This window comes from Halomonas flagellata (assembly GCF_022487945.1).
In the GTDB taxonomy this organism is placed as follows: Bacteria; Pseudomonadota; Gammaproteobacteria; order Pseudomonadales; family Halomonadaceae; genus Halomonas; species Halomonas flagellata.
Genome location: NZ_JAKVPY010000026.1, coordinates 1 through 57,368, shown reverse-complemented (window position 1 = coordinate 57,368; position 57,368 = coordinate 1). Strand labels below are relative to the sequence as shown.

The following is a 57,368-nucleotide window of genomic DNA, read 5'->3' as shown; positions in this document are numbered from 1 at the left end:
ACGATGAGGCGACCCTCGACGCGCTCTACACCCTCGGCAACCGCAACCCCCAGGGGCTGACGGTCGCCACGGACGGCACCATCTGGTCGACGGAGCACGGGCCACGCACCGGCGACGAGCTCAACCGCCTCGAACCCGGCGAGAACTACGGCTGGCCCGAGGTCTCCCTGGGCTTCGCCTACACGAGCGACAAGCGCATCGGCCGTGACAGCGCCCCCGGGATGCGCGACCCGGTGCACGTCTTCGACGGGCGTTTCGCCCCTTCCGGGCTGGCCGAGGTGACCAGCGATGCCTTTCCCGCGTGGCAGGGCGACCTGCTGGCCGGTGGCCTGCTCAGCGAACGGCTCGAGCGCCTGCGCCTGGCGGAAGACGGCTCGGTCAGCAGCGAGGTGATCCTCGACGGCCATATCGGCCGCATCCGCGACGTGCGCCAGGGGCATGACGGCTACCTCTACCTGCTCGAGGACGATGCGCGCGGCGGTCTCTACCGGCTGGTGCCGGCCGACTGATCCACCGCCCATCCGACCGGATACGCCATGCGCCTGCGCAACATCATCATTCTCACGGTCATCGTGCCGATGTTCTTCATCCTGGTGGTCTTCAGCCTGGTCGCGATCAAGTCGCTGGAAGACAACGTGCGCTCCAAGCTGCAGACCGAGGTCCAGATCATCACCCATGCCATCGGCACCTCGCTGGGCTATGCCCTGGAACGCGACACCCCGGAGTCGCTACAGGAGTCGCTGCACTCCGCCTTCTCCTTCCACCGCATCTACGGCGCCTACGTCTTCGACACCGATGGCGAGGAGATCTACGGCCTGGGCCTCGGCAGGGCCCTGTTCGACGCCGAGGACATCCGTGCCGTGGTCGACTCCGGCGAGCTCTCCGGCCATTATCGCCAGCACGATGGCTGGACCTACTACTCGGCCCTGCTGCCGTTGACCACGCCCGACGGCGAGACCCGCGGCGTGCTGCAGGTCAACCGCCTCAATACCGGCATCGAGAACTACACCGGCTTCATCAGCCTGCTGGCGGTGCTGGTCTTCGTCATCGGCGCCGCCGGCATCGTGTTCAGCATCTGGTGGGGCTTCCGTCGCCATATCGAACAGCCGCTCAACCGCCTGCTGGCGGTGATGGCCCGGGTCGAGGAAGGCGACCGTCGCCAGCGCGCGGTGATCGGCGGCCCCCAGGAGTACCGCCGCCTGGCCGGCGCCCTCAACGGCATGCTCGATGCCATGGCCGAGAAGGACGCCGACATCGAGGCCCGTCGACTCAAGGAGATCGAGCTGGAGAAGCGGCTGCGCAAGTCCCGCAAGCTCGCCGAGCTGGGGGTGTTGGCCGCCGGCGTGGCCCACGAGATCGGCGCCCCGCTCACCGTGATCAAAGGCCAGGCCCAGCGCCTGGCCCGGCACGAGGCAATCGGCGGCGACGAGCGGGCGCGCCTCTCACGCATCCGCGGCGAAGTGGACCGCATCGTCGAGATCGTGCGTCAGCTGATGGAACTCGGGCGTCGCCACAACGTCGAGAAGGAGAGCCTGCCGCTGGATGCCCTCGTCGGGTCGGCTCGGGAACTGGTCGAGGAGGAGCTGGAACGGCGGGCCATCCGCCTGGAGCTGGACCTGCCCGAGCCGCCGCCGCAATTGCCGGCCAACGGTCAGCAGTTGATCCAGGTGCTGACCAACCTGCTGCGCAACGCCGCCCAGGCCGGCGAGGTCCATCGGGTGCGGCTGCGCGCCCGGGTGGAGGGCGACGAGCTGCGCCTGTGGCTGGAGGATGACGGCCTCGGCATCGTCGATGCCGACAAGCCGAAGGTGTTCGATCCCTTCTTCACCACCAAGCCGGTAGGCCAGGGCAGCGGACTCGGCCTCTCCATGGTCCATCGCATCATCAACGATCATGGCGGTACCATCGGCGTCTTCGACAGCGAACTGGGCGGCGCCGGTTTCGAGATCGGCCTGCCGCTGGACGACACCATGCCTGGCGACACCTGCCAACGAGGAAACGCGACGTGACGCGGAAGGATTCTTCCCCCACCCCGGCTCCCATCCTGATCGTCGAAGACGACCCGGCAATCCTCGAGCTGCTCGAGGAGGAGCTGCAGGATGCCGGCTACCCGACCCTCGGCGCGGGCAGCGCCGAAGAGGCCATCGCCACCCTCAGCCACAGCGAGGTGGCGCTGGTGATCAGCGACGTGCGCCTGCCCGGCATGAGCGGCATGCAGTTGCTGGAGCAGTTGCGCGGCGAGGGCAACTCCCTGGGCTTCATCGTGATCACCGCCTTCGGCACCATCGACCAGGCGGTGGAGGCACTGAAGATCGGCGCCGACGATTTCCTGACCAAGCCGCTCGACCTGGAGGGGGTCCGCGAGGCGGTCTACCGGGTACTCGAGCATCGTCGGCTGGCCGCTCGCTTCCGCCGGGACGCCCCGCCCGGCCACTTCCACGGCATCGTCGGCGAGAGCGAGGCGATGCAGACGCTGTTCCACGACGCCGCTCGCCTGGCCAGAAGCGATGCCCCCATCCTGGTGCTGGGCGAGAGCGGCACCGGCAAGGAGCTGCTGGCCCGGGCCATCCATGCCGAGAGCCCCCGCGCCGAGGGTCCCTTCATCGGGGTGAACTGTGCCAGCATCCCCTCGGAACTGATGGAGAGCGAGTTCTTCGGCCATGTGAAGGGCGCCTTCACCGGCGCAGGCGATTCCCGTCAGGGGCTGTTCCAGGCCGCCCATGGCGGCAGCCTGTTCCTCGACGAGATCGGCGAGATGTCGCCCGGCCTGCAGGCCAAGCTGCTGCGCGCCCTGCAGGAAAAGACGGTGCGCCCGGTGGGCGCCGAGCGAGAGGAGCCGGTGGACGTGCGCATCATTGCCGCCACCCACCGCGACCTCGAGCAGGAGATCACCGACGGCAACTTCCGTAGCGACCTCTTCTACCGCCTGGAGACCTTCTCGTTGCGTATCCCCCCGCTGCGCGAGCGGAATGGCGATATCGAGCGACTGGTCGCGTCACTGATCGACAAGCATGCCGAAGCCCAGGGCAAGGCCATCGACAAGGTCGAACCCGCCGCCCTGCAGGCGCTGCTCTGCTACCCCTACCCGGGCAATGTACGCGAGCTGGAGAATGCCATCATGCGCGCCGTGACCCTGGCCGAGGGTGGCCAGCTCAGCCACGCCGACCTGCCCGAACGCATCCGCGACCATGGCGAGGAGCAACGCCGCAACACCAGCGAGGCCCAGGCCGGCCGCGCCCTGGAACCGACCACCCCGCAGCAGGGCTGGCCGAGTCTGGAGGACGTCGAGAAGCGCTATATCCGCAAGGTGCTCGAGGCCACCGGCGGCAACAAGCGCCGCACCGCCGATATCCTCGGCATCGCCAGGCGCACCCTCTATCGCCGCCTGGAAGAGGAGGAGTAGCAGAGCGAGGCCGCGAAAGCGGGTCCCGGCTCGAAAAAAGGCCCTTGCGGGGAGCAAGGGCCGACAAGGGCGTCATTGCGGTCAGCGGCTGGCTGAGGGGGAGTGCGGCGGGACCGCCGACCGCCCCATGCGACGCCAAGAAGTTCGTCAAGAAAGACTCTGGTTCCTGAAGACTCCATCCCTGGAGTGCCCCGGTGCCAGGCACCGGGGAGGAGACGATGACGCCTCCTGTTCCTGGTAGCCTCCGCGGTCATCGTTCGCTGCTCGACGCGGGGCCGTTACCAGCCGCTGCCCCCGTCGTCATCCGCGGGATTATCCCACTCCTCTTCTTCCCCGCTTTCTTCCTCGATTATGGGATCGTTGGCCGGATCGCCCTGCTCGCCGCCACTGGGACTTGGCATGGGCTCACCACCATCGCCGAAGCCGGGGTCGTCTGCCGGTGCACCAGGATCGGCCGGCGCGGCCGGATCCGCCGGGGTGGCCGGATCGGCCGGGGTGGTCGGATCCGTGGTCGGATCGGCCGGTGCTGCCGGTGCTGCCGGATCCGCCGGGGTGGCCGGATCGGCCGGCGCTGCCGGATCCGCCGGGGGCTCATCGTGAAAATCGGCGAAGGCCAGCGGGCTGGCCATCAGGCCGAACGATACGCCGAGAATACCGAGCTTCTTGAGAAAGTCCTTAGACATCATACTGCACCTCCATTCACTTCCATTCGCTGGAGTTAAGGGCTTGCGTCGCCGGCCGCCTCGACGGCCGGCGTGTGCCTGGTGGGGCGAGCACCATCAGGAGTCTTCTTCCTCCTCCTCCTGGTCATCACCCGCCATCGTTTCCTCACTACCGGTTTCTTCCTCGCTACTCATGGGGTCCTCCTCGACCGGTTCCTGAACTGGCTCCTGGTCCTGGCTCCCCATGACATCCTCATTGCCGCTCATGGCATCGTCGTTGCTACCCATGGGCTCCTCATTCGCTCCGGAACCCTCCTGCATGCCGGGATCCTGAGCCGGCTCCTCCATGGGGGCGTCCTGCTCCATCGGCGGCATCTCGTCGCCGTTGTCACAACCCGCCAGGGCCAGGGTGCCCAGCGACAGCGCCACGATGGCGGCGGCCGCTGCCAGGCGGCGTCCGGTGCCGGGGATGCGAGTCTGCTTGTCGTGCGTCATGTGGAAGGTCCCCCCTTTGTCGTTCCATGTTCACCCTGAAGAGAGCACAGGGCATGCCAGCCACACCGAATCCAACGAAAATTGCCAATTATCAATTGCTTGAAAGCGACACAGCAATCCGCCCGGTGGCTGCGAGGGGGCCGTCACGCTGGTGCAAACTGACACATGGGTCAGGACTGCCTCATCGCGACCGGCTCGCGGCACCGGAGCAAACGTCAAAAAGCGACGGGGAGGCATCCAATGGATGCCTCCCCGTCGTCATCGAGTGCTGGCCCCGAGATCAGCCGGGCGAGAGTCCCCGCAGCCGCTCGCCGCGGCGGCGCAGCAACTCGAGGGTGGTGAGCAGCAGCATGGAGAGCACCACCAGCAGGGTGGCCACGGCCAGGATGGTGGGGCTGATCTGCTCGCGGATGCCCGACCACATCTGGATCGGCATGGTGCGCTGCTCGGGACCGGCGATGAACAGCACCACCACCACCTCGTCGAAGGACGTGATGAAGGCGAACAGCGCCCCCGACACCACCCCCGGCGTCACCAACGGCAGTACCACCTTGAAGAAGGTCCGCGTGGGGTTGGCGCCCAGGCTGTGGGCGGCGCGGATCAGGGTGGTATCGAAGCTCGACAGGGTCGCCGTGACCGTGATCACCACGAAGGGAATGCCCAGGGCGGTATGGGCCAGTATCACCCCCGGGTAGGTCTGGGCCAGGTTGATCTTGGAGAAGAAGAAGAACATCGCCGCGGCGGAGATGATCAGTGGCACGATCATCGGCGAGATCAGCAGCGCCATGATGGCCCCCCGGGCCGGCATGTGCCGGCTGGAGAGCCCCAGCGCCGCAATGGTCCCGAGCACCGTCGCCAGTATCGTCGAGGCGATGCCGATGATGAAGCTGTTCTTGATGGCACCGAGCCAGGCGCTGGAGGTGAAGAAGTCCTGGTACCAGCGCAGCGAGTAGCCGGCTGGATCGAACCGCAGCATCGCCTCCGAGAAGGTGAAGTAGGGCTCGGCGTTGAACGACAGCGGAATGATCACCAGCAGCGGACCGATCAGGAACAGGAAGATCAGTGCGCAGAGGCCCAGGAAGGCGTAGTGCCAGAGGCGTTCGCCACGGGTGGCATAGGAAGGAATGGCCATCGGATTACCCCAGCTTGACCTTGTCGACGCCGATCAGGCGATTGAAGACCAGATAGAAGACAACCACCACGAACAGCAGGATCGAGGCGATCGCTGCGGCAAGCCCCCAGTTCAGCGAGGTCTGCATGTGGTAGGCGATGTAGTTGGTGATGAAGCGTCCTGACTGACCGCCCACCAGCGCCGGGGTGATGTAGTAGCCGATCGATAGGATGAATACCAGGATGCCGCCGGCGGCGATGCCCGGGATGGTCAGCGGAAAGTAGACCCGACGAAAGCTGAGGAAGGGCTTGCCACCCAGCGAGCGGGCCGCGCGCATATAGCTCGGCGGGATGGTCTTCATCACCGAGTAGAGCGGCAGGATCATGAACGGCAGCAGGATATGCGTCATGGCGATGATGGTGCCGGTCTTGTTGTGGATCATCTGCCAGCGCGCCTCGTCGGCGATCACCCCGATGGCCACCATCATGTCGTTGAGCACCCCCTGGGACTGCAGGATGGCGATCCAGGTGGTGGTGCGCACCAGCAGCGAGGTCCAGAACGGCAGCAGCACCAGGATCATCAGCAGGTTGGAGTGGCGCAGCGGCAGGGTGGCGAGCAGGAAGGCCACCGGGTAGCCGAGCAGCAGGGTCAGGCCGGTGATCACGGCACTCATCCAGAAAGTGCGCCAGAACAGGGACACATGGATCTCGAGGTGGTCCGGCACCTTGGCGATCTCGCCGTCCGGCGTCAGCTGACGGTCCACCGCCGCCAGGTAGTAGGAGGGCGTATAGGGCGAGGCTTCGCGCCGGATCAGCTTCCAGGTGTCGAGCTCCCCCCAGGTGTCATTGATCGCGATCAGCGACTCGCGATAGGGCGGCTCGACGCTGCCCATGCGGCGGGCCGTGCGGCTGATCGTCGAGCGCATGCCGGACTTCTCGTAGTTCAAGCGGCTCGACAGCAGCCCGAGGTTGCGCGCCGCCTGGCCTTCGCGCAAGTCCTCCACCAGGGCGGCGAAGACCGGCTCATCGGGCAGCGACTCGCCGTCCCACCTCTCCAGGGCCGCGACGGTACGCGGCAGGTGGGTGGACACCTCGGGGTTGTCGACGCTGCGCCACAGCATGTCGAAGATCGGCATGACGAAGGCGACCACCAGGAACAGCAGCAACGGCGACACCAGCAGGAAGGCCTTGACCTTCGAGCGGCGCACGGCGCGGCGCAGGCTGACCTTGAGCGGCACGCCATCGGCGGTGGTCAGTAAAGCAGAGGGTGATTCGGACACGCAGGCCTCTCCATCGAGCGTAGAAAGCGATCGGGATGCATCGGCGGGGCCGCCACCCGCGAGGCGGGTGGCGGCGTGGCCTCACTGGGCCAGCCAGGCGTCGAAGCGCTGGGTCAGTTCGTCGTTGTAGTCGGCCCAGAACTCGTCATCCTTCTGGATGGCGGTGGCGAAGTTGGGGCCGTAGGTGGGCATGTGAGGCTTCATCTCGATGCCGGTCTCGGCATGGGTCGAGACGAGCTCCGAGGAGGACCTGCGCGCCGGGCCGTAGGAGATGTACTTCGCCTGGTCGGCGAGGCGCTGGGTGTCGGTGGCGAAGTAGAGGTAGTCCTTGACCTTGTCGAGCTTGCCGGTGGGCACCACCCAGCCGTCGAGCTCGAACACCTGGGCGTCCCAGATGATCTCGAAGGGCTGGTCCTCGGTGACCATGGCGTTGAAGATGCGACCGTTGTAGGCCGAAGCGAAGGCCACCTCCTGGTCGGCGAGCAGCTGCGGCGGCTGGGCGCCCTCCTCCCACCAGATCACCTCGTCCTTGATGGTGTCGAGCTTGGCGAAGGCACGCTGGATGCCCTCCTCGGACTCGAGCACCTCGTAGACGTCTTCCGGTGCCACGCCATCGGCCACCAGCGCCCACTCGAGGTTGTTGATCGGCTTGCGCATCAGGGTCCGCTTGCCCGGGAAGTTCTCCAGGTCGAAGACATCGGCGATGGTGCTGGGCTGGTTGTCCTCGGGGAACATCTCGGTGTTGAAGGCGACGACGTTGGAGTAGACGATCGAGGCGACGAAGCACTCGCCCAGGGCACCGTCGACGAAATCCTCGCTGGGAGGCGTGCCGTCGGGGGCGTCGGCCAGCAGCGTGTCATGATCCAGGGGTTCGAGCAGGCCTTCGGCGCAGGCGATCATGGCATCCGCCGGCAGCATGTCGACCAGGTCCCAGGTGACGTTGCCCGCCTGGAACTGGGCACGCAGCCCGGCCAGGGCGTTGCCGCTGCGGTCGATGTTGACGATCTCGCCGCCGTTCATCTCCATCCAGGGCTCGTGATAGGCCTTCTGCTGGCTCATGCTGTAGGCCCCGCCCCAGGAGACGATATTGAGCGTCTCCTGGGCCTGGGCCGTGGCCGCCAGGCCGAGGCCGGTCATGCCCGCCATCGCGATGGCGATACCGAGGCGTCCCTTGCGACTGTTGATGTCTTGCTGTGTCATGCTGCTTCTCCACGCCTTGTTGTTCGTTTGTGTGACATCGTTGTTCGTTCGTGTGACATCGATCCACCGGCACTCCCGCCGGCCTCGGGCCGTAACCCTGTCCTTCTTCCCTGCTCGGTCTCGCTACGACATCTCGTCGAGACGCCCGTCAGGCATCCAGGGCGCGACAGTCGCCCCAGGACCAGCCGACCTCGATGGTCTGCCCCGGCGTCAGCGCCGGGTGTCCCTTGGCGTTGGGCGTCTTGATGATGAACTCGTCGTTGCCACAGACACGCAGCCGTGTGCGCAGGTGATCGCCGAGATAGATCACCTCCATCACCTCGCCATGGAAGCGATTGTCATGGTCCGTGTCCTCGCCACCGACGAGGATATCGACCCGCTCCGGGCGCAGCGAGAGCGTGGTGGGCGTTCCCGCCTCTCCCGAGGCCACGGCCCTCGCCAGCACCGTCTCGCCGCTGTCGAGGCGCACCCGGCAGCACTCGCCGCTGTTCTCCACCACCTCGCCGCGCAGGCGATTGTTCTCACCGATGAAGTAGGCAACGAAGGCATTCTCCGGCTCCTCGTAGAGGGTCTCGGGGGAAGCCAGTTGCTGCACGACGCCGTCGTTGAACACCGCGATGCGGTCCGACATGGTCAGCGCCTCGGTCTGGTCGTGGGTGACGTAGATCATGGTCACGCCGAGGCTGGCATGAATCCGCTTGATCTCGTACTGCATCTCCTCGCGCAGGTTCTTGTCCAACGCCCCCAGGGGCTCGTCCATCAGCACCAGCTCGGGCTCGAAGACCAGGGCCCGGGCCAGGGCGACCCGCTGCTGCTGGCCGCCCGAGAGCTGGGCCGGGCGGCGGTCACCGAACTCCTCGAGGCGCACCATCGCCAGGGCACGTGCCACCTTGCGCTTGATCTCCTCCTTCGAGAGGTGGCGCACTTCCAGTGGAAAGGCGAGGTTCTCGGCCACCGTCATATGGGGAAAGAGGGCGTAGTTCTGGAAGACCATGCCGATGCCCCGCTTGTGGGGCGGCTGGCCGCTGATCGGTTCGTTCTTGAGCAGGATCTCGCCGTGGGTCGGGGTCTCGAAACCCGCCATCATCATCAGGCAAGTGGTCTTTCCCGAGCCTGAGGGACCCAGCAGGGTGACGAATTCACCCTGCCGAATGTCCAGGTTGAACCCCTTGACGACCAGCTCGACACCGTCATAACTCTTCTGGACATTGACGAAACGGGCAAAACACGACGACGCTTCTATCGTTGCTACCCTTTCCTCATCTGCTTCGAGGGTCTCGTTCATGAAAACTCCCTGGTAGAGATCCGTTACGGCAAGGCGAGCGATTCGGCCAGGCAAGCGCTCGCATAACCGGACAGGCATGATTTATTCTTGTAACCTAATGTGTGACGCCGACAATAAGGGCAGCGAGGGAGTGCCGCAATCCCCGCGGTGGACAAACAGCGTTGAACACCTGGGTACCCGCCACCTGTAAAGTCGGCTATGCCCGCGTAGCACCTGGAGACGCGGAGGCGGAGCAGAACCCGGGCGCCGAGACGCTTTGAAATCCGGCACAGCCATTTTCATGGCGTACCATCGCCAGGGCATGCAGGACGGTGGGCCACGATCGTTTGACGAAAAGAATGGCGTTACCCTCAGGGCACACCAAACTGGAGAGCATGGAGACCGCATCGACAACCACCCAACACGAGAGCCCCCGAGGGAGCAAGGAGACTGAACATGTACCGCAAGATCATGGTGCCGGTAGACCTGGCACACATCGACGTGATCGAGCCCACCTTGAAGACGGTGGCCGATCTGGCGCGTCACTATGACGCCGAGGTCTGTTATGTCGGGGTCACGGCCACGACGCCGGGCAGCGTGGCCAGAACCCCCGAGGAGTACCAGCAGAAACTCGAGACCTTCGCCCAGCAGCGCTCCCAGGTGCACGGCCAGCCCGTCAGCACGCACCTCATCACCGACCCCGATCCGATCGCCGATCTCGACAATCTCTTGATCGAGGCCATCGATGCGGTGGGCGCGGACCTGGTGGTCATGCCGACCCACCCGCCGCAGCACCTGGACGTGCTGATGCCATCCCACGGCGGCAAGGTCGCCACCCATACCGACGTGTCGGTGTTCCTGGTCAGGCCGGCCAAGCAGTGAGCGCCTGTCCCCGAAACCGCCCGACAACAAGAACCTGACGAACTGAAGGGAGAAGGCTCCATGGAAAAGCATTCTCGTGACGAAGGCGCCGCGGCAGCGAGCCAGCCTTCGGAAGGCATCCCGGCCCCGGAAGGGCCCGCCAACCTGATCGATACCGACTACGTGATCGGCCAGGACAACATCACCGCCAGCCCCCTGGGGATCAACCTCGACCTGCACGGCAAGGTCTTCACCTTCTCCTCCCTGGTGATCCTGTTCTTCGTGATCATCACGCTGGCCCTGCAGGACCAGGTCGAGCCCATCTTCAATGCCATGTTCAGTTTTCTGACCGGGAACCTGTCGTGGTTCTTCCTGCTGGCCGCCAATATCTTCGTGGTCCTCTCCATCGTGCTGATCTTCACCCCCCTGGCCAAGGTTCGGATCGGCGGCATGCATGCCAAGCCGGATTTCAGCTACCTGGGCTGGTTCTCCATGCTCTTCGCCGCCGGCATGGGCATCGGGCTCATGTTCTACGGGGTCTCCGAGCCGATCACGCACTTCGACACCGCCCTCGGCGGCGTGGCCGCGGAGAATGGTGCACGCACCGACTGGGCGCCGTTGGGTGCCGCCCTGGGCGACGAGGAAGGCGCCATTTCGCTGGGCATGGCCGCCACCATCTTCCACTGGGGGCTGCACCCCTGGGGGATCTATGCCGTGGTGGCCCTGGCCCTGGCGCTGTTCTCCTACAACAAGGGGCTGCCGCTGACCATGCGCTCGATCTTCTACCCGATCCTGGGCGAGCGTATCTGGGGCTGGCCGGGGCATGTGATCGACATCCTGGCGGTGTTCGCCACCCTGTTCGGGCTGGCCACCTCGCTGGGGCTGGGCGCCACCCAGGCCACGGCGGGGCTCGGCTACCTGTTCGGCGTGCCCGCCACCAACACCACCATGGTGCTGTTGATCATGGGCATTACCGCCGTAGCGCTGGTCTCGGTGGTGCTCGGCGTCGATAAGGGCGTGAAGCGGCTGTCGCAGCTCAACATGGTGCTCGCCGGCCTGCTGCTGCTGTTCGTGATCCTGGTGGGCCCGACCCTGATGATCATCACCGGCTTCTTCGAGAACCTGCTCTCCTATGCCGTGAACCTGCCGGCGCTGTCCAACCCCTTCGGGCGTGAGGACGCCAACTTCAGCCAGGGCTGGACGGCCTTCTACTGGGCCTGGTGGATCGCCTGGTCGCCCTTCGTCGGCATGTTCATCGCCCGGGTGAGCCGTGGGCGCACGGTACGCGAGTTCCTCATCGCGGTGCTGCTGGTGCCGTCCATCGTCTCGGTGCTGTGGATGACCTCCTTCGGCGGCACCGCCATCGACCAGGCCGTCAACCAGGGCTTCGAAGGCGTCCGGGAGGCAGCCCTCGAGCTGCAGCTCTTCCAGATGCTCGGCCAGCTGCCGCTGACGGCCATCACCTCCTTCGTGGCCATCGTGCTGGTGATGGTGTTCTTCATCACCTCCTCCGACTCCGGGTCGCTGGTGATCGACTCCATCACCGCCGGTGGCAAGGTGGATGCCCCCAAGCCCCAGCGCGTGTTCTGGGCCGTCATCGAGGGCGCCATCGCCATCGCCCTGCTGCTGGGCGGCGGCCTCACGGCCCTGCAGACCGCGGTGATCACCACCGGCCTGCCCTTCACCCTGGTGCTGCTGGCGGCCTGCTACGCCATCGTCAAGGGCCTGATGAGCGAGCCCAGGGCCTGACCCGGCTCAAGCCAACGACGACGAGGGCGGCCTGCGGGCCGCCCTCCTTCGTTTCGATGCTTGCGTCGTTCTCGACATCGTCTGCTCAGCTATCGCCGTGCCATCAGCTCCATAACTGGCCCACCGGCGTCTCGGGCGTGTAGTGCGCGGCGATCTGCGCCTGCAGCAGTTCGGCGGTGGCCAGGGCATCGGTCAGGGCATGGTGCCCCTGGTAGGCGGGCAGGCCGTAGCGGGCCCGGCTGTTCTGCAGCCGGATCGAGACCGGCGGGCGGCCCAGCCAGCGACGAAACCGGGCCCACAGCGACTGGCGATGGATCCGCGCCTCCAGCGACATGGTGTCGATCATCGGGAAACGGATGCCCTCGCCGAGCCGCGCCCGCACGGCCTCGTTGAGGAAGGGCCGCTCGATATGACGGTAGTGGACCACCGCCAGGCGTCCGGCCAGGGCCTCGAGCAGGTCGGGAAGCACCGCCTCCAGGTCCGGGGCGGCGGCCACCTCGGAATGGGTGATATGGTGATAGGTCACCGACTCGCGGCTCAGCGGGCGGGACGGCCGCACCACCCAGTAGCGCCGCTCGGCGAGGCGGATACGCGACAGGCTGAAGGGCACCAGGCCGATGCTGACGATGGCGTGCCGCCGGGCATCGAGCCCGGTGGTCTCCATGTCCATGGCGACCATGGGGACCTCGGCGATGGGCGTCTCGGCGGCCGGGCAACCGGCGGTGAAATAGTCGACGAGCAGCGGATGGCGCCTCCGTGCCGCTCGGTCGGCCAGGTAGGCCGGCCAGTCGGGCGACGCGCGGCGGAGAGCCGGGCGCAGGATGGCCATCGCCCTAGTGCCTCCGGCGGTCGGCGGTGGAGGGGATGGGGTAGCGGAACTTGAGGAACTTCTGGGCATTGCTCAGCACCTGGAAGGCATCCTTCAGGTTGTGCCGCTCGTCGTCGGCGACGTTCTCCGGCTCGATGTTGTTGTCGGGGGCGCGCTCGTGCTCGAGGTCGATCACCTGGTGGCGAATGCGCGCCATGGAGAGCAGTTCGAGGGCATAGCGCAGCTTCTCGCCCACCCCGGGGGCCAGCAGCTGGGTGCGGTCGATGTCGTCGAGCCGGGAGAAGCTGTTCTGGGCCCGGGAACCGCAGGCCAGGGCGTGCACCCGGATCAGGTCGACCATCGGTGCCGTGCCGCGTCGCTTGAGGTTGATCGAGTTGTTGTGCTTGCCGTCCTTCTCCATCACGAAGGTGCGGAAGAAGCCCAGCGGCGGTGTGCGGTTCAGGGCGTTGCGCGCCATCGCCGCAAGGAACAGCGGGCTCTTCGGCGCCTGCTCGGCTATCAGGTCCTGGAGCTGTTCGACGAGGGCGTTCTCGCCGTAGACGCTGTCCAGGTCGAAGAAGATCGAGCTGTGCAGCAACCGCTCCGGGGTGGGGTCATTGATCCAGTCGCGGAAGTAGTCCTTCCATACCGCAAGCGGCTGCCGCCAGCGCGGGTTGGTGGCCATGATGTCGCCGCTGCAGTAGGGGTAACCGCAGGCGTCCAGACCGTCGCTGACCCGCTTCGCCAGCGCCAGGAAGTAGGCGTCGTGCCGCTCGGGATCGAACTCGTCGTCGAGCACCAGGGCGTTGTCCTGGTCGGTGACGATGGCCTGCTCGTTACGCGCCATGGAGCCCAGGGCCATGAAGCAGTAGGGCACCGGCGGCGGCCCCAGCTCCTCCTCCGCCAGCTCCAGCAACCGCCGGGTGAAGCTGCGACCGATAGTGGAAAGCGCGCTGCCCACCATGTTCGAGTCGGCACCGTCGTGCACCATGCGCACGAAGGCCGCCTTGACGTCGGGCGCCAACTTCGCCAGCCCCTCGGCACTGGACTGGTTGAAGATATTGCTGACCAGATAGAGGCTGCTGTGGGTCTCGTAGCGGATGATATCGGAGAGGTGGACGATGCCCACCGGGCGGCGGCGATGCATCACCGGCAGGTGGTGGATGTTGTTACGCAGCATGCACAGCATCGCCTCGTGCACCGATTCGTCGGACTGGATCGCGATCAGCCGGTCACTGACCACCTCGCCCACCGGCGTGTCCGGCGGGAGACCCTCGGCCACCACCCGCTTGCGGAAATCGCTGTCGGTGAGAATGCCGCGCACCTGCCAGGCACGCTCCTCGCTGTCGCGGAAGGTGTAGCGCGGCTTGTCACCCGGCTCGCCCAGCACCAGCACGGCGGAGGCCTGGAAGTCGCTGAGCTGCTGGGCCGCCTGCTGCACCGTGGTGGAGGCCTCCACCATCACCGGGTAGCGGGTCAGCAGCTTGCGTACCCGGGTGATCATCATGTCGTTGTTCTTCTTCTGCTGCTCGACCGCCGTCTCCATCCGCGGACGCTCGAGCTCGACGAAGTCGGCGAAGTGCTCGTCGGCCTCGCAGAGGTGATGGAAGACGGCCTCGGGGATGAAATAGATCAGGGTGTCTTCCATGGCCCTGGCGGGGAAGCGTACCCGATGGTTTCGCAGCAGGCTGAAGTGGCCGAAGATATCGCCCTCGCCCAGGCGGTTGTAGAGCTCGCCGTTGCGGCGGTAGACCTCCACCGCCCCGCTGCGGATGTAGCAGAGCTCGTGGAGCTCCTGGTCGAGGGCCAGGATCTCGCTGCCGGCCTTGAAGTAGGCCACCTCCACGCGCCCGGCCAACTCGTCGAGCAGATCGTCGCTGATGGTATCGAAGGGCGGGAAGCGCCCCATGTGCTGACGAACCTCCAGCAGTTCAACGTCCATGCACCAGGCTCCGGCAGCGGTGTCGGTCCCGCTAGTCTGGAATCTCGGCTCCCGGCTGTAAAGCCGGCCTCACACGACGAGGGCCACCCCGTGACGGGGTGGCCCTCGGAGCCGCCGGCCCTCGTGGCCGCGGTGAGCGCAGGATTCCCTCAGGAGGGATTCGCCATCTCCTGAACCCGTTGCATCAGCTCGGGGTCCTGCTGGATGGCCTGACCGATGGCGTTGAAGGTATCCACGTCGAGACCGCTGCCCTCGACCACCTCGACCATCCTGTCGTTGGCTTCCATGCGCACTTCCTGCTGGGTGGCCTCATCCTCGGCAGCCTGCAGACGCTCGGTATACTCCTGGGAAATCACGGCGATCTCCTGGGAGGCATCGGCGAACTGCTGCAGCTGCTCGTCGGTGAAGTCCTGGGCCGGTGCTGCCGCCTGCGGCTGTTCGGGCGCCTGGGCCGGGTCCTGCTGGGCGTGAGCCGTGGCGGTCATCATGCCCGCGGAAAGCAGGGCAGCCGAGAACAGTGCAGTCATCCTTTTCATGAATACCTCCAGGGTGTTGCGGTATGAATGGCCTCCTTGTGACGACGGCGAGCGGGTCCCGTTCAGAATTTTGATGTAATTAAATGAAACAAAAGGTACGCACAACTTAAACAATCGTCTCTATAAAGAGACGGGGTGAGCCGGTGCTTCGCCAGGAACGGCGCCATGATCGCCTCTGGCGCCCCATGGTGAGAACGATAATGGGATGCCTTATCGAAAGGAATTCGCCGCGCCGGGACATCGCACTTTGCTAAATCGTGGTGGCACAGTATGGTCGAAAGCCGTTCGTTCTCATGCTCCCTCGATCCGGATACCGCCCGACCGATGAACCCGACACCCTCCTCTCCCCTCGCCTCGGCCTGGCTGGCCGCCATGCCCATCCTGTTCGTGGCGCTCTGGAGCACCGGCTTCATCGGTGCCAAGTTCGGCCTGCCCTATGCCGAACCCTTCACCTTCCTGTTCATCCGTTTCGTGCTGACCCTGGCGCTGCTGGTGCCCCTGGTGCAGCTGCTGGGAGGCGGCTGGCCGCGGGGTGCGAGGCTGTGGGGGCACATCGCCGTCTCGGGACTGCTGGTCCACGGCGCCTATCTGGGCGGGGTCTTCTACGGCATCTACCAGGGCATGCCGGCGGGGCTGGCCTCGCTGCTGGTGGGACTCCAGCCGCTGCTGACCGCGGCACTCGCCGGGCCGCTACTGAACGAGCGGCTGGCACCGCGACAGTGGCTCGGCCTGGCGCTGGGGCTGGTGGGCATTACCCTGGTGCTCGGTGGCAAGCTGGATCCGGGGGACGGCCTCTTCCAGGGCTTCGGCATCGGGGCCCTGGTCAGCGTGCTGGTGGCGCTGGTGGGTATCTCGCTCGGCACCCTCTACCAGAAACGTCATTGCGTCGGGATGCCGCTGCTCTCGGGCACCGTGGTGCAATACCTGGTCGCCGGGGCGGTGCTGGGGCTGGGGGCGCTGCTGTTCGAGGAGCGCAGCATCGCCTGGACCCCGACCTTCGCCCTGACCCTGGGCTGGCTGGTGCTGGTGCTGTCGATCGCCGCCATCCTGCTGCTGATGGCGCTGATCAAGCGCGGCGAGGCCTCGCGGGTGGCCAGCCTCTTCTACCTGGTGCCGCCGGTGACGGCGCTGGAGGCCTGGATTCTCTTCGACGAGCGACTGCCGCTCCCGGCGCTGGCGGGCATGGCCATCGCCATCGCCGGGGTGGTGCTGGTGGTCAAGGGCCGACCGCCCGGCTGAAAGCGGAAAGCGGCACTCGATGTCGCGCCCCTCGGGTACCTAACGATCGAAGACCACGGTGCGGCTGGCGTGCAGGAAGACTCGCCGCTCCACGTGCAGGGCCACCGCCCGGGATAGGGTCAGACACTCGATGTCGCGCCCCTTGGCCACCAGGTCCTCGGGGTAGTCGGCGTGACTGACCGGCTCCACCCCCTGGGTGATGATCGGGCCCTCGTCCAGGTCGTCGTTGATGTAATGAGCGGTGGCGCCGACCAGCTTGACGCCCTTGTCGTAGGCCTGGTGGTAGGGCCTGGCGCCCTTGAAGCCGGGCAGCAGCGAGTGATGGATATTGATCGCCCGTCCACTGAGCTTCTCGCACAGGTCACTGGACAGCACTTGCATATAGCGCGCCAGGATCACCAGCTCGGCGCCGGTCTCCTCGATCACCTGCCAGACCCTGGCCTCCTGCTCGGCCTTGGTCTCCGGGGTAATCGGCAAGTGGTGATAGGGCAGGCCATGCCAGACCGCCAGCGGCTCCAGGTCAGGGTGGTTGGAGACCACCGCCCGGATCTCGATCGGCAGTTGACCGGTGCGATAGCGATAGAGCAGGTCGTTGAGGCAGTGATCGGCCTTCGAGACCATGATCACCACCGGCATGCGCGTCCCGGGAGCGGTCAGCTCGAAGGTCATGTCGAACTCGGCGGCCCGGTCGACGAAGGCGGCGCGGAAGGCCTCGCCCTCGAAGTCGGCCGCTGGCGGGCGGAACTCGGTACGGATGAAGAAGCCACCGCTCAGCCGGTCGTCGAAGGAGTGCTGCTCGGTGATGTAGCAGCGCTGCTCCTTGAGGAAGCGGGTGACCACGTCCACGGTACCCAGGCGACTGGGGCATTGGGCGGCCAGGATCCAGGTATCGGCAGTACGGCTCATGGCAGAACTCCTGTCGAAAGAAGGCCGGGGAGAACCCCGGCCTTGTAAAGCTCCTTGGATGAAGGCCGGGATCAGCGTTCGACGCCGATGCCGTACTCCTCTCCGGCATCCAGCAGCCAGCGATAGGTGTAGTCGGCGAAGCTGCGGCGTACCACCAGCTCCCAGCGCTCCTCGCCGGGACGGCGCAGGATCACCGTGGTCTTGGCAAAGACGGTGGTGACGCCCTTGCCCACCGGGAAGTGGCTTGGATGGACGTCGTAGACCACCGACTTCATCAACAGCTCCCGAGCGGCCTCACCCTCGAGTTCGACCAGGGTCTGGCCGCCGCTGACGTTGCTGATGGCGATATGGGCGCCGCCCAGGGCCTCGCGCAGCCGGTTCTCCAGCTCGAATTCCTCGCCGCCGGGGACGATGACCAGCCACTCGTCCGGGGAGATCCACTGGACCGAACGCACGCCTTCGGCGTCGTGCACCAGCCCCTGAGGCTCGCCGGGCAGCGAGACGCCGAGCACCTCGCGCACCGCCTCGTCGAGGACGATGGCCCCGCCGCGCAGCACCAAGTGGCCCAGGAAGGGGTGCTCGCGCAGCACCACCCGGCTCTTGCGGTCGGGGACCGGAGCCCCCGAGCGGCGGTAGGAGTAGGCCAGCGGCGATTCCACCGGGATCTTGGCCTCGGTGCGGGTATCGAAGGTTGCGACGTTAGACATTCTGACGCTCTCCCTTGGGATCGAGGAAGATGGGGCTGACGATTTCGGCCTCATGGACCTGGCCGTCGGCCATGGGCAGATAGACGGTCTCGCCCATCTTCTGCTGACCGCCCTTGACCACGGCCAGGGCGAAGCCCGAGTCGAGGGTCGGGCTGTAGTAGCTGGAGGTCACGTGCCCCACCATGGGCATGGGGATGGCGTGCTTCGGATCGAAGACGATCTGGGCGCCCTCTTCCAGCACCACCTTGGGGTCCTTGGGCTTGAGGCCCACCAGCTGCTTGCGGTCGGTACGCGCGGTATCCGGACGCGACAGGGCCCGCTGGCCGATCCAGGAGAACGGCTTGTCGTAGCCGATCGCCCAGTGCATGCCCAGGTCCTCCGGCGTCACCGAGCCGTCGGTGTCCTGGCCGGCGATGATGAAGCCCTTCTCGGCGCGCAACACGTGCATCGTCTCGGTGCCGTAGGGCGTCAGGCCGTACTTCTCGCCATGGGCGAACAGCGTCTCCCAGACGTGCAGGGCATAGTTGGCCTGGACGTTGATCTCGAAGGCCAGCTCGCCGGTGAAGGAGATCCGGAACACCCGCGCCGGTACGCCGGCCACGACGCCCTCGCGCCAGTCCATGAACTTGAAGCTCTCCTTGTCCAAGTCCATGTCAGTCACTTCCGCCAGCAGCTTGCGCGCCTCCGGCCCGGTGATGGTCATGGTCGCCCAATGATCGGTCACCGAGTTGAAGTAGACCTCGAGCTCCGGCCACTCGGTCTGGTGCCACAGTTCCAGCCATTCCAGCACCGTGGCGGCGCCGCCGGTGGTGGTGGTCATCAGGAAGTGGTTCTCGCCCAGGCAGCTGGTGGTGCCGTCGTCGAACACCATGCCGTCGTCCTTGCACATCAGGCCATAGCGGACGCGGCCGGGGGCCAGCTTGGCCCACTTGTTGGTGTAGACCCGGCCCAGGAACTCCCGGGCATCCGGACCCTGGATGTCGATCTTGCCCAGCGTCGAGGCATCCAGAATGCCCACGGCCTCGCGCACCGCCAGGCACTCGCGGGCCACCGCCTCGTGCATCGTCTCGATCTTGCCATTGACGGTCTTCGGGAAGTACCAGGGGCGCTTCCACTGGCCCACTTCCTCGAACTCGGCGCCGTGTTCCACATGCCACTGGTGCATGGCGGTGTAGCGCTCCGGATCGAACAGCTCGCGGCAGTGACGACCGACGATGGCGCCGAAGGTCACCGGGGTGTAGTTGGGACGGAACACCGTGGTGCCCACCTCGGGGATCGACCGACCCAGGCAGCGGGCGGCGATGGCCATGCCGTTGATGTTGCCGAGCTTGCCCTGGTCGGTGCCGAAGCCCATGGCGGTGTAGCGCTTGACGTGCTCGATCGACTCGAAGCCCTCCCGGGTGGCCAGCTCGATGCCCGCCGCGGTGACGTCGTTCTGCAGGTCGACGAACTGCTTGGGCGCGCGCAGGGTCGGCTTCTCGTGGGGCACCTGGTAGAGCGCGCAGGCCGCCCCTTCGCGGATCGCCGCGACATTCGGCAGCTCGACCTCGGCGGCGGCATGGCCGCAGGCCGTGGCGGCCTCTCGGCCCGCCGCGGCACCATCGGCGAGCACCTCGGGCAGCGCATAGACGCCCTGGGCCCCGCCCACGGCGCTCACCCCCGCCACCAGGCTGGGAACGAAACCGAGGATGTCATCGTTCCAGGTCGGCCGTGCGCCGGTGTGGGAGGCCAGGTGGATCACCGGGCTGTAACCACCGGAGCTGGCGATGGTATCGCAGGTCAGGGTCTCGGCGGCACCGGCCACGCGGAAGCCGTCCAGGTCGATCTTCGCCACCCGGGCGGCGTTAACCCGGGACTCGCCCTTGGCCTCGATCACCGCCGCGCCTTCGATGATGCGGATACCGCGGGCGCGGGCCTGCTCGACCCACTCGCCGTCGGGCGATGACCGGGCGTCGACGATGGCCACCACCTCGCGGCCGGCCTCTTGCCAGTCCAGGGCGGCACGATAGGCATGGTCGTTGCTGGTGGAGAGCACCAGCTTGTGGCCCGGCACCACGCCGTAACGGCGAATATAGGTGGAGACGGCCCCGGCCAGCAGATTGCCCGGCACGTCGTTGCCCGCATAGACCAACGGCCGCTCGTGGGCGCCGGTGGCCAGCACCACCCGGCCCGCGCGCACCCGGTGCATGCGCGAGCGCACCTGGCGACGCCCGGTGACGCGCGGCGCGACCTCGCCGAGATGCTCGGTGCACCGCTCGTGCAGGGTCACGAAATTGTGGTCGTGGTAGCCGTTGGCGGTGGTGCGCGGCAGCAGGGTGACGTTGTCACGACCGGCGAGTTCGGCCACCGCCGCGGCTACCCACTCCCCCGCCGGCTCATCGTCGAGCAACTCACGGCTGTCGAGCAGCGAGCCACCCAACTCCTCCTGCTCGTCGGCCAGGATCACCCGGGCGCCGCTGCGGGCGGCGGCCAGCGCGGCCGCCAGGCCCGCCGGGCCGGCACCGATCACCAGGACATCGCAGTGCTGGTGCAAGTGGTCGTAGATGTCCGGGTCGGCTTCCGCCGGGCTACGCCCCAGGCCCGCGCTCTTGCGGATGTATTTCTCGTAGGTCATCCACAGGGAGGCCGGGGCCATGAAGGTCTTGTAATAGAAGCCCGGGGGCATGAACTGGCCGCCCAGCTTGCCGACCAGGCCCATCAGGTCGCGCTGCACACTGGGCCAGCCGTTGGTGCTGCGCGCGGTGAGGCCGTCGAACAGCGCCTGCTGGGTAGCGCGCACGTTGGGGACCTGGGCGGCCTCGGTGCTGCCCAGCTGGACGATCGCATTGGGTTCCTCGGCACCGGCGGCGACGACGCCGCGGGGGCGCGAGTACTTGAAGCTGCGGTTGACAATGTCCACCCCGTTGGCCAGCAGTGCCGAGGCCAGGGTATCACCGGCATAGCCCTGGTAGGCCTGGCCGTTGAAGGTAAAGCTCAGGGGCTGGCGGCGATCGATGCGCCCGCCCTGAGTGAGGCGATTCGGCTGGCTCATGCGCGGACTCCTTCATGAAGCGTTCCCTGGTCGGCGGCGTCACGGGACGGCCGGCCTTCGGGGTGCTCGGCAGTGACTGTCGGCTGCTCGCCCATCTTGTAGGTCTCGAGGATCTCGTAGGTCACGGTGTTACGGGTGACGTTGAAGAACTTGCGGCAGCCCACGGCGTGCACCCACAGCTCGTGGTGGATGCCGCGCGGGTTGTCGCGGAAGAACAGGTAGTCGCCCCACGCCTCGTCGCTGCAGGCATCCGGATCCTCGGGCCTGGCGATGTGCGCCTGACCCTTGGGGTGGAATTCCTCTTCCTCGCGGTACTCGCCGCAGTAGGGGCAATGAATATAGAACATGTCGGCTTTCCTCTGCGGTTGGTCAGTGCGCCACGCCGGCGGCACCATGCTCGTCGACCAGCGCCCCGGTATGGAAGCGGTCAATGGAGAAGGGCGCGGCAATCGGGTGCATCTCGCCCTTGGCGAGGCTGGCGGCGAAGACATGGGCCGAACCCGGAGTGGCCTTGAAGCCACCGGTGCCCCAGCCGCAGTTGAAGTAGAGCCCCTTGACCTGGGTCTTGGAGAGGATCGGACAGGCATCCGGGCAGGTATCGACGATGCCGCCCCACTGGCGGTTCATGCGCACCCGGGAGAAGATCGGGAACATCTCGACGATGGCCTGCAGGGTGTGCTCCACGGTGGGGTAGCTGCCGCGCTGCCCGTAGCCGTTGTAGCCGTCGATGCCGGCCCCGATGACCAGGTCGCCCTTGTCCGACTGGCTGATATAGCCGTGGACATGGTTGGACATCACCACGGTGTCGAGCACCGGCTTGAGCGGCTCGGAGACCAGCGCCTGCAGCGGATGGGACTCCAGCGGCAGCTTGATCCCGGCCATCTTCGCCAGCACCCCGGAGTTGCCGGCGGCCACGCAGCCGACGGTCTTGGCCTCGATGTCGCCACGGTTGGTGTGCACGCCATAGATCTGGCCATCGCGGATCTTGAAGCCGGTGACCTCGGTCTGCTGGAGGATGTCCACGCCATGGGCGTCGGCGGCACGGGCGAAGCCCCAGGCCACGGCGTCGTGGCGCGCCACGCCGGCCCGCGGCTGCCAGGAGGCGCCGAGCACCGGGTAGCGGGCGTTCTTGGAGCAGTCCATGATCGGCACCAGTTCCTGGACGCCCTTGGCGTCGAGCACCTCGCCGTCGATGCCGTTGAGACGGTTGGCGTTGACCCGGCGCTGGATGTCACGCATGTCCTGCAGGGTGTGGCCCAGGTTGAGCACGCCACGCTGGGAGAACATGACATTGTAGTTGAGGTCCTGAGACAGTCCCTCCCACAGCTTCATGGAATGCTCGTAGAGCGCCGCCGCCTCGTCCCACAGGTAGTTGGAGCGCACGATGGTGGTGTTGCGCGCGGTATTGCCGCCCCCCAGCCAGCCCTTCTCGAGCACGGCGACGTTCTTCACGCCGTGCTCCTTGGCCAGGTAGTAGGCCGTGGCCAGGCCGTGGCCGCCGCCACCGATGATGATCACGTCGTACTGCTTCTTCGGCGTGGGGTTGCGCCACTGGCGCTGCCAGTTCTCGTGGTGGCTCAGTGCGTGCTTGACCAGCCCGAAGCCTGAATAACGTTGCATGCTGTCTCTCCTCGATCGGTCCCCGACCGGTTGGTCGGGGACCACCCCGACGAACGGGTTCAGGCGATGGATGTCTCGTGCGCCAGCGAGGCGGCGTCACCGTATACCGGATAGCGCGCGCAGAGCGCCTCGACCTTCTCGTGCACCTCGGCTTCCACGGCCTCGCAGTTGCCCTGCTCGGCCAGCACGTCGAGGATGTCGCAGATCCAGCCGGCCAACTCGGAGCACTCCTCGACGCCGAAACCGCGGGTGGTCACCGCCGGGGTACCCAGGCGCAGTCCCGAGGTCACGAAGGGGCTCTGGGGATCGTTGGGCACGGCGTTCTTGTTGACGGTGATGTGCGCCCGTCCCAGGGCCGCATCGGCGTCCTTGCCGGTCACGCCCTGGCGAATCAGCGAGACCAGGAACAGATGGTCGTCGGTACCGCCGGAGACCACGTCATAGCCCCGGTCGACGAACACCCTGGCCATGGCGCGGGCGTTGTCGATCACCCGCTGCTGGTAGCGCACGAAGTCCTGGCTCATGGCCTCCTTGAAGGCCACCGCCTTGGCGGCGATCACGTGCATCAGCGGGCCGCCCTGCTGGCCCGGGAAGACCGCCCCGTTGAGCTTCTTGTACAGCCCCTCGTCGCCGTGGGCCGAGAGGATCAGGCCACCGCGCGGGCCGCGCAGGGTCTTGTGAGTGGTGGTGGTGACCACATGGGCGTGGGGCAGCGGGCTCGGATACAACCCGGCCGCCACGAGCCCTGCCACATGAGCCATATCGACCAGCAGCCAGGCGCCGACCTCGTCGGCGATGGTGCGGAAGCGCCGCCAGTCGACCACCCGCGAATAGGCGGAGAAACCGGCGATGATCATCTTGGGACGATGCTCACGCGCCAGACGCTCGACCTCGGCGTAGTCGATCTCGCCGGTCTCCGGGTTCAGGCCGTACTGCACGGCGTGATAGTGCTTGCCGGAGAAATTCGGCGCCGCCCCGTGGGTCAGGTGGCCGCCGTGGGCCAGGCTCATGCCCAGCACGGTGTCGCCCGGGCTGACCAGGGCCATGAAGGCCGCGGCATTGGCCTGGGCGCCAGAGTGGGGCTGGACGTTGGCGTAGTCGGCGCCGAACAGGTCGCAGGCGCGCTCGATGGCCAGACGCTCGACCACGTCGACGTGCTCGCAGCCGCCGTAGTAGCGCTTGCCGGGATAGCCCTCGGCATACTTGTTGGTCAACTGGGAGCCCTGGGCCGCCATCACGTGCCGGCTGGCATAGTTCTCGGAGGCGATCAGTTCGATATGGGCCTCCTGGCGCACCGCCTCGTCGGCAATGGCGCTGGCCAGGGCGGGGTCATAGGCGGCCAGGGAGGCCTGGGGGCAGTATCCTTCACGGTCGGTCATCTCGGGGCTCCGGCTTGTTGTCGTTGACGAGATCATTGGGTGCGTTCACCTGCCGCGATGGTATCCCTGCGGTCGAGATACCATGCTGCTTGCAAGCGTCACGACTCGATGCGTTTGCGACATCGCTGTCGTCTTTCCGACATCCGGTTCGGATGGGTGCCCGTCCCATCGGACGGATGAAACCCGAGGCCGCAAACTAAAGGCAACCGGCGTGCCCCGGACTTCCTCCCTCCGGGGCACGCCGGTTGCCGAAGCGTCCTCTCCTCACGGGCATCAGGCGTGCATGCCCTCGCCTCTGGGCGTAAAGGGGCACGCAAAGGCGAGGGCCACAGCGAGTCCTTCAGTACGCCACCACCACGTCGCCCCGTGGCTTGCTGCAGCAGGAGAGGATGTAGCCCTCGGCGACGTCCTCCTCGGTGATGCCGCCGTTGTGCTCCATGTCGACCTCGCCGGAGATAAGCGGTACCCGGCAGGTGCCGCAGATGCCCATGCCGCACGCCTTGGGGATATGCAGTCCCAGCTTGGCCGCCGCCGAGTGCACCGTCTCGTCGGGCTGGATGCGCACGCTCTTGCCGGTGGTGCTGAACTCGACGCTGATCAAGTCGGCCGCGTCGAGCTCCTCGGCCTGCGCCTCGGCCAGCTCGGCATGCTCGAGCGCCTCCTCCTGCACATCGACCGGGGTGGCACCGAAGGACTCCTCGTGGTAGTGACTCATGTCGAAGCCGTTGTTCTTGAGCAGGTTCTTGACGGCGTTCATGTAGGGCGTGGGGCCACAGCAGAAGATCTCACGCTCCAGAAAATCCGGCGCCATCAGCTCCAGCATCTGCTGGCTGAGGTAGCCACGGAAGCCGGCCCAGGCCTCGCCCAGCTCGTCGCTGTGCTCGCAGACGATATGCAGCTTGAATTCGGGGATCCGCGAGAAGATGTGCTCCAGCTCGCGGTGGAAGATGATGTCCCGGGGCGTGCGGGCACTGTGCACGAACTCGATATCCACGGCAGAATTGGTATCGAAGAACCAGCGCGCCATGGACATCAAGGGGGTAATGCCCACGCCGCCGGAGAGCATCAGGATCTTCTCCGCCGGGTAGTCGATGGCATTGAAGTTGCCCACCGGGCCGTGCACCGCCAGCTCGTCACCCAACTTGAGATTGTCGTGGAGCCAGTTGGAAACCTTGCCGCCGGGCACCCGCTTGACGGTAATCGAGAAGCTGTAGGGCACCGAGGGCGAGCTGGAGATGGTGTAGGAGCGCATGATCGGCTCGCCGTCGATCTCCAGCTCCAGGGTCACGAACTGGCCTGGCTTGAAGAAGAACAGCACCGGCTGCTCGGCCATGAAGCAGAAGGTGCGCACGTCCCAGGTCTCCTGGATCACCTTGACACAGCGCACCGCATGGCGGCCGTTGGTCCAGGTCTGGGTCGTGACGGGGTTGAGGAAGTTCATTGTCATGTTCGTGTCGCCTGGGCTGCACCATGGGAGGGTCCGACCGCGGTGCGACCGCTTGTCGTTGGGCGGAATTCTGCGCCAGTCGATGGCGCCCCCACTTGTCTGTCAGCGACACGGGCATGCCCGTGATTTCCACTCGTCGCCCTTTTTCATGATCCGGACGTCGCCCCTGCATCGACGCCTGTCGCCGGCAGACAACTCTGCCCTCGCCGGCTGATCCACACTCGCCCTGTTTTCAGCCAACACCGCGACTGGCGTGTGCGGTCCGTCACACGACGCCACCCCTCTCACAACACCGATAATCCGCCCGATGCCGCACGCGCGGCCTGCACGAGGAAGTGTTTCCATGGATCCGATTTCCCACCTCCACCTGGACGACGACCTGGCCCCGGCACGCGAGGCCACCAGTGCCATGCTTGCCAGTCGCGCGCGAAACTTCTCGCTGCCCCAGCCCTTCTACAACGACGCCCGGCTGTTCGCCCTGGACATGCAGGAGATCTTCGGCAAGGAGTGGCTGTTCGCCGGCTTGACCTGCGAGATCCCCGCCAAGGGCAACTACATGACCCTGGAGATCGGCGACAACCCGGTGATCCTGGTGCGCGGCAACGACGGGGCGGTGCACGGTTTCCACAACGTCTGCCGCCACCGCGGCTCGCGGCTGTGCGTCAGCGACAAGGGCAAGGTCGCCAAGCTGGTCTGCCCCTACCACCAGTGGACCTACGAGCTCGACGGCCGGCTGCTGTTCGCCGGCAGCGACATGGGCGAGAATTTCGATCTGAATGCCTACGGACTGAAGCCGGTACACGTGCGCACGGCGGGCGGCTTCATCTTCGTCAGCCTCGCCGAGCAGCCGCCGGCCCTCGACGACTTCCTGGAGACCCTCGAGCACTACCTCGAGCCCTACGACATGGCCAACGTCAAGGTGGCGGTGGAGTCACACATCGTCGAGCAGGCCAACTGGAAGCTGGTCATCGAGAACAACCGCGAGTGCTACCACTGCAACGGCGCCCATCCGGAACTGCTCAACTCCCTGCAGGAGTTCGATGATACCGATGACCCGCGGGCCACGCCCGCCTACAAGGCGCTGGTGGCGAAGAAGCAGAGCGAGTGGGACGACCAGCGGGTGCCCTGGCAACTCAAGCGCTTCGGCAAGCGCAACCGCCTGACCCGCACGCCGCTGCTCAACGGCATCGTCTCCATGACCATGGATGGCCAGCCGGCGTGCAACAAGCTGATGGGCCGGCTCGAAAGCCCCGACATGGGTTCGTTGCGCATCCTGCACCTGCCCAACTCCTGGAACCACTTCATGGGCGACCACGCCATCGTCTTCCGCGTGCTGCCGCTGGGTCCCCAGCAGACCCTGGTGACCACCAAGTGGCTGGTGCACAAGGACGCCGTGGAGGGGGTCGATTACCACCCCGAGACCATGCGCCGGGTGTGGGATGCCACCAACGACCAGGACCGTCGCCTGGCCGAGGAGAATCAGCGCGGCATCAACTCCAAGGCCTACGAGCCCGGCCCCTACTCCGAGACCTACGAGTTCGGGGTGATCGACTTCATCAACTGGTACAGCGAGCGGATGCAGGAGAACCTGGGGCATAGCGTCCCGAGCCTGCAGGTGGTCCGCAGCTAAGCCTAAGCCTTTCGCCATACCCGACGGGGCCCGCCATCGCGCGGGCCCCGCCGTTTCGGCGTCCGCCAGGGCAAGGCCCGGCGCGCTCAGGCCGATGACCAGGCCGGCGTGACATGGGCATGGGGAAACGAAAAAACGCCCCCGGATCTCTCGATCCGGGGGCGTCTCGGTCTTCAGGCTCGGTTGCGCTATCGCAAGGCCGGCAGGAGGAACCGCTCCAGCGCCGCCCGCACCGAGGGCAGCATGATATTGGTCTGCTCGCGGAGCTCCTGCACCAGCTCCTGCAACCCGGGCACTCCCACCTCGGCATGCTTGAGCAGCGCGTCTTCTTCGGAGTCGCGCTCTAGAAGGTAGTGGTCTCGTAGGACGAAATCGCTCACAACCACTCCGTGATCCACAGGATGATGCTCGGGAAGGCCGTGAACAGTCCCACTGCACCGAGCAGAATCAGCCAGTAAGGCAAGGAGGCCTTCGCTGCGGAGGGCAAGTCGACATCGTTGTTCGAGATCGACGACAGCACGAAGAGGTTGAGTCCCACGGGGGGTGTGATCATGCCGATCTCGATCAGCAGCGTGACAATGATGCCGAACCAGATCGGGTCGAAGCCCAGGCTGGTGACCATCGGGAAGGTGATCGGCAACGTCATCAGCAATAGCGAGATACCGTCGAAGAAGCATCCGAGCACGATATAGACGATGACGATCATCAGCAGGATGCCATAGGGCCCCAGGCCGAAGCCGCCGATCGCATCGAGGGCGGCGCGCGGAATGCCCAGCAGACTGACGGCCTGCGAGAGAATTACCGTGCCAATCAGGATCATGCCGATGGCGGCGAACATCAGCGAGGCATGCTTGAACGCTTCCCACAGGCGCTGCAGGGTCAGGTCTCCCCAGGTCATCCCCAGCACGATGCTGGCGACGACGCCCAATGCCGCGGCCTCGGTGGGTGTCGCGATGCCAAGGTAGATGGTGCCCAGCACGAAGAAGATGAGAATGGGCAGCGGCCAGATTTCCAGTACCCCACGGCGTACCGCAACCCAGTCCATCCTGCCTTTCGACGACGGCGTCACCGCCTCCCCGATGTTGGAGCGGATCATGATCCACAGCGAGAACGCACAGGCGATCATCAGGCCCGGCAGCATTCCGGCGATGAACAACTTGCCGATGGATACGTTCTGGGTAGCGCCATAGATGATCAGCGCCAGACTCGGCGGAATAAGCAACCCGAGTGTACCGCCCGCGGCCAGGGTGCCCACCACCATGCTGGGGTTATAACCGCGGCTTTTCAGCTCAGGATAGCCAACCGAGCCGATCGCCGCCGCGGTGGAGGTACTGGAACCGCTGACGGCTCCGAACAGGGTACAGACGGCGATATTGGTGTGTAGCAATTGCCCAGGAACGCGCGCGAAAAGGGGCGTCAGGCCGTTATAGACCCGCTTCGATACCCCGCTGGCCAGCAGGATCTCGCCGAGGAAGATGAACAGCGGTACCGCACTGAGCGTGAAGTCGGTGAGCATGTTCCAGGTGGCATTGATCGCCAGCGGCGTGGCGCCGTTCGCCTGGAAATGCAGCAGGAGCATCCCGGTGAGACCGAGGGCGGCACCCAGAATCGCTCCACTGGAGAGCAACACGATCAGGCTGCCACTGAGTAGTAGCCAGCTCATGACAAGACCTCCTCTTCCAAGGCCCGGTCAGCGAGGGGCTGGCGTGTGCCGTGACGGAACTGCACCAGTAGGCACAGCAGCATGGAGAACGGCATGATCGCCATCCATGGCCACAGCAGGATACCGCTGATATCGGCCCGTGAGCTGATGGAGAGCGAGAAGTCCATGAAGTCCCAGGCCTCATAGGCGAAGACCACACAGAATGTAACGAGCGTGATGGCGCCGATCACATCCATGATCCGCGCCATGGGTGCGGGCACGAGGTTCAGGAGTATCTCGATACGCATGTGTCTGCCCTTGTCCAGCACATATGGCAGGCACAGAAAGGTCAGCGATAGAAAGAGTAAACCAGCCAACTCATCGGAGAAACGCAGGGGGCTACCGCCCAGGTAACGCATCAGCGTGCTGACGAAGATCAATCCCGTCATGACCACGCCACCGAACACGCCGAGTAGAAAGGCACCGTATGCCGTTCTCGCGATCAGCAGATTGAATTTTCGCAGCATCGATATCGCCCATCCAGGAAATGAGGAGGGAGCCGGCAAGGATTGCCGACTCCCGGTCTGGCGTTACTCGGAAAGCGCCTGTGTGACGGTGTTGTAGTAACGCATGCCATCTTCACCGGCGTTTTCAGCCATGGTTTGCCAGGTACTCCATGCCGCCGTGACGAATGTATCCACGTCGGCGTCGGAGAACGGCGGCAGGACAGTGATGCCCAACGATTCGCGCTCTTCCCGCGCCTGGGCCTCGCGCTCAGGGTCGACGGCGAGATCTCGGGTCGTTGCCCAGATCTCCTGCCCCGCTTCCTCGAGGGCTTGGCGCTGATTGTCGTCGAGTCGGCCCAGGGCCCGCTCGCTGATGCCGAATATCCACGGCGCGGCGGCCCAGGGATGCAGATACGACTCATATTCCGTGACCTCCTGCAGGGAGACGGTCTTGGCCACGGTAGAGAGGTAATAGGCACAATCCACGACACCCGTCTGCAGTGCCATGTACATGTCATTCTGGGGAATCACCTGCGCCACAATCCCCAGCGCATCGAAGGTTTCGACCAAGTGCCTGGACCACACGCGCACCTTCTTGCCCTGCAGGTCCTCGAGGGAATCGACAGGCTCCTTGCAGTGCAGACCGACGTCGAAGATCGGTGCCACCACACCACCCACCGTATGGATGTTCCATTTGGCGAAGCCGTCGTCGTACATCTCCTTGATAACCGGCAGGATGTCGAGGTGCTGATCCGCTTCGGTGATTGCGCCCTGAGCGTAGACCGAGGCCAGCGCCGGTGCGTCGCGGGTGTAGTACTCGCCATACAGCAGCGCCATGTCGACCATGCCACGTTGCAGGGTACGCAGGATGTCGGCCTCTTTCAGGCCGAGGGCGCCGGCATGGTAGACTTCGATCTTCAGCTCGCCACCGGACTTCTCCTCCACCAGGCTGGCGAAGGCGTCGATATGCTCGGCTTCCGGCCGTGACTGAGAGAGTCCGCTGTGGAAGTTCAGGGTGACGGTATCCGCTTGTGCCGCTCCTATTGTCGTGGTCAGACCCAGCAGGGTTACGGCACTTGCCAGTTTGTTGAAGTTATTGTTTCTCATCGATTTAGGCTCGCACGAGGGATGGGTGAGGCCATCTTGACCGGTAGCCTTCGCTTACAGAGGGCCGCCTGCGACATTTACGTGCTGATTAACGACACCGTTGAAATCATAAGAAACCAAGCGTATCTTCATTCAACGTAGCAATTTTCCCTTACTAGGCCCCGGCGCTCCACCATTAAACTCTATCGGGAAGACTTTCCATCATGGGATCACACTTCGAGAGTTTGTTGAAGAATAAGAACATGGCGTATATCGAACCCGATCTGCGTGACTCGACGTCGGCCCAGGTCAAGCGCGTCGCCTTCGTGTTGGTGGAACACTTCTCGATGATGGCCTTCACCGGGGCGGTCGATGCCTTGGTCACCGCCAACCTGATGCGCCCCGCCACGCTTTACGAGGTGCTGGTGGTGGGCAGCGAGGGCGAGACCGTGCTCAGCGACCTGGGCATCGAGATCCCGGTCGATTGCCAGCTGTCGCAACTCGACGAGCAGCAATTGGATATCCTGATCCTGTGCGGTGGCTACCGCGTGCAACCGCGCACCAACCCGGCCATGCGCGCCAAGCTCAAGGCCGCCGACGGTGCCGGGGTGATGCTCGGCGGCCTATGGAACGGTGCTTATTTCCTTGCCCAGGCCGGCCTGCTGGATGGCTACGAATGCGCCTATCATCCGGATGGCCGGGCGATGATGAGCGAGGACTTTCCGAAGGTCAGCATTTCCAACCACAGCCATGTGCTGGATCGGGATCGCATCAGTTGCGCCGGCGCCAGCAGCTCCCTGGACATGATGCTGGCAATAGTGAGGGCCGACTGCGGCAAGCCCTTCGCCAACGCCATCGAGGAGGTGCTGAGCTGCGATAAGATGGTCGATGTCATCGATGTCTCGGTGGTTAGCGTCGACCGCAACCCGACCCTGCCGCAGCCGCTGAAGACGGCGCTGGAGCTGATGCATCACAACATCGACGAGCCACTGTCGATCATCGAGGTCGCCCACTGCGTTGGCATCTCCAGGCGCCAGCTCGAGCGGCTGTTCTGCCACCATCTCGACGCCAGCCCATCACGCTACTATCTGGAGCTGCGCCTTACCTACGCTCGCCAGTTGATACAGCAAACCAACAAGTCGATCGCCGACGTCGCCGTGGCCAGCGGCTTCGTCAGCATCTCCCACTTCCGGCGCTGTTTCCATCAGCTGTTCGACGTCTCGCCCGGGCGCTTCCGCAAGGGGTTTCTGCAACAGATGCCGTGAAGCGCCTTCATCCGTGCGTATTGCGTTCCTCCTCAAGCAGCGATTCGGCCCGGAGCTCCGGTCGCGAATGCACCCCTAATTGTCGTAAATACACGCATTTCAATGGCGAGAATGGACGATATTTACATTGACTAACAATAACTGGAGTACCCTCAATGTCCTTTTTTCGTCCCGCCTCCATGTTTCATCACCTGCGTTACAGACTCTTCCGCCCAGGGCTAGGCCTTGCACTATGTATCGGCATCGCAGCCCCAACCCAGGCGGCCACGCGTATGGATTTCTCCAACGAATACAATGCCAACTCCATCCATGCCCAGGGCGATGCCTACTTTATCGAACAGGTCAGGGAGCTCACCAACGGCGAAGTCGATATCACGCTGCACACTGGTGGTGCCCTGGGGTTCAAGTCGGGCGACCACTTCTATGCGGTAGCCGACAATGCCATACAGATCGCCGACACCCTCTCCGGCACCATGAGCGGCATTGACCCCATTTTCCTGCTGTCTTCGCTGCCGTTCCTGGTGGATAGCGTCGAACAGGCCCACCAGCTGTACGAAATCGCACGTCCCCATTACGACGCAGTCTTCGAAGACAATGACCAGATCCTGCTCTATGCCTCTCCCTGGCCGGCCAGTGGCATCTGGTCACAAGACGCCGTGATCTCCAGCGAGTCACTCGAGCAGCTGAAAATCCGCACCTTCGACCGCAGCGGCACCGAAACCCTGCGCAATGCTGGGGCGTCACCGGTGAGCCTGTCCTGGGCCGATGTAGTGCCGCAATTGGCCACCGGCGGCATCAAGGCGGTGTTGACATCGGCCGAAGCCGGTGCCAACGGCAGCTTCTGGGAACACCAGGATCACTTCAGCGGCATCCAGTACGCCATTCCCCTCAACATGGTGCACATGAACCGCGATGCCTTCGACGCCCTGTCGCCGGCGCAACAAGGCGCCCTGCGCGAAGCTGCCCAGCGGACCGATGAGCACAACTGGCAGGCCGTTCGCGAGCGGACCCAGACCAACTATGCCACGCTCGAGGAGCACGGCATTACGATTCACGATCCGGTTCCCGCCGACTTCCAGCAAGCGCTGGCCGACGCCGCCGCGCCGGTCATCAGCGGCTGGCAGGAAACCATCGGCGAGCGCGGCAAGACCATTTTCGATTCCTTCCATAACGGCAACACACCGTGATCGGCTGGCTGACCACGCTGTCGCGAGGCTTGAATCGCCTCGCGGCAGGCATCGCCATCGCACTGATCCTGTACATGTTCGTGCATATCATCCTCGAAATCGCCTTGCGTCTGTTCGGATACTCCACCTTCATCCTCGATGAGTACATCGGCTATGCGGTCGCCGCCATGACCTTCCTCGGCCTGCCTTATGTCCTGGAGAGGGGCGGGCTGATCCGGGTCGCCCTGGTCCTCGACCGGCTGCCGTCCCGGTGGCACTGGCCGCTGGAGTTGGTGATCGCCGCCAGCACCCTGGCAGCCTTCGGTTGGTTGTCTTACTACTGGTGTCTCAACGTGGTGCGCAGCTTTCAGCGCGGCATTACCAGCGACACCCTGGCTGAAACCCCGCTATGGCTACCCGAAGGCGCCGTCCTGATTGGCCTGTGGCTGTTGTGCCTGACACTGGTGGTCCGCAGCCTGAAACTGCTGACCCAGCGCTCACACTCGACCCACCCAATGCAAGTTGCTGAGGAATCGTAATGGACATGGTATGGATTGCCGCTGGGGTCGCAGCACTGCTATTGACGGTACTGGCGATGGGCACCTGGGTCTTCGCCGCCTTGGTGGTCGTGGCGATGAGTTCGCTGTGGTGGCTGGGAGATTTCGACCTCGACCGAATCGGCCTGATCTTTTCGCGAATCCTGTACCGTGCGGGTAACAGCTGGGAACTGTCTGCCATACCGCTGTTTATCCTGATGGGCGAGCTGATCTTCCGCTCCAACGTCTCCGAGCGGCTATTCAAGGGACTAACGCCTCTCACGCGCCCCTTCCCCGGCGGCATGCTGCACACCAATGTCTTCGGCTGCGCGCTATTCGCCGCGGTCAGTGGCTCCAGCGCCGCCACCACGGCCACCATCGGCAAGATCACCACCCGGGAACTGGCCGGCCGTGGCTACGACCGCAACCTGTCGATCGGCTCGCTGGCCGGGGCGGGCAGCCTGGGGTTGTTGATTCCGCCTTCCATCGTGATGATCGTCTACGGCGTGCAGGCCGAGGTCTCGATCAGCAAGCTGTTCATGGCCGGCGTGCTGCCGGGCCTGCTGATCGCCGCGCTGTATAGCGGCTTCATCATCCTGCGCAGCATGACGCAACCGCGGCTCGCGCCTCGCCAGGCAACAGGCGGTATCGGCCTTTGGCAAGCGCTACCGCTGCTGGCCCCGGTGGCCGTGCTCATCACCATCGTCATGGGGTCGATCTATTCGGGGATCGCCACCCCCTCCGAAGCCGCCGCCGTAGGTGTCGCCGCCACCCTGGGGCTGCTCGCCCTGGAGCGCCAGCTCAGCGTCGCGCTACTGATCGACGCCCTCAAGGGCACCCTGATCAGCGCCACCATGGTCTGCAGCCTGCTGGTGACCGCCATGCTGCTGTCCACGGCCATGGGCTACCTGCATCTGCCAAAGGAGCTGGCCGCCTGGATCGCCGCCCAGCAGTTCACGCCCCTCGTCCTGCTGATGGCATTGGCGGTGTTCTATATCGTACTGGGGCTGTTCCTCGACGGCATCTCGATCACCGTCATGAGCCTGCCCATCACCCTACCCATTGTGGTCCTGGCCGGCTTCGATCCGCTCTGGTTCGGCGTTTTTCTGGTGATCATGGTGGAACTGGGGCAGATCACCCCACCGGTGGGCTTCAACCTCTTCGTGCTGCAGGGCATGACCGGCGAAAGCATCGGCCGTATCGCCTGGGCCGCCTTTCCCTTCTTCCTGTTGATGTGCCTGGCCGCCGCGATGATCAGCCTGTGGCCGAGTATCGTGCTGTGGCTACCCCAGCAGCTTGCGGGCTAAGACAAGCCACTCCATCGGGCAGCCGGAGAGTCTCCCAAACGCATGAACCCGGCAGCAGGAAACTCCAGCCGCCGGGTTCTCACCGTCCCATGGTTGCCCCCGGATCTCTCGATCCGGGGGCGCTTGTTTCAGGCTCGGTTCCGCTATCGCAAGGCCGGCAGGAGGAACCGCTCCAGCGCCGCCCGCACCGAGGGCAGCATGATATTGGTCTGCTCGCGGAGCTCCTGCACCAGCTCCTGCAACCCGGGCACTCCCACCTCGGCATGCTTGAGCAGTGCCATGCGGGCGCTGGTCTCCGGGCAGGCCCCCTCGGGAATGCGGATGCCGAGCGCCACCAGGCGGTTGCGGAAATCATCACCATCGATCAGGTCGACGATCATCATGGGTCTGCCCTCCTGCTGCTCTTGGCTTGCCGTTTCCTTGACATGACACGATTGCTCATTCGCTCTCCGCCAGCGCCGCTTCCGCACGGCCGAGGCGGCAGGCGGCATACTTGAACTCCGGGATCTTGCCATCGGGGTCCAGCGCCGGGTTGGTCAAGATGTTGGCCGCCGCCTCCACATAGCAGAAGGGCACGAACACCATCCCCTCCGACATCAGCGGGTCGACCCGCGTCTTCAGGGTGATGGCCCCGCGCCGGGTGGTGATGGTGATCGGCTCGCCCGGCGCCATGCGCAGGCGCACCAGCTCCGCCGGGGCGAGGCTCGCCACCGCCTCGGGCTCGAGGTCGTCGAGTACCAGGGAACGGCGGGTCATGGAGCCGGTGTGCCAGTGTTCAAGCTGGCGCCCGGTGATGAGCACCGTGGGGTAGTCGCCGTCGATGGGCTCGTCCGGCGGCAGCGGCCGGGTCGGGGCGAACTTCGCCCGCCCGCTCCCGGTGGGGAAGGCATCGCTGAACACCACGTCCGCGCCAGGCGCGTCGTCGGCCGGACAGGGATAGATCACCGAACTCTCCCGCTCCAGGCGCTCCCAGGTGATGTGGTCGAGCGACGGCATGCCCTGCTTCATCTCGGCGAACACCTCGCGGGGGTGGGCGTAGTGCCAGCCCAGGCCGAAGCGGTTGGCGATCTCCTGGATGATCCACCAGTCGGGCTTCGCCTCACCGGGCAACGGCACGGCGGCACGGCCCAGTTGCACCTGGCGGTTGGTGTTGGTGACGCTGCCATCCTTCTCCGCCCAGGCCGAGGCCGGCAGGATCACGTCGGCGAACTGGGCGGTCTCGGTGACGAACAGGTCCTGCACCACCAGGTGCTCGAGCTCGCCGAGCGCCTGACGGGCGTGCTCGAGGTCCGGGTCGGACATCGCCGGATTCTCGCCCTGGATGTACATCCCCTTGATGGTGCCGGCATGGATGGCATCCATGATCTCCACCACGGTGAGCCCCGGCGTCTCGTCGAGCGGCGTGTTCCACAGCTCCTCGAAGGCGGCACGCACCTGGGCGTCGGTCACCGGCTGGTAGTCGGGCAGCACCATGGGGATCAGGCCGGCGTCCGAGGCCCCCTGGACGTTGTTCTGGCCGCGCAGCGGGTGCAGGCCGGTGCCGGGGCGGCCGATCTGGCCGCAGGCCAGCGCCAGCGAGATCAGGCAGCGCGCGTTGTCGGTGCCGTGGACGTGCTGGGAGATGCCCATGCCCCAGAAGATCATCGCCTTGTCGGCGGTGGCGTAGAGTCGGGCGATCTCGCGAATCAGCGCCGGCGCGACGCCGCAAGCGGGCGACATGGCCTCGGGGGTCAGGTCGCGCACATGGGCCTTGAGCGCCTCGAAGCCCTCGGTGTGGGCGTCGATGTAGTCCTGATCGTAGAGCTCCTCGCTGACGATCACGTTGAGCATGGCATTGTAGAGCGAGACGTCGCCACCAGGGGTGAAGCGCACGCTGCGGTGGGCATAGGCGTCCAACGCCTGGCCACGGGGATCGAGGATGATCAGCTTGGTGCCATTGCGCGCCGCCTGCTTGAAGTAGGTGGCCGCCACCGGGTGGTTGATCGCCGGGTTGCAGCCGGTGAGGATCACCACGTCGGACTGCAGTGCCTGCATGAAGGAGGCTGTCACCGCCCCCGAGCCGATGCACTCCATCAGCGCCGCCACCGAGCTGGCGTGACACAGCCGGGTGCAGTGGTCGACATGGTTGCTGCCAAAGCCGGTGCGCACCAGCTTCTGGAACAGCCAGGCCTCCTCGTTGGAGCACTTGGCGCTGCCGAAGCCGGCCAGGGCATCGGGCCCATGGGCCGCCTTGAGGTCGACGAGCCCCTGGGCGGCGACATCCAGCGCCTCCTCCCAGCTCGCCTCGCGGAAATGGGTCAGCGGCGCGAGCGGGTCGAAGCCGGGGTCGAGCCCCTTGGGCACCCCCGGCCTGCGGATCAGCGGCCTGGTGATCCGCGAGGGGTGGTTGGGGTAGTCGTAGCCGAAGCGCCCCTTGACGCACAGCCGGTTCTGGTTCGACGGCCCGTCACGCCCCTCGACGAACAGGATCCGGTCGTCCTTGATGTGGTAGGTGAGCTGGCAGCCCACCCCGCAGTAGGGACAGACCGAGTCGACGGCGCGATCGGCCGCCTTGGAGTCGCCGCGACCCGCGGCGTCGATCAGGGTCGCCGGCATCAGCGCCCCGGTGGGACAGGCCTGGACGCACTCGCCGCAGGCCACGCAAGTGCTCTCGCCCATGGCATCGTCGAAGTCGAAGACGATCTTCGAGGCCGACCCGCGATGGGCCAGGCCGATGACGTCGTTGCCCTGCACCTCGCGGCAGGCGCGAACGCAGAGGTTGCACTCGATGCAGGCATCGAGGTTGACGTTCATCGCCGAATGGCTGGTGTCATGGGTGAGTGAGCCCTTACGGGGGGCCACATGGTGGACGGTGGGCGCCTCTCGCTCGGCCCGCGCCGGGAGCCGCTCGCGCACCGCGGTGGCGTCGATGGCCAGTCGATCGGCCATGGCCCAGAAGTGGCTCGAGCGGTCGGGGCTGTCGTCGCGGTCGGGCTGGTCGGCAATCAGCAGCTCCATCACCCCTTCGCGGGACACCCGGGCCCGCTCGGAGGTGGCGCTCCTGACCACCATGCCGGGGGTCGCCGCGCGCAGGCAGCTCGCCGCCAGCACGCGTTCGCCCTCGATCTCCACCATGCAGGCGCGACAGTTGCCGTCGCTGCGATAGCCGGGGGCATCCTTGAAGCAGAGGTGGGGAATGGTCTCGCCGGCGCGCTTGGCCACCTGCCACAGGGTCTCGCCGGGGTGAGCGCTCACCTCGGCGCCATCCAGGGTCAGGGTGAAGGTCTCTGGTGTCATGGTCTACCTCCCTACCCTTTCACGATCACGTTCTGGCTGGCGAGTTCACCGCGGAAGTCCCGCAGCAGCCCCAGCACAGGATTGGGTGCCGCCTGGCCCAGGCCACAGATGGAGGCGTCCATCATTACCTGCGACAGCCGTTCGAGCTCCTCGACCCGCCACTCGTCGCGCTCGAGCAGGGTGAGCATCTTCTCGGTACCGACCCGGCACGGCGTGCACTGGCCGCAGGATTCGTCGGCGAAGAAGGCCAGCAGGTTGGTGGCCACCGCTCTCAGGTCGTCCTGGTCGGACAAGACGATGATGGCGGCCGAGCCGATGAAGCAGCCCGCCTCCTGCAGGGTGTCGAAGTCCAGCGGGATATCGGCCTTGCTCGCCGGGAGTATCCCCCCGGAGGCGCCGCCGGGCAGGTAGCCGGCGAGCCGGTGCCCCTCGGCCATGCCGCCGCAGTACTCCTCGATCAGCTCGTTGAGGGTGATGCCGGCGGGCGCCAGGTGCACGCCCGGACGCCTGACCCGGCCGGAGACCGAGAAGCTCCGCAGGCCCTTGCGGCCATGGCGGCCGTGGCCGGCGAACCAGTCGGCTCCCTTCTCCCAGATCAGCGGGATCCAGTAGACGGTCTCGACGTTGTTGACCAGGGTCGGGCGGTCGAAGAGCCCCTTCTGGGCGACGAAGGGCGGGCGGTGGCGCGGCTTGCCGGGCTTGCCCTCCAGCGACTCGATCATCGCCGACTCCTCGCCGCAGATATAGGCACCGGCCCCCCGGCGCAGCACGATGTAGCCCGGCGGCACCAGGCCGGCGGACTCGAGTTCGCCGATCGCCACGTGCAGCACCCGGTGCAGGCCGGGGTACTCGTCACGCAGGTAGATGTAGAGCGCCTCGGCCTCCACCGCCCAGGCGCTGACCAGGGCCCCCTCGAGGAAGCGGTGCGGCGAGCGCTCCAGGTAGTAGCGGTCCTTGAAGGTACCGGGCTCGCCCTCGTCGGCGTTGATGGCGCAGTAGCGCGGCCCCGGCTCCTGGCGCACGAAATGCCACTTCTTGAAGGTGGGGAAGCCGGCGCCGCCCAGACCGCGCAGGTTGGCGGTCTCGAGGGACTGCATCAGCGCCTCCACCGTCACCTGGCCGGCGCGGCAGTCGGCGAGCAGCCGGTAGCCACCCGTCTCGCGATAGTCGTCGAGGCGCTGCCAGAGGATCGCCTCGGGGTGGAAGTGGCCGGTATCGACCACCGACTCGACGCCCTCGCGGGTGGCGAACAGCACGTGGTGGTGCCCCACCTCGACCACCGGCGCCGTCTCGCAGCGCCCCATGCAGGGGGCGCGCACCACCCTCACCCTGGCCGGGTCGACGCCCGCCTTGAGCTCGGCCTCGAGGGTGGCGGCACCGGCCAGCTGGCAGGAGAGCGAGTCGCAGACCCGGATCGTCGTCTCCGGCGGTGGCGCCTGGTCGTCGTGGACCACGTCGAAGTGGGCATAGAAGGTGGCGGTCTCGTAGACCGCGGCCATCGGCAGGTTCATGTAGGCGGCCAGCGCCCGCAGGTTCACCAGCGACAGGTGACCATGGGCATCCTGGATGGCGTGCAGGTGTTCGATCAGCAGGTCGCGGCGGCGCAGGCCGGCATCCTTGCGTTCGTCGCCGAGCAGCTGGCGCAGCGCCGCCAGGGCGACGGGGGGCAGATCACGGCCACGGGGCCTGCCGCGGAAACGGCGCTTGGGGGTGACGGTCTCGACGGTCATGAGGGGCTCGTTGTTCTCGGTTGGCGCTTACCTGTCTTGCATGTTCGCACCGGCTTCGGGCAGGGGCAATGCCCGGCAGACCCGGAAGGCAGCCCCCGGACATGCAGAGGTCGTTTCGGGGATGGCCCCGGCATCCTGCCGGGGCCGCTCACCGGCGATCGGACAGGTCAGGCGGCGACGCTGCCATGGGGGTCGATGACGAATTTCTTGGCCGCACCGCCGTCGAAGTCGGCGTAGCCCTGCGGCGCCTGGTCCAGGGTGATCATCTGGACGTTGACCGCATCGGCAATATTGACCTTGCCGAACAGGATCGCTTGCATCAGCGGGCGATGGTACTGCATCACCGGGCACTGGCCGGTATGGAAGGAGTGAGACTTGGCCCAGCCGAGGCCGAATTGCATGCTCAGCGCGCCATGCTTGGCGGCTTCGTCGACAGCGCCCGGGTCTTCGGTCACGTACAGGCCCGGGATACCGATCTGACCGCCGGCACGGGTCAGCTGCATCGCCGAGTTCAGTACGGTGGCAGGTGCTTCCTTGCCGTGGTTGCAGCCACAGGCATGGGCTTCGAAGCCGACGCAGTCCACAAAGCAGTCGACTTCACGCTCGCCGAGGATCGCCTCCAGCTTGTCGGCCATGTCGCCGTCCTGGGTCAGGTCGAGGGTTTCGCAACCGAAGCTGCGGGCCTGGGCCAGACGTTCTTCGATCATGTCGCCGACGATGACGCAGGCGGCCCCGAGCAACTGGGCGGAGACCGCCGCCGCCAGGCCCACGGGGCCGGCGCCGGCGATATAGACGGTACTGCCCGGCCCCACCCCGGCGGTAACGCAGCCGTGGAAGCCGGTGGGAAAGATGTCCGAGAGCAGGGTCAGGTCACGGATCTTCTCCATGGCCTGGTCGGCGTCCGGGAACTTCAGCAGGTTGAAGTCGGCGTAGGGCACCATGACGTACTCGGTCTGTCCGCCGACCCAGCCGCCCATGTCGACATAGCCGTAGGCCGCGCCGGGACGCGCCGGATTGACGTTGAGGCAGATGCCGGTGCGGCCCTCCTTGCAGTTGCGGCAACGGCCGCAGGCGATGTTGAACGGCACCGAGACCAGGTCGCCCGGCTTGATGAATTCGACATCGCGGCCGCACTCGACCACCAGGCCGGTGATCTCGTGGCCCAGCACCAGGCCGGACGGCGCGGTGGTGCGGCCACGCACCATATGCTGATCGCTACCACAGATGTTGGTGGTGACGACTTTCAGGATCACGCCGTGGTCGCATTTGCGATTGCCGAGGGCAAGCTCCGGATAGGCGATGGATTCGACGGCGACTTTACCCGGGCCCTTGTAGACGACTCCGCGGTTGGCTGCACTCATGGCTGGCTTCCTGTGTCTTGTTGTAGGGGGTGGCGCAAACGCCACTCAGAGACCTTAGCGGTACTGCTCACCGCACTCGTTTCCCAATGAGTCATCTCTATGCTCAATCACGACATCCTCTTCGGCATGATTCATCGCATGTGCGCGTGGATATCCGGAGGTCGTTTTCACGACACCCCCCTTCCCCGGCAGGCTCAACAATGCGCAGGCCCGGGGATGCTCCGGTATCCCCGGGGACCAACAACAACACCCAAGGAACCCCGATGAAGAGCGATGACGACCCCATCCTGTCCCCCGGACAGGACAATACTCAGATACTGGGGCTGGATTTCCACCACCCCGTCTTTCCCCTCTCGGCGCTGGCCATCCTGGCCTTCATTCTCTATGCCCTGGTCTATCCCGATGCCGCCAACTCCCAACTGACCACGGCCCGGGGCTGGTCCATCGAGCACTTCGATTGGCTGTTCATGATCGCCGGCAACCTCTTCGTGCTGCTGAGCATCGCGCTGATCGTGCTGCCGGTGGGCCGGATTCGCCTCGGCGGCGACGGGGCCCGGCCGGAGTACTCGACCACCTCCTGGTTCGCCATGCTGTTCGCGGCGGGCATGGGCATCGGCCTGATGTTCTGGAGCGTGGCCGAGCCGGTGGCCTACTACACCGACTGGTACGGCACGCCGCTCAACGCCGCCGCCCACACCCCGGCCGGGGCGAGTGCCGCCATCGGCGCCACCATGTTCCACTGGGGCCTGCACCCCTGGGCGATCTATGGCGTGGTCGGCCTGTCGCTGGCCTTCTTCGCCTACAACCGCGGCCTGCCCCTGACCCTGCGCTCGGCCTTCACCCCGATCCTCGGCGACCGGGTGCGTGGCTGGTTCGGCCATGTCATCGACATCGTCGCGGTGCTGGCGACCATCTTCGGCCTGGCCACCTCGCTGGGCTTCGGCGCCTCCCAGGCCGCGGGCGGGCTCAACTACCTGTTCGACATCCCCAACACCATCGGCACCCAGCTCGCCATCATCGTCGGCGTCACCGTGGTTGCGCTGTTCTCGGTGTGGCGGGGCATCGACGGCGGGGTGAAGCTGTTCTCCAACATCAACATGGTGATCGCCCTCGCCCTGCTGGTCTTCGTGGTCATCACCGGCTCCACCCTGCTGTTCCTCAACAACCTGTGGGATACCACCCTCGCCTATGTCAGCCATATCGTGCCGCTCTCCAACTGGGTCGGGCGTGACGACACCACCTGGTATCACGGCTGGACGGTGTTCTACTGGGCCTGGTGGATCTCCTGGTCGCCCTTCGTCGGCATGTTCATCGCCCGGGTCTCGCGGGGGCGCACGGTGCGCGAGTTCCTTACCGCCGTGCTGGTGGTGCCGACCCTGGTCACTATCGTCTGGATGAGCGCCTTCGGCGGTACCGCCCTGGCTCAGTCCGCCGCCGGCGTCGGTGAGCTGGCCCACGGCATCAGCGACGTCTCCCTGGCGATGTTCCAGATGCTCGAGCATCTGCCGCTGACCACCCTGACCTCCAGCCTGGCGATCCTGCTGGTGCTGATCTTCTTCATCACCTCCTCGGACTCCGGCTCGCTGGTGATCGACAACATCACCGCCGGCGGCAAGACCGATGCGCCCCGCAGCCAGCGTGTCTTCTGGGCCACCCTGGAGGGAGTGATCGCCGGCATCCTGCTCTACGGCGGCGGTGAAACCGCGCTGGGCGCCCTGCAGGCGGGTGCCGTGGCCACCGGCCTGCCCTTCACCCTGATCCTGCTGGTGATGGCCTACAGCCTGGTCAAGGGACTGCGGGAGGAGCAGAGCAGGCTGGTGCTGGCCAGGACAACCGGCTGAGCCGTCCTGCGCCGCGACCCCTCCGGGGCAGGCACCCTGAAGCAAACCGAGACGACCCCGGCATTGCCGGGGTCGTTGCGTCGGGGCTCTCTCACCGCGAGGCCCGAGGGGCTCGACCTCGAGGAGGCGAGCGGGCATGGTAGTGCTTTCCCTTCTGGCCGCTCGTCGGACACCCATTCGCCTGTCGAACACGCCACGGAGAGACGACCCGATCGAGAGTTGATGGCCATCGAGGCCGAGGAGGTACCACCGATGTCGAACCGTTCCACCCGATTCCTGTGCCTGGCCGGCCTGCTGTCGCTGCTGGCCCTGGCGCCCCCGGCCTTCGCCCAGCAAGCCTCGCCGGGGGACGCCAACGCCGACGTCACCACCGAGCAATTTCGTGACTGGGAGGTGATCTGTCCGAGAGAGGCCAGCGCGGGCATCTGCACGATGAGCCAGGTGGTCAACAACCCGGACAGCGACCAGCCCCTGATGCGGGTGATCATGGCCTACCCGCCGCAGCTCGAGGGCCCGGCGATGACCTTCCTGCTGCCACTGGGCGTGCATCTCGCCTCGGGCCTGCAGCTGAGCGTGGACGGCGTCGAGCCGGCCCAGTTTCCCTACCAGACCTGCCTGCAGCAGGGCTGCCGTGCCGACCTTCCCGTCGAGCCGGCCCTGCTGCAGGCATTGCGCGGCGGCAGCGCGGCCACGCTGAGCCTGATCGGGCCCCGCGGCGACCGCATGGACCTCGACATCTCCCTGATGGGCTTCACCGACGCCAACGCCCGCATCGCCCCCTGACGGCGGGCCCCACCAAGCGCCAGCCCCGGCATCATTGAGGCCGCGTCAAAACGCCTTTAGGGCGTACCGGCGAGATCGCCCCGCAGCAGCGGGGCGATCTCGTTGCAGCAACGTATCGATGTGAGCTCACGGTGGCGTTGAGAACACCGCCCATGCCTTGTTCCTGTTGAAGCTGGCCGGGCCACCCAGCTTTGTCCGAAAACTGCCTGCGCTCGCCCATACGGCGTTAAAAATCAGCTTAAAATGCTCATTTACACCCACGTAAACTCCGCTTTTACGCTGATTTTTGCCTTGTGACCCACACGGATGCGGGAAATGCGTGGGCTCGTAGGGAACGAGCCTAGCCCTGGCCATCGCTCGCCGATTTTCGGACTAAGCCTAAGTCATCAGGAGTGAAGTGGTCCAACTGGAGCGGCGCAGTCCGCGGCATGACGTTGCCTGGCTGCTGCTCGAGTTCCGCGTGGCCGATCGGTTGGAAGACAATCTCGGCCCCATCGGCGCGATGTTCTACGCTTGGAGCGTGACCTATTGCATGACCACATCACTGGGCATGCAGGGCGCCGGCTTCGGCACTTGTGGCCTGCCGGAATCGCGGGTCCGCGAACTGGCCGCCAAGGCCGGCTTCGCCCGGGTCGAGGTCGTCCCCTTCGATAACCCCTTCAACAAGGTCTATGTGGCCGAGAAGATGGCGGCGTGACCCGAAGCGGAGGCGGGCCCCCGTCTCCGCAAGGAGACGGACCATGAGACATCGCAATCATTCACCCAAGGCACTGGCGGCTCCAGTGGGCATGGCACTGGTCCTGGCGAGCGGTTTCCCCCTGGCCTCGGAGGGTACCGAGGAGCATGGCGACACACCGCGCGAGGCGTTCCTCTATGTGGTCGCCATCGACGCGGGCGACGAGAACAACCCGGACATGCTGGCCATCGTCGGCGCCGACCCGGACCGTGCGGACGAATATGGCGAGATCGTGAGGATGGAGTCTCTCACGCACGTGGGCGACAACGTCCACCATTGGGGCTACTCGCTGGATCAGGAGCGGCTCCTCATCCCGGGACTGTTCTCCGATCGCATCTACGTGTTCGACATCTCCGAAGACCCGCTGGCCCCGCAACTCGTCCGGGAGGAGGAAGGCCTGCGGCCGGACAGCGGCTACGTCGCACCGCATACGGTGAGCCCGCTGCCCGGCGGCGTCGCCTTGGTGTCGATGCTCGGCGCCGACACCCCCAGCACCGGCCCCGGCGGCCTGGTGCTGATCGACGGCGAGACCGGCGCGTTCGTGCGTCACTTCGGTCCAGGCCCCGAGCGGGCGGCGGATGAAACCGGCCCCGAGTTCATGTACGACATCGCCTATAACGCCGGCCTCAACCGGCTGGTCACCACCACCTGGGGATTCCCGGGAGACGTGCTGGAGAATCCGTACGGACCGAGTGGCGACACCGTCTCCGTGTGGGACCTGGAGAAGGAGGAGGTCATTCAGGTCGTGCACCTCGGCGAGCAGAGTGGTGCCACGGAGGCGGACTGGTTCCACGCGTCCGACGCGCGCTACGGCTACACGATAGGCACCTCCGGGAACGCCTGGCTGTGGGAGGACGAGGACGGCAACGGTCTGCTGGATTTCCACCGGGTCCTGAGCGACCTCGCCCTGCCTTGTGACATGACCCTCTCGCCCGATGACCGCTATCTCTACATCGCGAACTGGTTCGGTGACCAGGTACAGCAGTACGAGATCAGCGATCCCTACCAGCCGGAACTGGTGGGTGAGGCGTCCGTGCCACACCCGTGCATGATGCGCCTGAGTCCCGACGGGGAGCGGCTGTACGTTACCAACTCGGTGTTGAGCACGTTGGATGACGACCCGGAGTTCGGCCCCCGCAACGACGCTTACGGCATCTATCTGCTCGAGGTGGATGCCGAGCAGGGCGGGCTGTCGCACGTGACGGAGGACGGCAGTGCCTGGGCGGACTTCTCGAGCGTGCAGAAGGAGAACGGCGTCGGCCCGGCCGGCCCGCACATGATCCTGTTCGATCCCGGCGTCCCGATCGAGGCAGGCCACCACTGACTCGGTCCCGGTGCGAGGCGACCCATCTTCGCCTCGCACCTCTCGTCGGCGGCCAGGGCATGGCAAACGAGCCCTAGCGTAGGACGCCCTCTTCCTTGAGCAGCTTGAGGATCGCCTCGGCGCCCTGCTCCGGGGTGACGTCCTCGAGCACCTGGCCGGAGCCCCCCTCCGCCTTGGCGGCGGCGGCCTTGAAGCGATCCCGGGCCGAGGCGGCCTTGACGATCTTCAGGCGCTTGGGGCGCTTGCGGGCCAGGGCCAGCCGCCACTCGGCCAGCTCCCGATCGGGCTCGGCGGGGACCGAGGTCGCCTCGAGCTCGGCCCGGCGGGCCGGGCCGAAGGCGCTCTGGCGCGCCACCGGGGCCGCCCCATCCACGCTGACGATGGCCGGCAGGCGTACCTTGAGGCGCCGCCGCTGGCCCCGGGGCAGGGCCTGCAACAGGGTCGCCACGCCGTTCTCGACCTTTTCCACCGCGGCCAGGCCATTGACCAGCGGCCAGCCCAGGCGCTCGGCCAGGGCATAGGGCAAGAGTCCCGAGCCCTCGCCGCGCTCCGCCCGGGCGCCGGTGATCACCAGTTGCGGCGGTGCCGCGGCCAGGTGCTCGGCCAGGGCCGGGATGGCATCGCTGCCCTCGGCCTGCTCCAGCAGCGTCAGGCTCTCCAGCCCCATACCCAGGTAGCCGCGCAGCGCCGCTTCGCTCTCCTCGCCGCGCGGGCCGGCATGCAACAGGCTGACCCGGCTGCCGGGCAGCTGGCGCTCCAGTCCCAGGGCCAGCTCCAGGCCCCGGGCATCCTGATCGGCGCGGCGGGCGCGCCCGGTGATGGGGTGGCGACCCACCGAGACCAGTACCGCCACCTCGACTCCCTGCTGTTCAGGCCGCATCGCGCTGCCCTCCTCGCTGCTGTTCCACCTTGGCCACCAGGGCGGCGAGGATCTCGCCGCTGTCGCCGATCACCGCCAGGTCGGCGCGCTTGATCATGTCGCATCCGGGGTCGAGGTTGATGGCCACCACCTTGTCGCAGCTCTGGATACCCTGCAGGTGCTGGATGGCCCCACTGATGCCCACCGCCAGGTAGACCCGGGCGGTGACCCAGGTACCGGTGGCTCCCACCTGGCGATGGCGCTCCATAAAGCCGTCGTCCACCGCCACGCGGGAGGCGCCCTCGGTGGCCCCCAGTACCCTGGCGGCGTGGTGGAAGCCGTCCCAATCCTTGACGCCGTTGCCGCCGGAGACGATGAACTCCGCCTCGGCGAGCGCCACCCCGGCGGGATCCACCGCCACCTGGCCCAGGTCCTCGATCCGCGACAGGGCGCTGGGAATCGCCTCCGCCAGGCTCAGCGGCTCGGCGGCGTGACGGGTCTCGTCCACCGGCTCGGCGCACTCGGCCAGGGCCAGGGCGACCCGCGGCAGGGGCCGCTGGATATCCAGGCTCTCCGCCGCGCCGCGGGCGGTGCAGCCCCAGCCCAGCGGTGCCTCGCCATCGGCCTCGATCTGCCAGACGCCGGTGGCGGGGCGTTCGCCCAGGCGCAGCGCCAGGCGCCGCCCCAGGTCGGCCCCGCCCAGGGGCGAGTCGGGCAGCAGCCAGTGACGCGGCGCCAGCTCCCGCTCCACGGCGGAGAGCGCCGCCAGGCGCGCCTCGGGGGCGAAGCCGGCATAGGCGTCGTCGTCGAGGTGCAGCAGGCGATCGATGCCCGCCTCGCCGAAGCCCTCCTCCTTGTGCTCGCCGAACACCACGGCCAGCACGGCGCCGGGGCGCTCGGGGTCGGCATCGGCCAGGCGCCGGGCCAGGCCCAGCAGGTCCTTGTCATGGCCGGAGAGGCGACCGCCGGAGAGTTCCGGCACCACCGCCACCAGGAAGGCCGGGGCCTCGATGGTGACGTCGCGACGGCTGTCCTGGGCCGCCTGGCGAGCCCCACCCGCGGCCTGGCCGCCCTGCTGGGCGCCGCTGCGGTCGATGCGTTTGACGCCATTGGGGCCGATAAAGCCGATGGCATGGGGGTTCTTGCGAATCACCCCGTTGGGCCCCATCCACTCTACCGCGGCAGTCCCCTGCCCCAGTTCGGCCAGGACATCCAGATGCTCGGGATGCAGGCGGTTACGGGCGATCCACTCGCGGCGTGGATCGCGGCGACGAATCTCGCTCATCAGATCACCTCCTCGGCCTGGGGCCGGTGGGTCGCGCCGGCGGCGGGACGCGCCACCAGGGCATCGGCCACCAGCTCGGCGATATCACGCACCTCGGCGGTGGCATCCACCACGCCCTCGAGCATGGCGGTGCACTGGGGGCAGCCCACCGCCACCAGCTCGGCGCCGGTCTCCCTGACGTCGTTCATGCGCATATCGGGAATCCGCCGCTCGCCGGGAATATCGGTGATCGGCGCCCCGCCGCCACCGCCGCAGCAGCGCGAGCGGAAACCGGAGCGTTCCATCTCCTTGACCTCGATGCCCAGCGCCTTGAGCACGTTGCGCGGCGCCTCGTATTCGCCGTTGTAGCGGCCGAGATAGCAGGGGTCATGATAGGTGACACGGCCGCCCTTCCAGGGCGCGAAGGCCAGCCGGCCGGCGTCATACAGCTCGGCGATAAAGGTGCTGTGGTGACGTACTTCATAGACGCCGCCCAGCTCGCCGTACTCGTTGCCCAGCACATGGAAGCTGTGGGGGTCGCAGGTGACGATGCGCTGGAAGCGGTACTGGGCCAGGGTGGCGATATTGCGCTTGGCCAGGGACTGGAAGGTCGCCTCGTCGCCCAGGCGCCGCGCCACGTCGCCGCTGTCGCGTTCCTCGTTGCCCAGCACCGCGAACTCCACCTCGGCGGCGCGCAGCACCTTGACCAGGGCCCGCAGGGTGCGCTGGTTGCGCATATCGAAGGCCCCGTCGCCCAGCCACAGCAGCACCTCGGCCTGCTTGACGTCCGCCATCAGCGGCAGGTTGAGGTCCGCCGCCCAGTGCAGCCGTGAGCCGGGATCGAAGCCGCCGGGGTTGTCGGTGGCGATCAGGTTGTCAAGCACCTCGGCGCCCTTGTTGGGCGTATTGCCATGCTCCAGGGTCAGGTGGCGGCGCATATCGACGATGGCATCGACGTGCTCGATCATCATCGGGCACTCCTCCACGCAGGCGCGGCAGGTGGTGCAGGACCACAGGGTCTCGGCATCCACCAGCGCCTTGCCCTCGCGGGCCACGATGGGCCCATGGGGGCTCCCGTGATGCTCGCCGACGGGTTTCCCGGGATAGGGACTGCCGGCATAGGCCGCATCGCTGCCGCCGGCCAGGCCCACCACCATGTCCTGGATCAGCTTCTTGGGATTGAGCGGCTGGCCTGCGGCGAAGGCCGGGCAGACCGCCTCACAGCGCCCGCACTGCACGCAGGCATCGAAGCCCAGCAGTTGGTTCCAGGTGAAGTCGCTGGGCGTCTCGACCCCCAGCTTGGCGTCGGGATCGTCCAGGTCCAGCGCCTTGAGGCCGGTGGAGCGCCCCTCCCCTCCCACCTTGGTGGAGAAGCGCTCCGGGCGGCGATGGAAGGCCAGGTGCAGGGCGCCGGCGAAGGCGTGCTTCATGGGCCCGCCCCAGGTCATGCCGAAGACCATCTCGCCCAGGCCCCAGACCACCACGGCGGCCAGCAGCAGCGCCAGCAGCCAGTGGCCGAAGTCGGCGGGCAGCAGGCCCACCGCCGGCAGGGTGATGGCAAAGACGCTCAGGGAGAAGGCCATCAGGCTCTTGGGCAGGCGCATCCAGGGGCCCTTGGAGAGCCGCGCGGGCGGGTTACGGCGGCGCCGGGCCACGAACAGGCTGCCCACGAACATGGTGGCGCTGGCCGCCAGCAGCAGCCAGCCCAGCACGCCCTGAGCCAGGCCCAGGCCATGCACCAGGATCATCAGCACGGCGGCGGCCACGAAGCCACCGGCGGTGGCCACGTGGGTATTGGACATCACCTTGTCGCGCCCCACCACATGGTGCAGATCCACCAGGTAGCGGCGCGGCATGGCCGCCAGGCCCTTGAGCAGCGGCACGGCAGAGGGCCGCCCCTGGCGCCACAGGCGAACACGCCGCCAGGCGCCGATCACCGCCAGGCCCAGGGCGGCGAAGATCAGGATCGGCAAGAGCGTCTCGAGCATGGTACTCACCTCATCGATAGTGGTACGGCCATGGCAGGCGTCCGGTGGTGCGGTGGCTCAGCGCCTTCGCGGCCGTGCCGAGGGGCCGGCGATGCGGCGCAATCCTGCCGAAGGGACTCGGCAGAGACGCGGGGGCCAGGGAAGGCCCTTCCGCGTCGTGATCGCTGGCCCGCAAGCCAGACCCTCGGGGTTTCATGGCCGGGCGGCGCGGGAGCCGCCCACCGGACGACAAGCGCCGTCAGAAGTCCTTGCAGATCCGCAGGGCGTCGTAGATGGCCGCGTGGGTGTTACGCGGCGCCGTGCAGTCGCCCAGGCGGAACAGCAGGAAGCCGTCCCCCGCCTCGCTCAGGCAGGGCTGGGGCTGGATGGCGTAGAGCGCTTCCAGGTCCACCTGCCCCTTGTTGCGGGACTGCTCCTTGAGGGCGTAGTAGAGCCCCTCGTCGGGACGCACGCCGTTCTCCACCACCACCTGGTCGACCACGCGCTCCTCCAGGGCGCCGGTGTACTCGTTCTCGAGCACCGCCACCAGGCCGTCGCCCTCCCGGTAGACCTTGTGCAGCAGCAGGTCGGAGGACATGATCACCTCCTTCTCGTAGAGGCTGCGGTAGTAGGTCGGGAAGGTGGTGCCGCCCACCGCGGCGCCGGGCTTGATGTCGTCGGTGACGATCTCGACCTTGGCGCCCTTGTCGGCCAGGTAGTCCGCCGCCGAGAGCCCGGAGAACTCGCAGATGGTGTCGTAGATCAGCACGTTCTTGCCCGGGGCGACCTTGCCGGAGAGGATGTCCCAGGTGCTGACCACCAGGCTCTCCTCGAGATTCTCGGAGTAGCCCCACTGCGGATCCTGCTCCAGGAAGGGATGACCGCCGGTGGCCAGCACCACGATATCCGGGCGCAGGTCGAGCAAGGTCGCCTCGTCGGCGCGGGTGCCCAGGCGCAGGTCGACGTTCAAGCGCGCCAGCTCCAGCTGATACCAGCGGGTGATGCCGGCGATCTGGTCGCGCTGCGGCGCCTGGGCGGCGATGGTGATCTGCCCGCCCAACTGCTCCGCGGCCTCGAACAGGGTCACCTCATGGCCGCGCTCGGCGGCGACGCGGGCCGCCTCCATGCCGCCGGGGCCACCGCCCACCACCACGACCTTGCGCTTGGGCCCTTCGCTCTTCTCGATGATATGCGGCAGGCCCATGTACTCCCGGGAGGTGGCGGCGTTCTGGATGCACAGCACGTCCAGGCCCTGGTACTGGCGGTCGATGCAGTAGTTGGCGCCCACGCACTGCTTGATCTGGTCCACCTGGCCCATCTTGATCTTGGCGATCAGGTGCGGGTCGGCGATATGCGCCCGGGTCATGCCCACCAGGTCCACGTAACCGCCTTCCAGGATGCGCTGGGCCTGGTTGGGGTCCTTGATGTTCTGGGCGTGGATCACCGGCACGCTGACCACTTCCTTGATGCCCGCCGCCAGGTGCAGGAAGGGCTCCGGCGGGTAGGACATGTTGGGAATGACGTTGGCCAGGGTGTTATGGGTGTCGCAGCCGGAGCCGACCACGCCGAAGAAGTCCACCTGGCCGGTGGCATCGTAGTAGGCGGCGATCTGCTTCATGTCGTCGTGGGACAGGCCGTCCGGGTGGAACTCGTCACCGCAGATGCGCATGCCCACCACGAAGTCGTCGCCGACCTCGGCGCGCACCGCCTTGAGCACCTCCATGCCGAAGCGCATGCGGTTCTCGAAGCTGCCGCCCCACTGGTCCTCGCGCTTGTTGACCCGCGGGCTCCAGAACTGGTCGATCAGGTGCTGGTGCACGGCGGAGAGCTCGACGCCGTCGAGGCCGCCTTCCTTGGCCCGGCGCGCGGCCTGGGCGAAGTCGCCGATGATGCGCCAGATCTCCTCCTCCTCGATGGTCTTGCAGGTGGAGCGGTGCACCGGCTCGCGGATGCCGGAGGGCGACAGCAGGGTCGACCAGTCGTGGCCGTCCCAGCGCGAGCGGCGCCCCATATGGGTGATCTGGATCATGATCTTGCCGCCGTGCTTGTGCACGGCATCGGCGAGGTTCTGGAAGTGCGGGATGATGCGGTCGGTAGCGAGGTTCACCGAGCTCCACCAGCCCTGGGGGCTGTCGATGGAGACCACCGAGGAGCCGCCACAGATGCACAGGCCGCAGCCGCCCTTGGCCTTCTCCTCGTAGTACTTGACGTAGCGCTCGGTGGTCATGCCGCCATCGGTGGCGTAGACCTCGGCATGGGCGGTGCTGACCACCCGGTTGCGGATGGTGAGCTTGCCGATCTCGATCGGTTGGAAGAGTGCGTCGAATGCCATGAAAGAATCTCCTCAGACCCGGGCGCCGGACAGCGGCTTGACGATGAAGATACCCACCTCGCAGCCTTCCTCGGCGGCGCTCTGGGTCTGCTCGGCGACGGTGCGCAGCTCGCTGCCCCTCGCCGCGAGGATCTGGTCCATGGCACCGGCGAACCAGCCGGTGAACATGTACTCCACCTTGCGGCCGACCTTGCCCAGCTGGTAGACGAAGGCGCTATGCTCCAGGCGCACCCGGGCGGTGCCGGCATCGAGGTCGATGGCCTCGGTGATGAACTTCCCCCAGCCGCGCTGGGAAAGCCGCGTCATGTAGTGTTCGAAGACGTCCACGCCCTCGAGGCCATGGCATTCGGCCTCCTTCTCGCACCAGTGCCAGGCGCTCTTGTAGCCGGCGTGGTAGAGGATCTCGGCGTATTTCTCTGCGCCCAGGGCCTCTTCGACAGCCACATGGTTGTTGATGAAGAAGTGCCGCGGCACATAGAGCATCGGCAGGGCGTCGGTGGTCCAGACGCCAGTCTCGGCGTCCACGTCGATGGGCAGTTCGGGGGCGATCTTGGTCACGGTGGTAGTCCTCTAAACTCGTTGTTCTTGGCAGAAATCATCGTGCTTGGCGGTCGTCGGGGCTGATCCGGCGACTGGCCTTCGCGAAGGCACTGCAACCCCGTCCCTGGGCGCTACATTTGTCATCCATGGCAAATGACCTTCGCTACGACCTGTCTCCGGCGCCCCGACCACGCCGATGTAGTCTTCTCTCAATCAGGCACCCCAGACGTCTTTGAGCACGCGCACCCAGTTCTCGCCCATGATCTTCCTCACCTGGGGCTCGCTGAAGCCGCGGCGCAGCAGCGCCTCGGTCAGGTTGGGGAACTCGCCGATGGTGCGGATGCCCTCGGGATTGATGATCTTGCCGAAGTTGGTCAGGCGGCGGGCGTAGCCCTTGTCATGGGTCAGCCACTCGAAGAAGTTCTTGTCGTGGCCCTGGGTGAAGTCGGTGCCGATGCCGATGGCGTCCTCGCCGACGATATTCATCACGTACTCGATGGCCTCGACGTAGTCGTCGACGGTGGCGTCGACGCCGGCGCGCAGGAAGGGGGTGAACATGGTCACGCCGACGAAGCCGCCGTGGTCGGCGATGAACTTCAGCTCCTCGTCGGACTTGTTGCGCGGGTGCTCCTTGAGCCCGGAGGGCAGGCAGTGGGAGTAGCAGACCGGCTTCTTGGACTCGAGGATCACCTCGGTGGAGGTCTTCTCACCCACGTGGGAGAGGTCACACATGATGCCGACACGGTTCATCTCGGCAACGATCTCGCGGCCGAAGCCGGAGAGGCCGCCGTCGCGCTCGTAGCAGCCGGTGCCCACCAGGTTCTGGGTGTTGTAGCACATCTGCACCACGCCCACGCCCAGCTGCTTGAAGATCTCGACGTAGCCGATCTGGTCCTCGAAGGCATGGGCGTTCTGGAAGCCATAGAGGATGCCGGTCTTGCCCTCCTCCTTGGCCCGGGTGATGTCGGCGGTGGTGCGCACCGGACGCACCAAGTCGCTGCACTCGGCCATCAGGGCGTTGGACTTGACGATGTTGTCGACGGTGGCCTGGAACCCTTCCCACACCGAGACGGTGCAGTTAGCGGCGGTGAGGCCGCCGCGACGCATGTCCTCGAACAGCTCGCGGTTCCACTTGGCGATGATCAGGCCATCGATGACGATGGCGTCGTCGTGCAGCTCACTGGGGGTCATGTCGGGGGCTCCGGGGTTGTGTTCGACTTGCCGGCAGCATAGCCCCGGCCCACCCCGGCCCGACGCTTGGAAGCGACGGGAAGAATCTCAAAAACGTCATGGCTGTCGCGATCGCGACGACAGCCATGAGCGACGGACAGCCATGAGTGCGAATAGTGCTAGAGCTGTTCCAGGTAGGCGATACCGCCCAGGTTGTTCATCTGCTGGCGAATCCAGGCGCTGCGCCGGTCCACATGAGGCGTGGGGCGAGCGGCGTCCCAGCCCCGCGGATTGGGCAGGATGGCGGCCAGGCGGCTGGCCTGGTGGGCATTGAGCTGGGCCGCCGAGACGCCGAAGTAGTGCTGGGCCGCGGCCTCCAGGCCGAAGACGCCGTGGTCCCACTCGACGATATTGAGATAGACCTCGAGGATGCGCTCCTTGGGCCACAGCGTCTCGATCAGCAGGGTGAACCAGGCCTCCAGGCCCTTGCGCAGCCAGCTGCGACCGGTCCACAGGAAGAGGTTCTTGGCGGTCTGCTGGCTGATGGTGCTGGCCCCACGCAGACGGCTACCGTTGCGGCTGGCTTCCCAGGCGCGGCGCATCTCGTCGACGTCGAAACCACGATGCATCGGGAAGCGCTGATCCTCGGCGGCGATCACCGCCAGCTTGGCATGGTCGGAGAGCGCCTCCCGGGCACGCCACTGGTGCTCGATACGCATCGGCTCACCGGCCACCCAGGACTGCACCTTGCGCTCGACCATCACCATGGAGCCGAATACCGGCAGCACCCGGAACAGCAACACCAGCAGCAGCGAGAGCCCGACGAAGCCGAGCAGCACCAGCGCCAGCAGGCGCCCCAGCCGCCGCCACGGAACGGGCATCACGCCGGGGCCTCAACATGGGAAATGCCGGATGGCCGCTGGACGACGGCAAACCGCATCAAGCCCTCCTCATGGCTTCAAGCGCACGCTGGCGTAGGTGGGCTCGCCCCGCGCCTGGTCGAGGGCGACCACGGCACTGGAGACCGGCTCCAGCGGCACGGCTTCGAAGGCCGCGCCCTGCAACAGCGCGGCCGCCTCCTTCTTCAGGGCCAGTGGCGAGAGATCGATCGTGCCGCTGCCCAGGCGCTCGTCGCGGGGCGGCATGCCGAAGAACTCCCGGTAGCACTTGGAGAAGTGTGGCGTCGAGACGAAACCGCAGGCCGAGGCCACCTCGATGATCGACATCGGGGTCTGCTTGAGCAGCTGGCGGGCCCGGGTCAGGCGCAGCTTGAGGTAGTAGCGCGATGGCGAGCAGTGCAGGTACTTCTGGAACAGCCGCTCCAGCTGGCGGCGGGAGACGTCCACATACTCGGCCAGTTCGTCGAGGGCGATGGGCTCTTCCAGGTTGGCTTCCATGAGCGCCACGATCTCCAGCAGCTTGGGCTGGGTCGTGCCGAGCACGTGCTTGAGCGGCACCCGCTGGTGGTCGTGTTCGTTGCGCACCCGGTCACAGATGAACATCTCCGAGATGCCGGCGGCGAGCTCCCGACCGTGGTCGCGACCGATCAGGGTGAGCATCATGTCGAGCGGTGCGGTGCCCCCCGAGGCCGAGGCCCGGTCGCGGTCGATGGAGAACAGCCGGGTGGTCAGCACCACCCGCGGAAAGGCCTCCTGCATGGCGGCCAGACACTCCCAGTGGATGCTGGTCTCGTAGCCGTCCAGCAGCCCGGCCTTGGCCAGGGCCCAGCTGCCGGTGCAGATGGCCCCGAGCCGCCGGGAGAGCCGCGCCTGGGACTGCAGCCAGGCCACGTGCTCGCGCTGTACGCTGCGATTCGGCCCGACACCGCCGCAGACGACGACCATGTCCAGCGTCAACGGCATCGTGACCGCCACGTCCGGGGTGACCTGCAGGCCGTCGCTGGCCCTGACCGGCCCGCCGTCGACGCTCAGGGTGTACCAGCGGTAGAGCTCGCGGCCGGCCAGCTGGTTGGCCATGCGCAGCGGCTCGATGGCGGAAGCGAGCGAAATGAGGGTGAAGTTGTCCAGCAGGAGAAAACCGAGGGTCTGCGTCCTGTCATGGTCAGCGGGGGCTCGAGGAGCATGTTTCATCGTCATCCCTCCAAACCCCGACGCCTCTTGAGGGTCGGTGTCACGGAAGCCAAAGTTGTCGTTGTCTGCAGAAGGTCATGGCCAGACCGGCGGACCCGGCGACACTGGCCACTCTGCAGTGCCGCAGATAGTTGCACGCCGATGGGGGGAAACACAATCGTTCGCTGCCCCGTCACCGGGGCAATATCGCAAGGCGGCCGGCACCGTCGCGATGCCGGCCGGAACCGCCCGATCCCGCCACCCGCTCAGCCCTTGTTCAGGCGCTCGGCATGATAGCGCAGGTGGTCCTCGATGAAGGAGGCGATGAAGAAGTAGCTGTGGTCATAGCCGGGCTGTCGCCGCAGCGTCAGGGGATGCTCGTGCTCGGTACAGACCGCCTCCAGTCGTTCGGGCCGGAGCTGCTCCTCGAGGAAGTCGTCCGCCTCACCCTGGTCGATGAACAGCGGCTGGCTCGAGGCGCCCCGGGCGACCAGCTCGCAGGCATCGTACTGGGTCCAGCTGCCGACATCGTCACCCAGGTAGCCGGAGAAGGCCTTCTGGCCCCAGGGGCACTGGGTCGGATTGACGACGGGGGCGAAGGCCGACACCGAGCGGTAGTGACCGGGCCGACGCAAGGCCATGATCAGCGCCCCGTGCCCGCCCATGGAATGTCCGCTGATCGATTCACGACCATTGACCGGGAAGTGCTGCCGCACCACCGAGGGGAGCTCCTCGGTCACGTAGTCGTACATCCGGTAGTGCTGCTTCCAGGGCTCCCGGGTGGCATTGACGTAGAAGCCGGCCCCCGAACCGAAGTCATAGCTGTCGTGCTCACCGGGCAGGTCGGTCCCCCGGGGACTGGTGTCCGGACAGACGATGGCGATGCCCAGTTCCGCGGCAAGGCGGTGGGCGCCGGCCTTCTGCATGAAGTTCTCGTCGGTGCAGGTCAGCCCGGAGAGCCACCACAGCAGAGGTACGCGTTGGGTCTCCGCCTGGGGCGGCAGGAAGATGGCGAACACCATCTCGCAATCCAGCGCCCGGGAACGGTGGCGGTAGCGCTTGTGCCAACCACCGAAACTCTTGTTGGCCGACACCAGCTCGAGGTTTTCCATCATGGTCATGGCGATCGCCCCCTCAGTAGTGGAGCACGCTGCGGATGCTCTTGCCCGCGTGCAGCAGCTCGAAGGCCTCGTTGATCTGCTCGAAGGGCATGTCATGGGTAATGAAGTCGTCGATGTTGATCTCGCCGTCCATGTAGCGCTTCACATAGCCCGGCAGCTCGGTGCGGCCCTTGACGCCCCCGAAGGCCGAGCCCTTCCAGACCCGCCCGGTGACCAGC

48 protein-coding genes and 1 pseudogene (1 of these 49 running past the window's edge) are annotated in these 57,368 nt (G+C 66.3%); 15 read left to right on the top strand and 34 right to left on the bottom strand.

Annotated features, from left to right (window positions below; genetic code table 11):
• The 3 genes in view from MKP05_RS17910 to MKP05_RS17900 are tightly spaced (at most 27 nt apart) and all read left to right on the top strand, a layout consistent with a single transcriptional unit that may run on beyond the window.
• Nucleotides 1-509, top strand: the final stretch of a protein-coding gene (locus tag MKP05_RS17910; RefSeq protein WP_240569528.1) for a PQQ-dependent sugar dehydrogenase. It extends 634 nt beyond the left edge of the window; only the last 509 of its 1,143 coding nucleotides appear in the window; the start codon falls outside the window, past its left edge; it ends in the stop codon at nt 507-509.
• 27 nt (nt 510-536) lie between these two features.
• Nucleotides 537-2,009: a sensor histidine kinase gene (locus MKP05_RS17905; protein ID WP_240569527.1), complete on the top strand. Its 1,473-nt coding sequence runs from the start codon at nt 537-539 to the stop codon at nt 2,007-2,009.
• Nucleotides 2,006-3,403: a sigma-54-dependent transcriptional regulator gene (locus MKP05_RS17900; RefSeq protein ID WP_240569526.1), complete on the top strand. Its 1,398-nt coding sequence runs from the start codon at nt 2,006-2,008 to the stop codon at nt 3,401-3,403. Before MKP05_RS17905 ends, MKP05_RS17900 begins: the two co-directional genes overlap by 4 nt.
• Before the next feature lie 278 nt (nt 3,404-3,681).
• On the opposite strand, the gene MKP05_RS17895 is transcribed toward MKP05_RS17900, so the two are convergent.
• The 6 genes from MKP05_RS17895 to MKP05_RS17870 form a co-directional block, all read right to left on the bottom strand.
• On the bottom strand, nt 3,682-4,089 hold the full coding sequence (locus tag MKP05_RS17895) for a hypothetical protein (protein WP_240569533.1): 408 nt from the start codon (nt 4,087-4,089) through the stop codon (nt 3,682-3,684).
• A gap of 93 nt (nt 4,090-4,182) precedes the next feature.
• Nucleotides 4,183-4,560 carry a hypothetical protein gene (locus tag MKP05_RS17890; protein WP_240569525.1) on the bottom strand — a complete coding sequence of 126 codons (378 nt, stop codon included), beginning with the start codon at nt 4,558-4,560 and terminating at the stop codon, nt 4,183-4,185.
• 280 nt (nt 4,561-4,840) lie between these two features.
• Nucleotides 4,841-5,692: an ABC transporter permease gene (locus tag MKP05_RS17885; RefSeq protein WP_110283357.1), complete on the bottom strand. Its 852-nt coding sequence runs from the start codon at nt 5,690-5,692 to the stop codon at nt 4,841-4,843.
• Nucleotides 5,693-5,696: 4 nt separating this feature from the next.
• Nucleotides 5,697-6,950, bottom strand: coding sequence for an ABC transporter permease (locus MKP05_RS17880; protein ID WP_110283356.1), 1,254 nt, complete (start codon nt 6,948-6,950; stop codon nt 5,697-5,699).
• Nucleotides 6,951-7,031: 81 nt separating this feature from the next.
• Nucleotides 7,032-8,150 carry an extracellular solute-binding protein gene (locus MKP05_RS17875; RefSeq protein WP_240569524.1) on the bottom strand — a complete coding sequence of 373 codons (1,119 nt, stop codon included), beginning with the start codon at nt 8,148-8,150 and terminating at the stop codon, nt 7,032-7,034.
• A 148-nt stretch (nt 8,151-8,298) separates the two neighbouring features.
• On the bottom strand, nt 8,299-9,435 hold the full coding sequence (locus MKP05_RS17870; RefSeq protein WP_240569523.1) for an ABC transporter ATP-binding protein: 1,137 nt from the start codon (nt 9,433-9,435) through the stop codon (nt 8,299-8,301).
• A gap of 435 nt (nt 9,436-9,870) precedes the next feature.
• On the opposite strand from MKP05_RS17870, the gene MKP05_RS17865 reads away from it, so the two are divergent.
• The gene (locus MKP05_RS17865; RefSeq protein ID WP_240569522.1) at nt 9,871-10,296 is read left to right on the top strand and encodes a universal stress protein; all 426 of its coding nucleotides are present in this window, start codon (nt 9,871-9,873) and stop codon (nt 10,294-10,296) included.
• A gap of 60 nt (nt 10,297-10,356) precedes the next feature.
• Nucleotides 10,357-12,024, top strand: coding sequence for a BCCT family transporter (locus MKP05_RS17860; protein ID WP_110283352.1), 1,668 nt, complete (start codon nt 10,357-10,359; stop codon nt 12,022-12,024).
• A 103-nt stretch (nt 12,025-12,127) separates the two neighbouring features.
• On the opposite strand, the gene MKP05_RS17855 is transcribed toward MKP05_RS17860, so the two are convergent.
• The 3 genes from MKP05_RS17855 to MKP05_RS17845 all read right to left on the bottom strand — a co-directional run bounded on the left by MKP05_RS17855 (nt 12,128) and on the right by MKP05_RS17845 (nt 15,310).
• Nucleotides 12,128-12,853 (bottom strand): 3'-5' exonuclease, encoded by a 726-nt coding sequence (locus MKP05_RS17855; protein WP_110283351.1) that lies wholly within the window; start codon nt 12,851-12,853, stop codon nt 12,128-12,130.
• Nucleotides 12,854-12,857: 4 nt separating this feature from the next.
• Nucleotides 12,858-14,774: a DUF294 nucleotidyltransferase-like domain-containing protein gene (locus MKP05_RS17850; RefSeq protein ID WP_240569521.1), complete on the bottom strand. Its 1,917-nt coding sequence runs from the start codon at nt 14,772-14,774 to the stop codon at nt 12,858-12,860.
• A gap of 149 nt (nt 14,775-14,923) precedes the next feature.
• On the bottom strand, nt 14,924-15,310 hold the full coding sequence (locus MKP05_RS17845) for a DUF4168 domain-containing protein (RefSeq protein ID WP_110283349.1): 387 nt from the start codon (nt 15,308-15,310) through the stop codon (nt 14,924-14,926).
• Between the two features lie 324 nt (nt 15,311-15,634).
• On the opposite strand from MKP05_RS17845, the gene MKP05_RS17840 reads away from it, so the two are divergent.
• On the top strand, nt 15,635-16,549 hold the full coding sequence (locus MKP05_RS17840) for a DMT family transporter (protein ID WP_240569520.1): 915 nt from the start codon (nt 15,635-15,637) through the stop codon (nt 16,547-16,549).
• Between the two features lie 39 nt (nt 16,550-16,588).
• Here the strand turns inward: MKP05_RS17840 and purU are convergent, their stop codons facing one another.
• The 7 genes from purU to gbcB form a co-directional block, all read right to left on the bottom strand.
• Nucleotides 16,589-17,455 carry a formyltetrahydrofolate deformylase gene (purU, locus tag MKP05_RS17835; protein WP_240569519.1) on the bottom strand — a complete coding sequence of 289 codons (867 nt, stop codon included), beginning with the start codon at nt 17,453-17,455 and terminating at the stop codon, nt 16,589-16,591.
• A gap of 71 nt (nt 17,456-17,526) precedes the next feature.
• Nucleotides 17,527-18,162, bottom strand: coding sequence for a sarcosine oxidase subunit gamma (locus tag MKP05_RS17830; protein ID WP_240569518.1), 636 nt, complete (start codon nt 18,160-18,162; stop codon nt 17,527-17,529).
• Nucleotides 18,155-21,193, bottom strand: coding sequence for a sarcosine oxidase subunit alpha family protein (locus tag MKP05_RS17825; protein WP_240569517.1), 3,039 nt, complete (start codon nt 21,191-21,193; stop codon nt 18,155-18,157). The genes MKP05_RS17830 and MKP05_RS17825 overlap by 8 nt, the downstream gene beginning before the upstream one ends.
• Nucleotides 21,190-21,540 carry a sarcosine oxidase subunit delta gene (locus MKP05_RS17820; RefSeq protein WP_240569516.1) on the bottom strand — a complete coding sequence of 117 codons (351 nt, stop codon included), beginning with the start codon at nt 21,538-21,540 and terminating at the stop codon, nt 21,190-21,192. Before MKP05_RS17820 ends, MKP05_RS17825 begins: the two co-directional genes overlap by 4 nt.
• 22 nt (nt 21,541-21,562) lie before the next feature.
• On the bottom strand, nt 21,563-22,813 hold the full coding sequence (locus MKP05_RS17815) for a sarcosine oxidase subunit beta family protein (RefSeq protein WP_110283343.1): 1,251 nt from the start codon (nt 22,811-22,813) through the stop codon (nt 21,563-21,565).
• Nucleotides 22,814-22,872: 59 nt separating this feature from the next.
• Nucleotides 22,873-24,192, bottom strand: coding sequence for a serine hydroxymethyltransferase (gene glyA / locus MKP05_RS17810; RefSeq protein ID WP_240569515.1), 1,320 nt, complete (start codon nt 24,190-24,192; stop codon nt 22,873-22,875).
• A 340-nt stretch (nt 24,193-24,532) separates the two neighbouring features.
• Nucleotides 24,533-25,639: a glycine betaine monooxygenase reductase subunit gene (gene gbcB, locus MKP05_RS17805; RefSeq protein WP_240569514.1), complete on the bottom strand. Its 1,107-nt coding sequence runs from the start codon at nt 25,637-25,639 to the stop codon at nt 24,533-24,535.
• Nucleotides 25,640-25,982: 343 nt separating this feature from the next.
• Here gbcB and gbca point away from each other — a divergent pair, with 343 nt between their 5' ends.
• The gene (gbca, locus tag MKP05_RS17800) at nt 25,983-27,269 is read left to right on the top strand and encodes a glycine betaine monooxygenase oxygenase subunit (protein WP_240569513.1); all 1,287 of its coding nucleotides are present in this window, start codon (nt 25,983-25,985) and stop codon (nt 27,267-27,269) included.
• 188 nt (nt 27,270-27,457) lie between these two features.
• On the opposite strand, the gene MKP05_RS17795 is transcribed toward gbca, so the two are convergent.
• The 4 genes from MKP05_RS17795 to dctP form a co-directional block, all read right to left on the bottom strand.
• Complete coding sequence (locus MKP05_RS17795; protein ID WP_240569512.1) at nt 27,458-27,649, bottom strand: hypothetical protein; 192 nt, start codon at nt 27,647-27,649, stop codon at nt 27,458-27,460.
• Nucleotides 27,646-28,932: a TRAP transporter large permease gene (locus MKP05_RS17790; RefSeq protein ID WP_240569511.1), complete on the bottom strand. Its 1,287-nt coding sequence runs from the start codon at nt 28,930-28,932 to the stop codon at nt 27,646-27,648. Before MKP05_RS17790 ends, MKP05_RS17795 begins: the two co-directional genes overlap by 4 nt.
• Entirely contained in the window at nt 28,929-29,438 is a 510-nt protein-coding gene (locus MKP05_RS17785; RefSeq protein ID WP_240569510.1) for a TRAP transporter small permease, read from the bottom strand. The genes MKP05_RS17790 and MKP05_RS17785 overlap by 4 nt, the downstream gene beginning before the upstream one ends.
• 63 nt (nt 29,439-29,501) lie before the next feature.
• The gene (gene dctP / locus MKP05_RS17780) at nt 29,502-30,524 is read right to left on the bottom strand and encodes a TRAP transporter substrate-binding protein DctP (protein ID WP_240569509.1); all 1,023 of its coding nucleotides are present in this window, start codon (nt 30,522-30,524) and stop codon (nt 29,502-29,504) included.
• 242 nt (nt 30,525-30,766) lie between these two features.
• On the opposite strand from dctP, the gene MKP05_RS17775 reads away from it, so the two are divergent.
• From MKP05_RS17775 to MKP05_RS17760, 4 genes are all read left to right on the top strand, one after another.
• A complete protein-coding gene (locus tag MKP05_RS17775) occupies nt 30,767-31,768 on the top strand; it encodes a GlxA family transcriptional regulator (RefSeq protein ID WP_240569508.1) in 1,002 nt (333 codons plus the stop codon).
• A gap of 272 nt (nt 31,769-32,040) precedes the next feature.
• Nucleotides 32,041-32,955 carry a TRAP transporter substrate-binding protein gene (locus tag MKP05_RS17770; protein WP_240569507.1) on the top strand — a complete coding sequence of 305 codons (915 nt, stop codon included), beginning with the start codon at nt 32,041-32,043 and terminating at the stop codon, nt 32,953-32,955.
• Entirely contained in the window at nt 32,952-33,473 is a 522-nt protein-coding gene (locus MKP05_RS17765; protein WP_240569506.1) for a TRAP transporter small permease, read from the top strand. The genes MKP05_RS17770 and MKP05_RS17765 overlap by 4 nt, the downstream gene beginning before the upstream one ends.
• A complete protein-coding gene (locus MKP05_RS17760) occupies nt 33,473-34,777 on the top strand; it encodes a TRAP transporter large permease (RefSeq protein WP_240569505.1) in 1,305 nt (434 codons plus the stop codon). The genes MKP05_RS17765 and MKP05_RS17760 overlap by 1 nt, the downstream gene beginning before the upstream one ends.
• A gap of 143 nt (nt 34,778-34,920) precedes the next feature.
• Here the strand turns inward: MKP05_RS17760 and MKP05_RS17755 are convergent, their stop codons facing one another.
• The 4 genes from MKP05_RS17755 to fdhA all read right to left on the bottom strand — a co-directional run bounded on the left by MKP05_RS17755 (nt 34,921) and on the right by fdhA (nt 41,144).
• Nucleotides 34,921-35,160, bottom strand: a complete 240-nt coding sequence (locus MKP05_RS17755) for a hypothetical protein (protein WP_110283339.1) — start codon at nt 35,158-35,160, stop codon at nt 34,921-34,923.
• Between the two features lie 55 nt (nt 35,161-35,215).
• Nucleotides 35,216-38,053, bottom strand: a complete 2,838-nt coding sequence (fdhF, locus tag MKP05_RS17750) for a formate dehydrogenase subunit alpha (RefSeq protein ID WP_240569504.1) — start codon at nt 38,051-38,053, stop codon at nt 35,216-35,218.
• Between the two features lie 11 nt (nt 38,054-38,064).
• On the bottom strand, nt 38,065-39,783 hold the full coding sequence (locus MKP05_RS17745; protein ID WP_240569503.1) for an NADH-ubiquinone oxidoreductase-F iron-sulfur binding region domain-containing protein: 1,719 nt from the start codon (nt 39,781-39,783) through the stop codon (nt 38,065-38,067).
• Nucleotides 39,784-39,950: 167 nt separating this feature from the next.
• Entirely contained in the window at nt 39,951-41,144 is a 1,194-nt protein-coding gene (gene fdhA / locus MKP05_RS17740; RefSeq protein WP_240569502.1) for a formaldehyde dehydrogenase, glutathione-independent, read from the bottom strand.
• A 263-nt stretch (nt 41,145-41,407) separates the two neighbouring features.
• Here fdhA and MKP05_RS17735 point away from each other — a divergent pair, with 263 nt between their 5' ends.
• The 4 genes from MKP05_RS17735 (at nt 41,408) to MKP05_RS17720 (ending at nt 45,828) form a co-directional block, all read left to right on the top strand.
• Nucleotides 41,408-42,985 (top strand): BCCT family transporter, encoded by a 1,578-nt coding sequence (locus MKP05_RS17735; protein ID WP_240569501.1) that lies wholly within the window; start codon nt 41,408-41,410, stop codon nt 42,983-42,985.
• Between the two features lie 252 nt (nt 42,986-43,237).
• Entirely contained in the window at nt 43,238-43,768 is a 531-nt protein-coding gene (locus tag MKP05_RS17730; protein WP_240569500.1) for an invasion associated locus B family protein, read from the top strand.
• Nucleotides 43,769-44,165: 397 nt separating this feature from the next.
• On the top strand, nt 44,166-44,465 hold the full coding sequence (locus MKP05_RS17725; protein WP_240569499.1) for a hypothetical protein: 300 nt from the start codon (nt 44,166-44,168) through the stop codon (nt 44,463-44,465).
• Nucleotides 44,466-44,508: 43 nt separating this feature from the next.
• Nucleotides 44,509-45,828 carry a selenium-binding protein SBP56-related protein gene (locus MKP05_RS17720; protein WP_240569498.1) on the top strand — a complete coding sequence of 440 codons (1,320 nt, stop codon included), beginning with the start codon at nt 44,509-44,511 and terminating at the stop codon, nt 45,826-45,828.
• A 73-nt stretch (nt 45,829-45,901) separates the two neighbouring features.
• Here the strand turns inward: MKP05_RS17720 and etfB are convergent, their stop codons facing one another.
• From etfB to MKP05_RS17670, 10 genes and pseudogenes are all read right to left on the bottom strand, one after another.
• Nucleotides 45,902-46,708, bottom strand: coding sequence for an electron transfer flavoprotein subunit beta (etfB, locus tag MKP05_RS17715; protein WP_240569497.1), 807 nt, complete (start codon nt 46,706-46,708; stop codon nt 45,902-45,904).
• Complete coding sequence (gene etfA, locus MKP05_RS17710) at nt 46,698-47,972, bottom strand: electron transfer flavoprotein subunit alpha (RefSeq protein ID WP_240569496.1); 1,275 nt, start codon at nt 47,970-47,972, stop codon at nt 46,698-46,700. Before etfA ends, etfB begins: the two co-directional genes overlap by 11 nt.
• Nucleotides 47,972-49,939 (bottom strand): (Fe-S)-binding protein, encoded by a 1,968-nt coding sequence (locus MKP05_RS17705; protein WP_240569495.1) that lies wholly within the window; start codon nt 49,937-49,939, stop codon nt 47,972-47,974. The genes etfA and MKP05_RS17705 overlap by 1 nt, the downstream gene beginning before the upstream one ends.
• A gap of 238 nt (nt 49,940-50,177) precedes the next feature.
• A complete protein-coding gene (gene dgcA, locus MKP05_RS17700; RefSeq protein WP_240569494.1) occupies nt 50,178-52,250 on the bottom strand; it encodes a dimethylglycine demethylation protein DgcA in 2,073 nt (690 codons plus the stop codon).
• 12 nt (nt 52,251-52,262) lie between these two features.
• Complete coding sequence (locus MKP05_RS17695) at nt 52,263-52,808, bottom strand: DUF5943 domain-containing protein (protein WP_240569493.1); 546 nt, start codon at nt 52,806-52,808, stop codon at nt 52,263-52,265.
• Between the two features lie 195 nt (nt 52,809-53,003).
• Nucleotides 53,004-53,981: a dipeptidase gene (locus MKP05_RS17690; RefSeq protein ID WP_240569492.1), complete on the bottom strand. Its 978-nt coding sequence runs from the start codon at nt 53,979-53,981 to the stop codon at nt 53,004-53,006.
• Nucleotides 53,982-54,139: 158 nt separating this feature from the next.
• On the bottom strand, nt 54,140-54,841 hold the full coding sequence (gene mtgA, locus MKP05_RS17685) for a monofunctional biosynthetic peptidoglycan transglycosylase (protein WP_110283326.1): 702 nt from the start codon (nt 54,839-54,841) through the stop codon (nt 54,140-54,142).
• A 69-nt stretch (nt 54,842-54,910) separates the two neighbouring features.
• Nucleotides 54,911-56,050: a choline metabolism transcriptional regulator GbdR gene (gene gbdR / locus MKP05_RS17680; protein ID WP_240569491.1), complete on the bottom strand. Its 1,140-nt coding sequence runs from the start codon at nt 56,048-56,050 to the stop codon at nt 54,911-54,913.
• Between the two features lie 245 nt (nt 56,051-56,295).
• On the bottom strand, nt 56,296-57,150 hold the full coding sequence (gene fghA / locus MKP05_RS17675; protein WP_240569490.1) for an S-formylglutathione hydrolase: 855 nt from the start codon (nt 57,148-57,150) through the stop codon (nt 56,296-56,298).
• 13 nt (nt 57,151-57,163) lie between these two features.
• Nucleotides 57,164-57,368: pseudogene (locus MKP05_RS17670) on the bottom strand (S-(hydroxymethyl)glutathione dehydrogenase); the annotation flags it as partial.

What these genes read in the sequence shown, in the direction of transcription:
- MKP05_RS17905 (WP_240569527.1), top strand. Translation starts at nt 537, where the DNA reads ATGCGCCTGCGCAACATCATCATTCTCACGGTCATCGTGCCGATGTTC.
- MKP05_RS17895 (WP_240569533.1), bottom strand. Translation starts at nt 4,089, where the DNA reads ATGATGTCTAAGGACTTTCTCAAGAAGCTCGGTATTCTCGGCGTATCG.
- MKP05_RS17890 (WP_240569525.1), bottom strand. Translation starts at nt 4,560, where the DNA reads ATGACGCACGACAAGCAGACTCGCATCCCCGGCACCGGACGCCGCCTG.
- MKP05_RS17885 (WP_110283357.1), bottom strand. Translation starts at nt 5,692, where the DNA reads ATGGCCATTCCTTCCTATGCCACCCGTGGCGAACGCCTCTGGCACTAC.
- MKP05_RS17875 (WP_240569524.1), bottom strand. Translation starts at nt 8,150, where the DNA reads ATGACACAGCAAGACATCAACAGTCGCAAGGGACGCCTCGGTATCGCC.
- MKP05_RS17870 (WP_240569523.1), bottom strand. Translation starts at nt 9,435, where the DNA reads ATGAACGAGACCCTCGAAGCAGATGAGGAAAGGGTAGCAACGATAGAA.
- MKP05_RS17865 (WP_240569522.1), top strand. Translation starts at nt 9,871, where the DNA reads ATGTACCGCAAGATCATGGTGCCGGTAGACCTGGCACACATCGACGTG.
- MKP05_RS17860 (WP_110283352.1), top strand. Translation starts at nt 10,357, where the DNA reads ATGGAAAAGCATTCTCGTGACGAAGGCGCCGCGGCAGCGAGCCAGCCT.
- MKP05_RS17855 (WP_110283351.1), bottom strand. Translation starts at nt 12,853, where the DNA reads ATGGCCATCCTGCGCCCGGCTCTCCGCCGCGCGTCGCCCGACTGGCCG.
- MKP05_RS17850 (WP_240569521.1), bottom strand. Translation starts at nt 14,774, where the DNA reads ATGGACGTTGAACTGCTGGAGGTTCGTCAGCACATGGGGCGCTTCCCG.
- MKP05_RS17845 (WP_110283349.1), bottom strand. Translation starts at nt 15,310, where the DNA reads ATGAAAAGGATGACTGCACTGTTCTCGGCTGCCCTGCTTTCCGCGGGC.
- MKP05_RS17840 (WP_240569520.1), top strand. Translation starts at nt 15,635, where the DNA reads ATGAACCCGACACCCTCCTCTCCCCTCGCCTCGGCCTGGCTGGCCGCC.
- purU (WP_240569519.1), bottom strand. Translation starts at nt 17,455, where the DNA reads ATGAGCCGTACTGCCGATACCTGGATCCTGGCCGCCCAATGCCCCAGT.
- MKP05_RS17830 (WP_240569518.1), bottom strand. Translation starts at nt 18,162, where the DNA reads ATGTCTAACGTCGCAACCTTCGATACCCGCACCGAGGCCAAGATCCCG.
- MKP05_RS17825 (WP_240569517.1), bottom strand. Translation starts at nt 21,193, where the DNA reads ATGAGCCAGCCGAATCGCCTCACTCAGGGCGGGCGCATCGATCGCCGC.
- MKP05_RS17820 (WP_240569516.1), bottom strand. Translation starts at nt 21,540, where the DNA reads ATGTTCTATATTCATTGCCCCTACTGCGGCGAGTACCGCGAGGAAGAG.
- MKP05_RS17815 (WP_110283343.1), bottom strand. Translation starts at nt 22,813, where the DNA reads ATGCAACGTTATTCAGGCTTCGGGCTGGTCAAGCACGCACTGAGCCAC.
- glyA (WP_240569515.1), bottom strand. Translation starts at nt 24,192, where the DNA reads ATGACCGACCGTGAAGGATACTGCCCCCAGGCCTCCCTGGCCGCCTAT.
- gbcB (WP_240569514.1), bottom strand. Translation starts at nt 25,639, where the DNA reads ATGACAATGAACTTCCTCAACCCCGTCACGACCCAGACCTGGACCAAC.
- gbca (WP_240569513.1), top strand. Translation starts at nt 25,983, where the DNA reads ATGGATCCGATTTCCCACCTCCACCTGGACGACGACCTGGCCCCGGCA.
- MKP05_RS17790 (WP_240569511.1), bottom strand. Translation starts at nt 28,932, where the DNA reads ATGAGCTGGCTACTACTCAGTGGCAGCCTGATCGTGTTGCTCTCCAGT.
- MKP05_RS17785 (WP_240569510.1), bottom strand. Translation starts at nt 29,438, where the DNA reads ATGCTGCGAAAATTCAATCTGCTGATCGCGAGAACGGCATACGGTGCC.
- dctP (WP_240569509.1), bottom strand. Translation starts at nt 30,524, where the DNA reads ATGAGAAACAATAACTTCAACAAACTGGCAAGTGCCGTAACCCTGCTG.
- MKP05_RS17775 (WP_240569508.1), top strand. Translation starts at nt 30,767, where the DNA reads ATGGCGTATATCGAACCCGATCTGCGTGACTCGACGTCGGCCCAGGTC.
- MKP05_RS17770 (WP_240569507.1), top strand. Translation starts at nt 32,041, where the DNA reads ATGGATTTCTCCAACGAATACAATGCCAACTCCATCCATGCCCAGGGC.
- MKP05_RS17760 (WP_240569505.1), top strand. Translation starts at nt 33,473, where the DNA reads ATGGACATGGTATGGATTGCCGCTGGGGTCGCAGCACTGCTATTGACG.
- MKP05_RS17755 (WP_110283339.1), bottom strand. Translation starts at nt 35,160, where the DNA reads ATGATGATCGTCGACCTGATCGATGGTGATGATTTCCGCAACCGCCTG.
- fdhF (WP_240569504.1), bottom strand. Translation starts at nt 38,053, where the DNA reads ATGACACCAGAGACCTTCACCCTGACCCTGGATGGCGCCGAGGTGAGC.
- MKP05_RS17745 (WP_240569503.1), bottom strand. Translation starts at nt 39,783, where the DNA reads ATGACCGTCGAGACCGTCACCCCCAAGCGCCGTTTCCGCGGCAGGCCC.
- fdhA (WP_240569502.1), bottom strand. Translation starts at nt 41,144, where the DNA reads ATGAGTGCAGCCAACCGCGGAGTCGTCTACAAGGGCCCGGGTAAAGTC.
- MKP05_RS17735 (WP_240569501.1), top strand. Translation starts at nt 41,408, where the DNA reads ATGAAGAGCGATGACGACCCCATCCTGTCCCCCGGACAGGACAATACT.
- MKP05_RS17730 (WP_240569500.1), top strand. Translation starts at nt 43,238, where the DNA reads ATGTCGAACCGTTCCACCCGATTCCTGTGCCTGGCCGGCCTGCTGTCG.
- MKP05_RS17720 (WP_240569498.1), top strand. Translation starts at nt 44,509, where the DNA reads ATGAGACATCGCAATCATTCACCCAAGGCACTGGCGGCTCCAGTGGGC.
- etfB (WP_240569497.1), bottom strand. Translation starts at nt 46,708, where the DNA reads ATGCGGCCTGAACAGCAGGGAGTCGAGGTGGCGGTACTGGTCTCGGTG.
- etfA (WP_240569496.1), bottom strand. Translation starts at nt 47,972, where the DNA reads ATGAGCGAGATTCGTCGCCGCGATCCACGCCGCGAGTGGATCGCCCGT.
- MKP05_RS17705 (WP_240569495.1), bottom strand. Translation starts at nt 49,939, where the DNA reads ATGCTCGAGACGCTCTTGCCGATCCTGATCTTCGCCGCCCTGGGCCTG.
- dgcA (WP_240569494.1), bottom strand. Translation starts at nt 52,250, where the DNA reads ATGGCATTCGACGCACTCTTCCAACCGATCGAGATCGGCAAGCTCACC.
- MKP05_RS17690 (WP_240569492.1), bottom strand. Translation starts at nt 53,981, where the DNA reads ATGACCCCCAGTGAGCTGCACGACGACGCCATCGTCATCGATGGCCTG.
- mtgA (WP_110283326.1), bottom strand. Translation starts at nt 54,841, where the DNA reads ATGCCCGTTCCGTGGCGGCGGCTGGGGCGCCTGCTGGCGCTGGTGCTG.
- gbdR (WP_240569491.1), bottom strand. Translation starts at nt 56,050, where the DNA reads ATGAAACATGCTCCTCGAGCCCCCGCTGACCATGACAGGACGCAGACC.
- fghA (WP_240569490.1), bottom strand. Translation starts at nt 57,150, where the DNA reads ATGACCATGATGGAAAACCTCGAGCTGGTGTCGGCCAACAAGAGTTTC.